A 55980-nucleotide genomic window follows, 5' to 3' on the forward strand; every position below is an offset into this window, starting at 1 on the left:
TGCGTTCAACTGCGGAGCAGTTGTGCTGTTGAAAAAGCGGAGGTCCTTCGAACCTCAACGCAGCCTTCGGCAGCTGCTACAGGGTTTTACTTATTTACCCGATTTGATCTTGGTCCAGCTGCGCGTCAGGATCCGCTGGGTCGCGGCCGGCAAGTCGGCGATCGCGTACAGCTTGGCCAGCACGTCCGCTGGCGGGTAGATGCCTGGGTCAGCGGTGATTTCTTTTTCGACCAACGGGGTGGCGGCCGCGTTACCGTTCGGGAAGCGTACGGCGTTGGTGATTTCAGCCATGATTTCCGGCTTCTGCAGGAAGGTCATGAACTTGTAGGCGCCTTCGACGTTTTCGGCATCTTTAGGGATGGCGACCATGTCGTAGAAGCTGCCTGCACCTTCTTTCGGAATGTTGTAGCTGACTTTCACCTTGTCACCGGCTTCAGCCGCGCGGGACTTGGCCTGGTAGATATCACCCGAGTAACCCACGGCGACGCAGATGTTGCCGTTAGCCAGGTCGGAGATGTACTTGGACGAGTGGAAGTAACCCACCGAAGGACGAATCTTCAGGAACAGTGCTTCGGCTTCGGCCAGTTGTTTTTTGTCCTGGCTGTCGGTTGGATAGCCCAGGTAGTGCAACGCCACCGGAATCATCTCGGTTGGCGAATCGAGGAAACTGATACCGCACGACTTCAACTTCGCGGCGTTTTCAGGTTTGAACAGCAGGTCCCAGGAATTGGTTGGTGCATCGGCACCCAGTGCAGCCTTGACCTTCTCGGCATTGAAGCCAATACCAATCGAACCCCACATGTACGGGAACGCGTGTTCGTTGCCCGGGTCGCTCACCGACACCGCTTTAAGCAGGTCAGGGTTCAGGTTCTTCCAGTTAGGCAGCTTGGATTTGTCCAGCTTCTGGTAAACGCCAGCCTTGATCTGCTTGGCCAGGAAGTTGTTCGACGGTACGACGATGTCGTAGCCGGACTTGCCTGCCAGCAACTTGGCTTCCAGGGTTTCGTTACTGTCGAATACGTCGTAGACAACTTTGATGCCCGACTCGGTTTCGAACTTCTTGATGGTGTCCGGTGCGATGTAGTCGGACCAGTTATAGACGTGCAACACCTTGTCGTCCGCCTGTACCGCACCCGCCATCATGCCCATCAGGGACATGGCGAGGAGAGTCTTGCCAGCAAGCTTTTTTCCTAATGCCTTCATTCGTAATGCTCCAAATTTTTCTTTTTAGAACCACTTTGTTCAGTGGCCGAACCCGGACAACTGGAACCGCGGCTAGTCTGGCAAGATCCGGGGCGGTCTTTCAAGGAAAGGCCACCCTTTAGAACTGCTCTGAGCGAAAGTTTCATGAGCCCCGCCCAGAGCCTAGCACTTAGCCCTGCAACGCACTCAGGGTCAGGTCCAGACACTTGCGTGCCTTCGTCACCAGTTCATCGATTTCAGCCTTGGTGATCACCAGTGGCGGAGCAATGATCATGGTGTCCCCCACGGCGCGCATGATCAGGCCGTTGTCGAAGCAGAACGTGCGGCAGATCATGCCGACACCCTTACCTTCGTAACGCTTGCGAGTCGCCTTGTCCTGAACCAGTTCAATGGCCCCCAACAGACCCACCCCGCGCACTTCCCCCACCAACGGGTGATCGTTCAGTTCCCGCAGACGCTTCTGCAAATAGGGTGCCGTTTCCGCATGAACGCGCTCGATAATCTTTTCTTCGCGCAGGATACGGATGTTTTCCAGTGCCACCGCAGCGGCCACCGGGTGCCCGGAATAGGTGAAGCCGTGGTTGAAATCGCCACCTTCGTTGAGCACTGCGACCACTTCGTCACGCACGATCAGGCCACCCATCGGGATGTAGCCGGAGGTCAGGCCTTTGGCGATGGTCATCATGTCGGGTTTGAGGTCGTAGAAATCGGTACCGAACCACTCACCGGTGCGGCCGAAACCACAGATCACTTCGTCCGCCACGAACAGGATGTCGTACTTGGCGAGGATTTCCTTGATGCGCGGCCAGTAGGTGTCTGGCGGAATAATCACGCCGCCGGCGCCCTGGATCGGCTCGGCAATAAAGGCACCAACGTTGTCCACGCCGATTTCCAGAATCTTCTCTTCCAGCTGATTGGCCGCCCACACACCGAACTCTTCCGGTGTCATGTCGCCGCCTTCAGCGAACCAGTACGGCTGGGCGATGTGGACGATGCCCGGGATCGGCAAGTCGCCTTGTTCGTGCATGTAGGTCATGCCACCCAGGCTCGCACCCGCCACGGTGGAACCGTGATAGCCATTCTTGCGGCTGATGATGACTTTCTTCTTCGGCTGGCCCTTGATCGCCCAATAGTGGCGGACCATCCGCAGCATGGTGTCGTTGCCTTCGGAACCGGAACCGGTGAAGAACACGTGGTTCATGCCTTCTGGCGCGATGTCGGCGATGGCCTTGGCCAGTTCCAGCACCGGCGGGTGAGCGGTCTGGAAGAACAGGTTGTAGTAAGGCAGTTCGCGCATCTGTTTGCTGGCAGCATCGGCCAGTTCATCGCGACCGTAGCCGATCGCTACGCACCACAGGCCGGCCATGCCGTCGAGGATCTTGTTGCCTTCGCTGTCCCAGAGGTAAACGCCCTTGGCGTTGGTGATGATCCGCGGGCCCTTCTCTTTCAGCTGCTTGAAGTCGCTGAACGGGGCCAAGTGGTGATCGTTGCTCAGGGTTTGCCATTCACGAGTTTGCGGGTTGTTGCTGGTCATGCGAATTCTCCTAAGATTTCAGTGAAGGGCGCCGCCAAGTGCAGCGACGCCCGGCGCATCAGACGGCAAAGAGCAGGAATTCCCGCTCCCACGAACTGATCACGCGCTTGAAGTTTTCATGCTCGGCCCGCTTGACCGCGACGTAGCCAGTGATGAATTTCTTGCCCAGGTATTTCTCGACGGTCGCGCTGTTTTCCATACGCTCCAGCGCGTCTTCGATGGTCAGCGGCAGGCGCAGGTTGCGGCGTTCATAGCCTCGACCCACTACTGGCGCACTCGGGTTCAAGCCTTCGACCATGCCGATGTAACCGCAGAGCAAGCTCGCGGCGATCGCCAGGTACGGGTTGGCGTCAGCACCCGGCAGGCGGTTTTCCACCCGACGGTTTTGCGGCCCGGCATCCGGAACCCGCAGGCCCACGGTGCGGTTCTCTTCGCCCCACTCCACGTTCACCGGCGCCGAGGTGTCCGGCAGGAAGCGGCGGAACGAGTTGACGTTCGGTGCGAACAGCGGCAACAACTCGGGAATCAGCTTCTGCAAGCCACCGATGTGGTGCAGGAACAGTTGGCTCATGGTCCCGTCTTCGTTGGAGAAGACGTTCTTGCCGGTCTCGATATCAATGATGCTCTGGTGCAAGTGCATCGCGCTGCCCGGCTCGCCGGTCATGGGCTTGGCCATGAAGGTGGCCGCCACGTCGTGCTTGAGCGCGGCTTCACGCATGGTGCGTTTAAAGATCAGGATCTGGTCGGCCAGGGACAGGGCATCGCCGTGACGGAAGTTGATTTCCATCTGCGCCGTGCCGTCCTCGTGAATCAGCGTATCGAGGTCCAGCTCCTGCAATTCGCACCAGTCGTAGACGTCCTCGAACAGCGGGTCGAATTCGTTCGCCGCTTCAATGGAGAACGACTGACGGCCGATTTCCGGGCGCCCGGAACGGCCGATCGGCGGTTGCAACGGGTAGTCCGGGTCGTCACTGCGCTTGGTCAGGTAGAACTCCATTTCCGGCGCCACGATCGGCTGCCAGCCCTTGTCGGCATAGAGTTTCAGGACCTTTTTGAGCACGTTGCGTGGCGACAGCTCGATCGGGTTGCCTTGCTTGTCGTAGGTGTCGTGGATCACCTGAGCGGTCGGCTCGATGGACCATGGCACCAGGTAAACCGCGTTCTGGTCGGGACGGCAGATCATGTCGATGTCGGCCGGGTCGAGCAGTTCGTAATAGATGTCGTCTTCGACATAGTCGCCGGTCACGGTCTGCAACAGAACGCTCTCGGGCAGGCGCATGCCTTTTTCGGCAATGAACTTGTTGGTCGGCGAAATCTTGCCCCGGGTGATCCCGGTCAAGTCGGCGATCATGCATTCGACTTCTGTGATCTTGTGGTCTTTCAACCAATCGGTGAGCTGGTCGAGGTTGTTACTCATAAATGCCTCTTAGGCTGTGTTTCCTGACTCTTATAAGTCAGGCGTTGTTTGACGCATCGGCGTCGTGTGATACAGATTGCCACTGCAATGGCCGCGCGCAAGTACCCGCACGGGTAATGGCGTGGGTCAGCGAGAGCGTAGTGGGACGTGCAGAATCACGAGCAGAAACCGACGCGCTGGTCGGGCTGCCAGGGTGAAACAGTTCTATATTGGAAGGAGAGCCAGTAAAGATAATGTCGTGCAGACCGTCCAGAATATCGGACGGGGCCAGCAGGTTCGCCGGGGAAGGAAGAGTCGACGTCACGCCATTGGCAACGCTTGCCTTGGCATGAACGCAACGATCGCCACTGATGTGATAAGCATGCAGACCGATCTGCCTTGAGCAGATGGCGACGCCGATTAACGGCAGGCGAGACATGAAGCACCCCGGTATTATTGCTGTTATGGGTTTGAATCGAGCTTAGCCTTGTTCATTTTTTTACACAACACCCCCGTAAAAAATACAACACGGCCCGCTCAAGCTCGCGGGCGCTAAAGCGCTCAAAGGCATAAAAACGCCCCAAACTGCCTCAAAAAAGCCCTACGAGCGCTTTTTTAGGGCGAAAAAGGCCTCGCTTGACTTCGGCAGGCCGTTCGGGTTGACTGAAACCCGAAGAGATCAATGATTGATATTTTTAACAACAAAGGTGTTGCATCATGTCGGTACCCCCGCGTGCCGTTCAGCTTAACGAAGCGAACGCGTTCCTTAAGGAACATCCTGAGGTTCTGTACGTTGACCTTCTGATTGCGGATATGAATGGTGTGGTGCGCGGCAAGCGCATTGAACGCACCAGCCTCCACAAGGTTTACGAGAAAGGCATCAACCTGCCGGCCTCTCTATTTGCTCTGGATATCAATGGCTCGACGGTGGAAAGCACCGGCCTGGGCCTGGACATCGGCGATGCTGACCGAATCTGCTATCCAATCCCTGACACCCTGTGCAATGAACCCTGGCAGAAGCGCCCTACCGCGCAGCTGTTAATGACCATGCACGAACTGGAAGGCCAGCCGTTCTTTGCCGACCCGCGAGAAGTGCTGGCTAATGTGGTGCGCAAGTTCGACGACATGGGCCTGACCATCTGCGCCGCGTTCGAACTGGAGTTCTACCTGATCGACCAGGAGAACGTGAACGGTCGTCCGCAACCGCCACGCTCGCCGGTCTCCGGCAAACGCCCGCACTCGACACAGGTCTACCTGATCGACGACCTCGACGAATACGTCGACTGCCTCCAGGACATTCTGGAAGGTGCGAAAGAGCAAGGTATCCCTGCCGACGCGATCGTCAAGGAAAGTGCCCCGGCGCAGTTCGAAGTGAACCTGCACCACGTGGCCGACCCGATCAAGGCCTGCGACTACGCGGTCCTGCTCAAGCGTCTGATCAAGAACATCGCCTACGACCATGAGATGGACACCACCTTCATGGCCAAGCCTTACCCGGGCCAGGCGGGCAACGGTCTGCACGTACACATTTCGATTCTTGATAAAGAAGGCAAAAATATTTTTGCCAGCGAGGATCCCGAGCAGAACGCCGCACTGCGTCACGCGATCGGCGGTGTGCTCGAGACCCTACCGGCGCAGATGGCTTTCCTCTGCCCGAACGTCAACTCCTACCGTCGTTTCGGCGCACAGTTCTACGTGCCGAACTCGCCGTGCTGGGGCCTGGACAACCGCACCGTGGCGATCCGCGTACCGACCGGTTCCTCCGATGCCGTACGCATCGAACACCGTGTGGCCGGTGCCGACGCCAACCCGTATCTGTTGATGGCTTCGGTTCTGGCAGGCGTGCACCATGGCCTGACCAACAAGATCGAACCGGGCGCTCCCGTGGAAGGCAACTCCTACGAGCAGAACGAGCAAAGCCTGCCGAACAACCTGCGCGATGCATTGCGTGAGCTGGACGACAGCGAAGTCATGGCCAAGTACATCGATCCGAAATACATCGATATCTTCGTGGCTTGTAAGGAAAGTGAGCTGGAGGAGTTTGAACACTCCATCTCTGACCTTGAGTACAACTGGTACCTGCATACCGTTTAAGCGGTTGCAGTAAAAACAAACGCCGCCGGCCTCACAGCCAGCGGCGTTTTTTTATGGTCGCCAGTAAACCCTGTGGCGAGGGAGCTTGCTCCCGCTGGAGGCCGAAGGACTCCCTTCAATGCGCGAAACAGTTCTGTCTGGCATACCGCATTGACTGGTTTTGGGGCCGCTTCGCGACCCAGCGGGAGCAAGCTCCCTCGCCACAGGGACTGTAGGCACCACAGGGGATATGGAACATCTGCCCGCTCTGCGTACAATGCCCCCTGCCCCGCAGGAGGACTCCAATGACCCGCACCGCCACCGTTCGCAAACCCCGCGCCCGCAGCCAGGCCCGGATCGATTCGATACTCGATGCCGCCCGCACGCTGCTGGCTGCCGAAGGTGTGGCCAGCCTGTCAATCTACAGCGTCGCCGAGCGCGCAGAGATCCCGCCCTCCTCCGTCTACCACTTCTTCGCCAGCGTCCCGGCCCTGCTCGAAGCTCTGACGGCGGACGTCCACGCCGCGTTCCGCGCCTGCCTGCAAGCGCCCATCGATCACAACGCCCTCAGCGGCTGGCGCGACCTGTCGCGAATCGTGGAGCAGCGCATGCTCGACATCTACGGCGAAGATGCAGCCGCCCGCCAGTTGATCCTCGCCCAGCATGGCCTGACCGAAGTCACCCAGGCCGACCGCCAGCACGACATCGAACTCGGTGACCTGATGCACAAGCTGTTCGACCATCACTTCGAGCTGCCGAAATTGCCGAGCGATGTCGATGTGTTTGCGCTGGCGATGGAGCTGGGGGATCGGGTGTATGCGCGTTCGGTGCAGCAGCATGGGCAGATTACGCCGCGCATGGCCGAGGAAGGGATGCGGGTGTTTGATGCGTATCTGGGGCTGTATCTGCCGCCGTATTTGCCGAAGCGCGCCGGCATCTGATCGTTACCACGCTCCGCGTGGTAATGCAGCCCGTGACGCTCCGCGTCACTGGACGCGGAGCGTCCCTAGAGGCATTCCCACGCAGAGCGTGGGAACGATCAGGGCTCACACCCTCCGGGGTTGTTCGCAATGCACGCCCTTACAACTTGGCGATCGACACCTCGGTGGATTTCACAAACGCGATCACTTCGCTGCCGACCACCAGTTCCAGCTCTTTCACCGAGCGGGTGGTAATCACCGAAGTCACGATGCCGGAGGCGGTCTGCACGTCGATTTCCGACAACACGTCGCCCAATACGATTTCCTTGATCGAGCCTTTGAACTGGTTACGAACGTTGATGGCTTTGATAGTCATGATGTTGATTCCTGTCATTGGATAAGGCGGTTTATTGAGCCCAGCGCAATTGCGTAGGCAAGGGTGAAACAGGTTCCGGTTCCGGCGGTTGGCCGGGCAGTGCGAGTACGCGATTGAGGACTTCTGTTTCCAGCGCCGCCAGCCGATGGGAGCCGCGGGCCCGAGGGCGCGGCAGCTCAACGTGCAGGTCGAGGCCGACTTCGCCCTCTTCGATCAGGATCACCCGATCGGCAATCGCCACCGCTTCACTGACGTCATGGGTGACCAGCAACACAGTGAAGCCGTGCTTCTGCCAGAGCCGCTCGATCAGTTGCTGCATTTCAATTCGGGTCAGAGCGTCCAGCGCACCCAGGGGCTCGTCCAGCAGTAGCAAGCGCGGTTGGTGGATCAGCGCGCGGGCCAGGGCCACTCGTTGCTTCTGGCCACCGGACAGCGCCGCTGGCCATTCATTGGCGCGATCTGCCAGGCCGACCGACTCCAACGCTTCCAGCGCTTGCGGCCGCCAGTTGCCCTTGAGTCCGAGACCGACGTTGTCGATGACTTTTTTCCACGGCAGCAAACGGGCTTCCTGGAACATCAATCGAGTGTCTTCCCGGGCATCGCTCAGCGGCGCAGAGCCGGCGAGCAATTCACCCCCCGTGGGTTTGTCGAGACCGGCGAGCAACCGCAGCAAGGTACTTTTGCCGCAACCACTGCGACCGACCACGGCGACAAACTGTCCGGCCGGAATGTGCAGGTCGATCTCGCGCAACACTTGCCGGGAACCGAAAGTCTTTTGCAGCTTGCGCACCACCAGCGGAATCCCGCGCAGCAGGCGTGGAGGTTGTTGAGCGGTCATGCGGCACCTCCTTTGGCAACCTGATACGCCGGATGCCAGCGCAGCCACACACGTTCAAGTCCACGGGCAGCGAGGTCGGCGAGTTTGCCCAGCACCGCGTACAAAAGAATCGCCAGCACCACCACGTCAGTCTGCAAAAACTCCCGGGCATTCATCGCCAGATAGCCAATGCCGGAGCTCGCGGAAATGGTTTCCGCCACGATCAGCGTCAGCCACATGAAACCCAACGCGAAGCGCACGCCGACCAGAATCGAAGGCAGCGCACCCGGCAGAATCACCTGACGAAACAGGCTGAAACCGGACAAGCCATAACTGCGCGACATTTCCACCAACGCCGGGTCGACGTTGCGGATGCCGTGATAGGTGTTCAGGTAGATCGGGAACAACGTGCCCAGCGCTACCAGGAAAATCTTCGCCGACTCATCGATGCCGAACCACAGAATCACCAGTGGAATCAGCGCCAGATGCGGCACGTTACGGATCATCTGCACCGAACTGTCGAGCAGGCGTTCGCCCCATTTCGACAGGCCGGTGATGAAGCCCAGAACCAGGCCGATGCTACCGCCGATGGTGAAGCCCAGCGCGGCACGCCAGCCGCTGATTGCCAGGTGCGTCCAGATTTCGCCGCTGCGCACCAGGCTCACGCCGGCCTCGATGACGGCAATCGGCGCGGGCAGAATCCGGGTCGACAACCAGCCCGCCGACACCGACAACTGCCACACCGCCAGCAACAACACCGGCAACGCCCAGGGCGCGAGGTTGTGGGTAATTCTTTTCATGGCGACGCCTCAGCTCTGGGACGCAGCTTTGGGAAGAATGTCGTTGGCGACCATCTCACCAAACGGGCTGACGTAGTTCGCGCCTTGAGGTTGCTCCGGACGCTGCACGTCAATGTGCGGGAACAGCAACTCGGCGACGCGATACGCCTCTTCCAGGTGTGGATAACCGGAGAAGATGAAGGTGTCGATGCCCAGGTCCGCGTATTCCTTCACGCGGGCAGCCACCGTTGGACCATCGCCCACCAGCGCCGTACCGGCACCGCCACGCACCAGGCCGACACCGGCCCACAGGTTGGGGCTGACTTCCAGGTTGTCACGGCTTCCGCCATGCAGCGCGGCCATGCGTTGCTGGCCCACCGAATCGAAACGCGCCAGAGAAGCCTGGGCCCGCGCGATGGTTTCGTCGTCCACATGAGAGATCAGCCGATCCGCCGCTTGCCAGGCTTCGGCGTTGGTTTCGCGGACGATCACATGCAAGCGAATGCCGAAGCGCACGGTGCGACCCAGCTTCGCGGCTTTGGCGCGCACTTGTTCAATCTTCTCGGCAACGGCTGCCGGTGGTTCGCCCCAGGTCAGGACCATTTCCACTTGCTCGGCCGCAAGGTCTTGCGCCGCTTCCGACGAGCCACCGAAATACAGCGGCGGACGCGGTTGCTGGATCGGCGGATAGAGCAACTTGGCGCCTTTCACGCTGATGTGCTGACCGTCGTAATCAACGGTTTCACCTTCCAGCACCCGGCGCCAGATGCGGGTGAACTCCACCGAGGCTTGGTAGCGTTCTTCGTGAGTCAGGAACAAACCGTCGCCAGCCAATTCTTCAGGATCACCGCCGGTCACCAGGTTGAACAGCGCACGGCCGCCGGACAGGCGATCCAGTGTCGCGGCCTGACGCGCGGCCACTGTCGGGGAAATGATCCCGGGGCGTAGCGCGACAAGGAATTTCAACCGCTGAGTCACCGGGATCAGCGACGCCGCAACCAGCCACGAGTCTTCGCACGAACGGCCGGTGGGGATCAAAACCCCGCCGAAGCCCAGACGATCCGCCGCTTGGGCGATTTGCTGCAGGTAACCGTGGTCGACGGCGCGAGCGCCTTCGGCGGTGCCAAGGTAATGGCCGTCGCCGTGGGTAGGCAGGAACCAGAAAATATTGAGGCTCATGGAGTGGTCTCCTTGGGGAATCGAATTACTGCGCTTTGGCAACGGCCGCCGGTGGCGTCCAGATCACGTCTTTGATGCTCAACTGTTTCGGGATCAGCTTGAGCTGGTAGAAGCTGTCGGCGATTTTCTGTTGCGCGGCGACCACTTCAGGCGTGAGGAACAGCGCGCCGTAGCCCTGGCGTTTCACTGAGGTGAGGGTGATGTCCGCTGGCAGGCCGAGCAGTGGCGAAACCTGTTTGGTCACGTCTTCCGGGTTGGCCTTGGACCATTCACCGACGGCGCGCACTTCTTCCACGAGGGTCTTGATCACCTCAGGATTTTTCTGCGCATAAGGCTTGGTGGCGAGGTAGAACTGGTGGTTGTCGACGATGCCCTGGCCATCGCGCAGGGTGCGCGCTTGCAGTTGCTGTTCGGCGGCAGCCTGGTACGGGTCCCAGATCACCCAGGCATCGACGCTGCCACGTTCGAACGCGGCGCGGGCATCGGCCGGCGGCAGGAAAACGGTCTGGATGTCGGTGTATTTGAGGCCGGCGTCTTCCAGCGCGCGGACCAGCAAGTAGTGGACGTTGGAGCCTTTGTTGAGCACGACTTTCTTGCCCTTGAGGTCCGCGACCGATTTGATGGTCGAGTCCTTTGGCACCAGGATCGCTTCGCTGTGTGGCGCTGGCGGTTCGTAGGCGACGTAGAGCAGATCAGCGCCGGCTGCTTGAGCGAATACCGGCGGGGTTTCGCCGGTGACGCCGAAGTCGATGGAGCCGACGTTCAGGCCTTCGAGCAGTTGCGGGCCGCCGGGGAATTCAGTCCATTGCACGTCCACGCCTTGGGCGGCGAGGCGTTTTTCAAGGGTGCCTTTGGCTTTTAGCAGCACCAGGGTGCCGTATTTCTGATAGCCGATTCGCAAGGTTTCAGCTTGAGCTTGAGTAATGGCGCCGAAGGTTACAGCCGCTGCAAACAGAGCGACCAGACCACGACGCAAAATGACAGTGCGCATGGCGCTCTCCTTTTTGCAGTTGGGTTTTGGCTGCACCTGCTTGCCCGTTAGCGGGCGAGTAAGGCCAGTACATCAATTTCAGGTGTGGCTTGAGTGCTGGCTTAAATGCTCCAGCGAGCACTCAAAAGACGTTCATTCAACAGGTTCGGATCGAGCGGCTTGGGCCGTCGCGCCATGGCGCTGAAAAACAATTCCAGCGATTCATTCAGTCGTTGTTCCAGCTCCGGCGCCAACTGCGCCTGGGCGCTGCCTTCGCCGTAAGCGATCTGGCTGTCTACCGCGAAAATTCCATGCAACATCTCTTGGGCTTTCAACGCGGACAGCACGGGCTTGAGCGCGTAATCCACCGCCAGCATGTGGGCGATGCTGCCGCCGGTGGCCATGGGCAAAACCACCTTGTGGTCCAACGCGCGCTCGGGCAGCAGGTCCAGCACGGTTTTCAGCGCACCGGAGAACGATGCCTTGTAAACCGGGGTGGCGATCAGCAGGCCGTCGGCGTTTTCAATCTGTTGCAGCAGGTCGATCACCTTCGGGCTGTCGAAGCGTGCATGCAGCAAGTCTTCGGCCGGGAAGTCCCGTACCTGGTAACTCACCACTTCCACACCTTGCTCCTGCAACCAGCGTTGAGAGCGCTCCAGCAGCACCCCGGAACGGGAGCGTTGGCTGGGGCTGCCACCGAGTGAGACGACCAGCATTCAGGCGATTCCTTGAACGGTGTTGGCGATTCGCGGTTTGCGATCTCGCTTTGATGGAAGTGACCTTAACAGGTGATTGTTATATCCATAAATCATATTTATTCATTTGGTTATGCGTTGTGGATCTATGCGAAACAGCTTTGTCCAGGCAAAAAAATGGGCCGTAGAAACGGCCCGAAATCCCCTGCTGATCGTTCCCACGCTCTGCGTGGGAATGCATCCATGGACGCTCCGCGTCCAAAGTGACGCAGAGCGTCACGGGCGGCGTTCCCACGCGGAGCATGGGAACGATCGATATTCAACGGTTGGGTTGCGGGGTCAGGCGCAGGTACGGCTTCACCGCGCGATAACCCTTGGGAAAGCGCTTCTTGATTTCGTCTTCGTCCTTGAGCGACGGCACGATCACCACTTCATCACCGTCCTGCCAGTTGGCCGGGGTGGCCACCTTGTAGTTGTCGGTGAGTTGCAGCGAGTCGATCACCCGCAGGATCTCGTGAAAATTGCGACCGGTACTCGCCGGGTAAGTGATGGTCAGCCGAACCTTTTTGTTCGGGTCGATCACGAAGAGCGAGCGCACGGTCAGGGTGTCATTGGCGTTCGGGTGGATCAGGTCGTAGAGGTCCGAGACCTTGCGATCGGCATCCGCCAGGATCGGGAAATTGACGACTGCGTTCTGGGTTTCATTGATGTCCTCGATCCACTTGTGGTGCGAGTCCACCGGGTCCACAGACAGGGCGATCGCTTTCACGCCGCGATTGGCGAATTCATCCTTGAGCCGGGCGGTGAAGCCCAGTTCGGTGGTGCACACCGGGGTGAAGTCCGCCGGATGGGAAAACAGCACGCCCCAGCTATCGCCCAGCCATTCGTGGAAACGGATGGTGCCGGCGCTGGAATCCTGTTCGAAGTCGGGGGCGATATCGCCCAGTCTGAGGCTCATGGTGCTGCTCCTGGTGAGTGCTTGTTGAGCTCAACTGTGCCTGCGTTCCTTATGGATTAAAAAGAATAAATATCGATTTGTTTAGATCATAAGTGAATATTAAAGATCTGTTCACTGGACCTGCGGGCGCATCCCGACCAACATCGCCCACAAGGTTCGAGAAGGCCTTGAGTTGCTGCAAAGAGGGAAACTTTCAAGGCGGGATTACGGGGGTGACCTCGCCTTGAAAACGCAAAAGCCCCGCCCGGCGAGATGCCGGGCGGGGCTTTTTTTCTTCGGTTACGCGAGCGCTATTACAACAGCGGGATCGAGTAGCTGACGATCAAGCGGTTTTCGTCCTGGTCGCGCTGACCTGGAACGTCGTTGCGCCACATGGCGTTTTTCCACATGAAGCCGAGGTTTTTCAGCGGGCCTTCCTGAACTACGTAAGCCAGGGTCAGGTCACGTTCCCACTCGGAACGGCCGGAGCCGGCCACTGCGGTGCTGGTGCTGCTGATGGTGTCGATGTTGTCACCACGCAGGTAAACGATGCCGGCAGTAGCGCCTGGCAGGCCAACCTTAGCGAAGTCATACGAGTAGCGAGCTTGCCAGGTACGTTCACCGGCGCGGGCGAACTTGGCGATCTGCATGTCGGTAGTGATGTAAGCCGACGAGCCGTCACCCTGGTTCAGCCAAGGGAAGTCGCTGCTGCCGTTGCTGACCTGGTAACCACCACCAAAGGTGTGACCGGCAACGGTGTACAGGAACAGGCCGCTGTACAGGTTGTTGTCGACCTTGCCTTTACCAGCGCGGAAGCCCTGGTAGTTGCCGCTGCTGAAGTAAGACGAGTCGTGACCGTTGGCACCGTCATCGGAGCTGTTGAAGTAACGGAAATCAGACTTCAATACGCCCGGGCCGATTGCCCAGTTGTGTACCAGACCCAGGAAGTGCTGCTTGTAGAAGTCTTCCAGGTTGCCGTAGTAGTACTGGGCAGTCAGGTCTTTGGTGATTTTGTAGTCACCGCCACCGTAGATGAACTTGTTGCTGTCACGGCCAGCAGCCGTGTGAGCGTTCGAACCAGCAATCGACAACTCTTCGTTGTTGCTGGAGTTACGACCCTTGGCGTGCTCGATCTGACCACCGACCAGTGTCAGGTCCTTGATCTCGTTCGAGGTGATCTGGCCACCCTGGAAGGTTTGCGGCAGCAGACGGCCATCGTTGGTCACGATAACCGGCAGTTTTGGCTGCAGGGTGCCCAACTTCAGTTCGGTCTGGGAGATCTTGGCTTTGGCAGTCAGGCCCAGGCTGGAGAAGTTATCAACCGCTTCGCCGTTGGACTTGCTTGGGAAAACAGTGCCGCCGTAAGAAGTCGACGTGGCGCCGTTGGTGCCGCCGCCCGAATCCAGACGCACGCCCAGCAGGCCGATAGCATCGATACCGAAGCCAACAGTGCCTTGAGTGTAGCCGGAGGTGAAGCGCAGATCGAAGCCTTGGCCCCATTCTTCGTTCTTGTTTTGAGCGCCGGCAGCTTTGGTGCCCGAATCACGGTTATCGTTGTTGATGTAGAAGTTGCGCAGCCCCAGAGTTGCCTTGCTGTCTTCGATAAAACCGGCGGCGCTTGCCTGCTGCGCCAAAACCCCTACGGCCACAGCCAGGGCCAAGGTGGACTTGTTCATTTGTTTCGCTCCTATCGTTTCTAATTTTTTCGGTCCTGAGTCGAATGCTCTGGATCCTGAAATGTGCGGATACCGCCAACCGCAATCCGCGCGTCACTCAACTGATGCCTCTAAGTCAAGGGTCTGAGCGCGGCGAATGGGCGGCATGGTAAACGTAAATAAATTTATTTCATTCTTTTTCATGCCGTACAGGAATAAAAACCGGCATTTTAATCGCTGCGGGATACTAGGTATCGGCCCCGGCGGAATGCACTTTAGAGGTTTATTTTAAAAACCAAAAAGAATAATAAATTCCTAAGTAATGCCTAATTAGCATATTAAAAAAATGCAAAAAAAAACCTCGCCAAACGGCGAGGCTCTTTTGCGAAGCTTGTTACAGGAAGCTGTAGGTGTAGTTGAAGATCAGACGGGTCTGATCCTGATCAAGGGTGCTGGTGTTGCCGCGATACATACCGTGACGCAGCGTCGTGCCAAACCCTTTAAGCGGACCCGTTTGAATCACGTAATCCACACGCAGGTCGGTTTCCCGCTCGTTCAGGTCCTTACCCACACCGTTGGTGGCCTTGATGTCCTGGCCATACAAGTAAGCAGCCGAAGCTTTCAAGCCTGGCACACCCAACGAAGCGAAGTCATAGGAATACTGGCCATACGAGGTATTTTCACCGGCACGGATAAAGCTGCCGACCGTGGCGTCGGTGAACGAGTAGAAGCTGGCGCCGCCAGCACCTTCGTTTCGCCCTCTACCGTCAACCACGTTGCCCTGGTTCAGGAAAACGAAGCCGCCGTCATCGCTGACACGCTGATGCCCGAGCAGAAACGCGCTGCCACCCAGGGTATAGGTGAATGTGGCGCTCCAGGTCTTGTTATCGACCACGCCCCTTTCCTTGGCGTAGCCGCTGTTGTTGTTGAACTGGTAGCCGGCGTCGCCGTTCTTGCCGTCGGAGCTGCTGTCGAAGTAACGAAGATCGGTCTTGAACGACTGGTTGGGAGCGATCGGGTAGACGTGCACCAGGCCGAGGAAGTTCTGCTTGTAGTAGTTTTCCAGGTTCGCGTAGTAGTACTGCAGCGTCAGCTCTTTGGTGACCGCCCAGTCTGCACCGGCGTAGCGGAACTGGTTACTGTCCTCTGTGCCACCCGCCACGGCCAGGCCAGTGCTGTTGGAGGATGCCCGACCTGTCGCGTGCTCCAACTGACCTACGTTAAAGGTGAAGTTGTCGATTTCCTTCGAGGTGATGGTGCCACCTTCAAAGGTCTGTGGCAGCACGCGGCTGTCGTTCGCAATCAGGATCGGCATGTTTGGTTGCAGAGCGCCACCGTAGTGGGCCTCTGTCTTCGAGAAGCGTGCCTTGACGTTGCCCGCCACACGGCTCCATGAACTCTCTGCCGAACCATCGGAATCGCTAGGGTTGAAGGAGTTATTGTCCGGGTGATGGCCCTTGCCACCGTCCAGATGGATACCGACCATTGCCTGGGCGTCGAAACCGAAACCTACGACACCTTGAGTGAAGCCCGACCGGTAATCGAACTTCAGACCCTCAGCAGTCTCTCGCTGCCGGTTAGCAGGAGTCTTGGCACCTTCACGGTTGTCGGCGTCGAAATAATAGGTGCGCGAACTTACGGTCGCCTTGCTGTCTTCGATGAAACCGGCGGCGCCTGCCTGCTGCGCCAAAACCCCAACAGCCACGGCCAGGGCCAAGGTGGACTTGTTCATTGTTTCACTCCTCTCGTTTCTAATTCTTGTGTTCCTGGTCCGGGGTCATTTGCCTCGGATCCTAAGATGCGCGATTAGCGCCAGACCGTGACTCACAAGTCAATCGTAACTATGTGTGTCTACGACCATGGTCTAATCCCCGGTTTTTTGGTCCTTGCGGGTCATGAGTTCGTCATAAACCCAAAAAGAATTGGTCAGTTCTTTTTTCATACCTTTCAGGGATTCGCTCATCGTCCCGCGCCAGAGCGGTCGTCTCATAAGCTAATTCCGAAAAGGTATTTATTAGCCTTTTTTTAGATCGATTAGCGTTGACGCAAATCGGAAACAAATCCCTACCGAAAGGCGACGCCATGACGACCAAACGCGCACTATCCAGACCATTTGTTACAGTTTGTGTATCGGTATTATTTTCTTTCAGCGCTCACTCGGCGAACCTTACGGTCGGTTATCAAACCGGTATCGACCCCAGCAAAGTCCCCCAGGCCGATGGACTGTACGAGAAAACCATTGGCCAGAAAATTGACTGGCGTCGTTTCAACAGCGGCCCGGAAGTGGTGACTGCCATTGCGTCCGGCGACGTGCAGATCGGCAATCTCGGCTCAAGCCCGCTGGCAGCGGCCGCTTCGCGCAATCTGCCGATTGTTGCGTTCATTGTTTCCGCACAGATCAACGCCGCCGAGGCACTGGTGGTGCGCAACGGCAGCGGCATCAATAAACCGGAAGATCTGATCGGCAAGACCATCGCCACACCGTTCGTTTCGACCTCCCATTACAGTCTGCTCGGCGCGTTAAAGCACTGGGGCCTGGACGCCTCGAAAGTCAAAGTGGTGAACCTGCAACCGGCGGAAATCGCTGCCGCCTGGAAGCGTGGCGACATCGATGGTGCGTTTGTCTGGTCGCCGGCGCTTGGGGAAATTCGCAAGACTGGCAAGACCTTGACCGACGCGGCACAGGTGGGTCAGTGGGGCGCGCCGACGTTCGAGGTATGGGTGGCGCGTAAGGATTACGCCGAGAAGCACCCGGACGTTGTGGCCAAATTCGCCAAGGTCACCCTGGACTCGTTCGCCGACTATGCCGCGCATAGAGACAGCTGGACCGCAGACTCGGTACCGGTGCAGAAAATCGCCAAACTGACCGGTGCCAATGCGGCTGATGTGCCGGAGTTGCTGGCCGGTTCAGCGTTCCCGGATGCCAAAGCCCAACAGACCACCGCGCTGCTGGACGGCGGCACGGCGAAGGCGATTGGCGAGACGGCGAAGTTCTTGAAGGAGCAAGGGAAGGTGGAGACGGTGCTGCCGGATTATTCGGCGTATGTCAGCGCGAAATTCGTGCAGGAGTAACACCCAAAACCTGTGGCGAGGGAGCTTGCTCCCGCTGGGCTGCGGAGCAGCCCCGAACCTTGTAAACGCGTTATGTTTGGTAGACCGAGCTGCCGGGTTTGGGAGGCCTTCGGCCTCCAGCGGGAGCAAGCTCCCTCGCCACAAAAGCCTGCGGTTACAGGGTTTTTTCGAAGATCTTCGAATTACGCTGATAGTTGTACAGCGACGCCCGCGCCGACGGCAGCCGTTCAACGCTGCTCGGCACAAACCCACGCTCACGGAACCAGTGAGCGGTCCGGGTCGTCAGCACGAACAGGGTTTTCAAGCCCTGGGCTCGGGCGCGGGTTTCGATGCGCTCCAGCAGCTCATCACCGCGACCGCCATGGCGGTACTCGGGGTTCACCGCCAGGCAGGCCAGCTCCCCGGCGTCCGAATCGGCGATCTGATACAACGCCGCACAGGCGATGATCATGCCCTCGCGCTCAACCACGCTGAACTGCTCGATCTCGCGTTCCAGCACCTCCCGGGAACGACGCACCAGAATCCCCTGCTCTTCCAGCGGGCTGATCAGGTCCAGCAGACCACCGACATCTTCAATGGCCGCTTCGCGCACAATCTCGAATTGCTCCTGGGCCACCAGCGTACCGCCACCGTCGCGGGTGAACAGTTCGGTCAGCAACGCGCCGTCTTCGGCATAGCTGACGATATGACTGCGAGCAACACCGCCCCGGCAGGCTTCGGCCGCCGCATCCAGCAGCTCCGCCTGATAGTTGCTGCCCAAGCGTTGCAAATGCGCCGGTACTTGCTGCGGACGCAACTCACGCACCAGCCGACCGTTTTCATCGATCAAGCCAAGGTCGGCGCCAAACAGAAGAAGCTTATCCGCACCCAGGTCGATGGCCGCGCGAGTGGCGACGTCTTCGCAAGCGAGGTTGAAGATCTCACCGGTCGGCGAGTAGCCCAACGGCGACAGCAGCACGATGGATCGCTCGTCCAGCAGACGATTGATGCCTTTGCGGTCGACCCGACGTACTTCACCGGTGTGGTGATAGTCGACGCCTTCCAGCACGCCGATCGGCCGTGCCGTCACCAGGTTGCCGCCGGCCACCCGCAGACGCGAGCCCTGCATGGGTGACGAGGCCATGTCCATGGACAGTCGCGCTTCGATGGCGATGCGCAACTGGCCGACCGCATCGATCACACACTCGAGGGTCGCGGCATCGGTAATGCGCATCCCGTGGTGGTAATGCGGTGTCAGGCCGCGCGCGGCAAGACGGGTTTCGATTTGTGGACGGGAGCCGTGAACCAGCACCAGTCGCACGCCGAGGCTGTGCAACAGCACCAAGTCGTGGACGATATTGCCGAAGTTCGGATGCTCCACGCCGTCGCCGGGCAGCATGACGACAAAGGTGCAATCGCGGTGGGCATTGATGTACGGCGAAGCGTGACGAAGCCAATTAACGTATTCGGGCATGAACCTGGGCCTGTAATAAATAGCAGCCAAAAAATGGGCGAAACTGAAAACGCACAGCGGGCTGATGGTTATCGTCGGAACAGGCTTGGCGACACGCGCGCTCTCCTCATGAATACGGGTTGGGACACTGGCAATTTATACGGTTTACTCAGCTAAGCCACTAAACCTGTGGGAGCGAGCTTGCTCGCGATAGCGGTCTTACATTCAACATCAATGTTGGCTGGACTGGCCTCATCGCGAGCAAGCTCGCTCCCACAGGAATTGTGTTCAACCGCCTGGCATGGTCGTTTTGGCCGGTGTCAGGCAGTAATGTTCAATCAGTTGTCGTAATAGATGCACGGTAGGCTGCAAACGTGACATTTCAAGGTATTCCCCCGGTTGGTGCGCACAGGCTATATCGCCCGGTCCAAGCACCAGTGTTTCGCAGCCAAGTTGCTGAAGATAAGGCGCTTCGGTGCCGAACGCCACTGCTTCGGCGCGATGGCCGGTCAGCTTTTCGGCGACCCGGACCAATTCGGCGTCCTCGGCCTGCTCGAACGGCGGCACTGCAGGGAACAGCGGCGCGTAATCGATCTTCACCTGATGGCGTTCGGCAACCGGCTTGAGCCTCTGCAGAATCTCCGCGCGCAGGGCCTTGGGATCCATGCCCGGCAAAGGCCGCAAGTCGAATTCCAGCGAGCACTGGCCGCAGATACGGTTGGGGTTGTCGCCGCCATGGATGCAGCCGAAGTTCATTGTCGGCGTCGGCACGCCAAACTGCGGATTACGGAATTCACGCTGCCACAACAGGCGCAGGCCACGCAGTTCGCCGATGGCATCGTGCATGGCTTCGAGGGCGCTGTGGCCCAGCCTTGGGTCCGAGGAATGGCCACTCTGCCCGAGGATGTCGATGCGCTCCATCATGATGCCTTTGTGCATGCGGATCGGCTTCAGACCGGTCGGCTCGCCAATCACCGCCGCACGCCCCAACGGACGGCCGGCTTCGGCCAGGGCGCGAGCACCGGACATCGAGCTTTCTTCATCGCAGGTGGCGAGGATCAGCAGCGGCTGTTTGAACGGCTGATCGAGCAGAGGGATCACCGCTTCGATGGCCAGGGCGAAAAAGCCCTTCATGTCGCAACTGCCCAGGCCCACCCAACGGCCATCGACTTCGGTCAGTTTCAACGGATCGGTCTGCCACAACGCGCCATCGAACGGCACCGTATCGCTATGACCGGCCAGCACCAGGCCACCGGGGCCGGAACCGAAACTGGCGAGCAGGTTGAACTTGCCGGGGCTGACCTGCTGGATGTCGCAGGCAAAACCCAGGTCACCGAGCCACGTCGCCAACAAGTCGATGACTGGACGATTGGATTGATCAAGGCTGGGCTGGGTACAGCTGACCGACGGCGCGGCAATCAGCGCAGCGAACTGATCTTTCATGGACGGCAAAGGCATCGCTGACTCCAACTCCCGAATTGAAGACCATCATAGAACCATCCGGTGACAGGAATAAACCGCCGCGGCACGTAGGACTTGCGAGTCCTGTACACTGCACGACCTTGGCAGCCACACATTCCCCCCGGCTGCGCTCCCGATCCTGGATTTTCCGGCCATGCAGAAAGAAACCGAAATCAAACTCCGCGTCAGCCGCGAAACCCTCGCGGCCCTGCGCGAGCACCCGCTCCTGAAAAAACGCAACAAAAGTGGCTGGGAACGCCGTGAGTTGATGAACCAGTACTTCGACACGCCTGAGCGCGACCTGGCCCGCGCCAAAGTTGCCCTGCGCCTGCGCAAGGATGGCGAAGAAGTGATTCAAACGCTCAAGACCCGTGGCCAGAGCGTCGCCGGTCTGTCCGAGCGTAACGAATACGACTGGAACCTGCCCAAAGCCAAGCTCGACGTGAAAAAACTCGACGGCGAATGCTGGCCAGAAGAGTTGGCCGAGCTGGACAAGAAAACCCTGAAACCGATTTTCACCACCGATTTCGTTCGCGAACGCGCCGAAATCGCCTGGGGCCGCGGCAAGACCAAAGTGGTCATCGAAGCTGCACTGGACCTGGGCCACGTGGTGGTCGGCAAGCAGAAAGAAGAAATCTGCGAGCTGGAACTGGAACTGCGCGAAGGCGAACCGGCTGCCCTGCTCGAACTGGCCGCCGAACTGGCCGCGACCCTGGCCCTGATGCCGTGTGACATCAGCAAGGCCGAGCGCGGTTATCGTTTGTACGACGCCAACAGCTATTCGCTGAGCCTGCCGGCGCCGCAAATCACCGCCGAAACGCCGCTGGACGATGCGTTCGCCGCCCTGAGCTGGCATTTGCTGAGCAGCAGCCAACGCTTGGCCGAGCAGTATCGTTTCAACGGCCACTGGCGGTTGTTGCTGGACTGGGTCGAGAACCTCGCTGAATTGCGTGCGTTGCTCAGCAGCCTGGGCCAAGCCGCACCACGTCAGTCGACGCACGACCTGCGCATAGCACTGGATGCCTTGCTCGAAGACTGGCGTCCGCTGGTGCAAGCCGGTATCGACGACGAAGACGTGCGCAAAGCCGCGCCGGAGCAGTTCCTCGAAGAACTGGAAGACCCGCGTTGGGGTTTGTTCTCGCTGAACACTTCGCGTTGGTTGCTGGCCCGCACCTGGGCGGCTGATCGCAACGTCCGCGGCAATCGCCAGGGCGCTGCGCAATTGGGTAGCTGGTTGCCGCGTTTGCTGGGTGAAGAAGCGACGTCCCTGCAATTGCAGCGTTATCAGCAACAGCCGGAAGACCTGGCCGAGCAACTGCCGCGCATCGAACGCATCCAGGCCTGGCTGCACCATGCACGTGGCGTGCTGGACATCCCGGAAATGGATCGCTTGTACGGTGAGCTGAAACTGTTGGCGCAACTGGCTAACGAGCCGATCACCGATGAATCGCTGGATGCGCGCAAGCAGCAGGCGATTGCGGTTTATCAGAACCGTGCCTGGAAAATGCTGCTGCGTATGTAAAACCGCCATCGCGGGCAAGCCCGCTCCCACAGGATCTGTGTTAGAGCACTAATCGTGTTTCAATAAAAAACACTGTGGGAGCGGGCTTGCCCGCGATGAGGCCTGCACATTCAACACAAGGTTTTAACCTCGCAACACCGGCAAACTCGTCGTCGATTTGATCTCCGACAACGCCACAATCGAGTTCACTTCCTGAATCCCCGGCACCATCGACAGCTTCTCAAAGAAAAACCGCTCATACGCCTCGATGTCCGCCGTGACAATCCGCAGCAAGAAATCCACCGATCCCATCAACACATAACACTCCAGCACTTCGGGAAAACCACGAATCGCCTCGGTGAACTCTGTGAAGTTCGAGCGCCCGTGCGCGTTGAGTTTGATCTCGGCGAAGATCTGCGTGTTAAGCCCGATCTTCTTCCGGTCAAGCAACGTCACCTGACCGCGAATGATCCCCTCCTCCTTCATCCGCTGAATCCGCCGCCAGCACGGTGACTGTGAAAGTCCCACCTGTTCGGCGATCTGCGCGCTGGAGAGCGAAGCGTCCTCTTGCAGCAACGCGAGAATCTTGCGGTCGTAGCCATCCAGCTCGTTTTGCATAAATAAACCCGTGATTGATAGCCAGCCGAATCAAACAATTCGAAAAACCGGTAATACGCCCAATCATAGATAAGAAATGCCCCGCACCGAATGTAAAAATTCCTCCATTGATCTGGAGACCGACCATGCCGCACCTGGAAGCTGTGAACACCTCGCCCACCCGCGCCGATGTCTGGAACGCCGGCAACGCTCACTGCCGCGTTCATTACCAACTGCTGGCCGAAGCCGAGCCAGACCTGCTTTGCCGGGCGCTCAACTTTTTCGCGTTGCAGTTTCTGACGCCGCAGCAGGTCAATGCGCAGCGGATGGACGATTTGATGTCGATCGACATCGTCATGGACGGGCTGAGCTGGCATCGAGCCGAAGTGATAGCGGAAAAATTACGTAACCTGATCAGCGTGTGTTCAGTGGAGCTGCAAGCAGCTGATTCCATGCGGGAAGCGCCGGCTCAGGCGGCAGGCTGACAAACCTCGACACGGCTTCGTCGGGTAGTGGCCCAACGGTTGGCGGGTCCGCGACTATCCTTTGCGAACTGTTGTTCATGAGGAGCCCGCATGTCCGTTCAACTTGCCATTCAGGACCGCTGGCTGGATCTCAATGATTTGCTGCGTGAACTGGTCGCCCAGGGCTTTATCAGCCAGGACTCGGCCGAACACGCGCTCAATGCCCGTCGCCGCCACGCCGCCAATGGCCAGATGCATCCACTGGAATTCATCGCCAGCCAACACCTGGACGACCTCAGCCGTCCGGGCAAACACCTCGACCTGGAAAGCCTGACCCTGTGGCTGTCACAACAGGCCGGTCAGCCTTACTTACGCATCGACCCACTGAAAATCAACGTCGCGGCCATTACCCCGCTGATGTCCTACGCCTTCGCCCAGCGCCACAAGATTCTGGCGGTGTCCATCGATCGCGACGCAGTGACCGTGGCCAGCGCCCAGCCTTACGTCAACGGCTGGGAAGCTGACCTGACCCACGTGTTGAAGCTGCCGATCAAACGTGTTGTGGCCAACCCGGTGGACATCCAGCGCTTCAGCGTCGAGTTTTTCCGCCTGGCCAAATCGGTCAGCGGTGCGACCAACGCCGATCAGCAAATCAACACCCTGGGCAACTTCGAACAACTGCTCAATCTCGGCGCCAGCGATCAGGAACCGGACGCCAACGACGCGCACATCGTCAACATCGTCGACTGGCTGTTCCAGTACGCCTTCCAGCAGCGCGCCAGTGATATCCACATCGAACCCCGGCGCGAGCAAGGCACGGTGCGCTTTCGCATCGACGGCGTGCTGCACAACGTCTATCAATTCCCGCCGCAAGTGACCATGGCCATCGTCAGCCGCCTGAAAAGCCTCGGGCGGATGAACGTCGCGGAAAAGCGCAAACCCCAGGATGGCCGGGTGAAAACCAAGACCCCGGACGGCGGCGAAGTCGAGCTGCGGCTGTCGACATTGCCAACGGCGTTCGGCGAAAAAATGGTCATGCGGATCTTCGACCCGGAAGTGTTGCTCAAGGATTTCGATCAGCTGGGATTCTCCGCCGAAGACCTGCGCCGCTGGCAGGACATGACGAGCCAGCCCAACGGCATCATTCTGGTCACCGGGCCAACGGGGTCGGGGAAAACCACCACCCTCTACACCACGCTCAAGAAACTGGCGACACCGGAGGTCAACCTCTGCACCATCGAAGACCCGATTGAGATGGTCGAACCGGCATTCAACCAGATGCAGGTCCAGCACAACATCGACCTGACCTTCGCGGCCGGTGTCCGTGCGCTGATGCGACAGGACCCGGACATCATCATGATCGGCGAGATCCGCGACCTCGAAACCGCAGAAATGGCCATTCAAGCCGCACTCACCGGTCACTTGGTCCTGTCGACGTTGCACACCAACGATGCGCCGAGCGCCATCAGCCGCCTGCTGGAACTCGGCGTGCCGCATTACCTGATCAAAGCCACGGTGCTGGGCGTCATGGCTCAACGACTGGTGCGCACCTTGTGCCCGCACTGCAAGGCACCGCTGACGTTGGGTGAAGAAGACTGGCAAACCCTGACCAAACCCTGGCAAGCGCCTCTGCCAACCAACGCCCAGCGCGCCATCGGCTGCCTGGAGTGCCGCGACACCGGCTATCGCGGCCGCGCCGGGGTCTACGAAATCATGCAGCTGACGGATGGCGTAAAGGCGTTGATCAGTCCGGACACCGATTTGCTCGCGGTACGGCGTCAGGCGTTCAAGGAAGGCATGCGCAGTTTGCGGTTATCGGGAGCACAGAAAGTGGCCGCCGGGTTGACGACGATCGAGGAAGTGTTGCGAGTGACGCCACAGAGCGAGCAGAAGTAGGCGCGGCAGTTACGGAACTGGATTGGGGAAATGGCGATCCAACCCCGTAGTTAATCAGTGGAGTCACCCATCATGCGTCTCAAACTTGCTGTCGCTACCATCGCCTTGTTGTCCCTTCCAGTCGGTTCGGCGATGGCCGATAGCTTTTGGCGTAACGTCATCTCGTCCGGTGCCACCACCGGTTCGACCTACCTGACCTTCAAGGATCACAAGCTGATCGTTGCCGCGCAGGACGATGCCGGCAGCTTCGTCGCCAGTGACGGCGGCATCCGCGGTCCATATCTGGAGGCCGCGATGCAGAAAGTCCGCGCCGACAACCCGGGCCTGCAAGCGACGGACATGGAACTGGCGAACGCGATCCTGGCGAAGAATGCTGTTGCATCGGAATAAGCTTTTCAGCCAAACAAAAATGCCGCTCACATGAGCGGCTTTTTTTTGCCCAACACAAAACCCCCTGTGGGAGCGGGCTTGCCCGCGATGAGGCCATCAGCGTCAACATTGATGTCGACTGACAGTACGCCATCGCGGGCAAGTCGAATCGTCGCACCGCCGCTCCCACAGGATATGTGGTGTCTTGCAGTATTTATCGGTAATCGTCGACAGGGACGCAAGCACAAAACAGATTCCGGTCGCCGTACACATTGTCCACCCGATTCACCACCGGCCAATACTTGTGCGCCTTGGTGTGCGCATCCGGCGTCACCGCTTGCTCGATGCTGTAAGGGTGCTCCCATATCCCAGTGATATCGGCCAGGGTATGCGGCGCTCGCTTCAGCGGATTGTCCTCGGCCGGCCAGTTACCGTTCTGCACCTCGGTGATTTCCGCGCGAATGCTCAGCATCGCCCCGATAAACCGGTCCAGCTCGGCCTTTGACTCACTTTCGGTCGGCTCGACCATCAGCGTCCCCGGCACCGGAAACGACATGGTCGGCGCATGGAAACCGTAATCCATCAGGCGCTTGGCCACGTCCTCTTCGCTGATCCCGGTCAGCGCCTTCAATGGCCGCAAATCCAGGATGCATTCGTGGGCCACACGCTCGTTGCGCCCGGTGTAGAGCACCGCAAACGCCCCGGACAAATGCTGCGCCAGGTAATTCGCGGCGAGGATTGCCACCTCGCTGGCATCCGCCAATTGCGGCCCCATCATCGCGATGTACATCCAGCTGATCGGCAAAATACTCGCACTGCCCCAAGGCGCCGCGCTGACTGCGCCGTTCTGTGGCAGCGGTCCTTCGATCGGCACCACCGGGTGATTGGCAACGAATGGCGCCAAGTGCGCGCGCACGCCAATCGGCCCCATGCCCGGCCCGCCGCCGCCATGGGGAATGCAGAAGGTCTTGTGCAGGTTCATGTGGGACACGTCGGCGCCAATGTCCGCCGGCCGCGCCAAACCGACTTGCGCGTTAAGGTTGGCGCCATCCATGTACACCTGGCCGCCGTGGCTGTGGATAACTTCACAGATTTCGCTGATGCCTTCCTCGTACACGCCGTGGGTCGAGGGATATGTCGCCATCAGGCAGGCGAGCTTGTCGCCCGCCTCCGCGGCCTTGCCTTTGAGGTCATCCAGATCGACGTTACCCGCCTCGTCGCACTCGACGATCACCACGCGCATCCCGGCCATCTGCGCCGACGCCGGGTTGGTGCCGTGGGCCGAGGACGGAATCAGGCAGATGTCTCGCGACCCTTGTTGACGGCTCTCGTGGTATTTGCGGATCGCCAGCAGCCCGGCGTACTCGCCTTGCGCGCCGGAGTTGGGTTGCATGCAGATCGCGTCGAAACCGGTGATTGCGCAGAGCCAGCGCTCCAGTTCTTCGATCATCAGCGAGTAACCGACCGCCTGCTCTTTCGGCACAAACGGGTGCAGGTTGGCGAACTGCGGCCAGGTGATGGGGATCATTTCGCTGGTGGCATTGAGTTTCATGGTGCAGGAACCCAGCGGGATCATCGACTGATTGAGCGCCAGGTCCTTGTTCTCCAGTTGCTTGAGGTAGCGCAGCATCTCGGTTTCGCTGTGATGGGCGCTGAACACCGGATGACGCAGATAAGGCGAGGTGCGCAGCAGACCTGCGGGAATACCGGAAGCAAGGACTTCAGCATCCATTTCATCGACGATCAGCCCATGATCGGCACCAAGGAACACATCAAACAGTTTCGCCACCGTGGTCTCGTCAGAGGTTTCGTCGAGGCTAAGCCCCAACTGCCCACGCCCGAGAATGCGCAGATTGATCTGTGCGGCCTGGGCACTTTCGATGATTGCCGTCTGCGTGCCACCGACCTCCAGTGTCAGCGTGTCGAAAAAGTGGGTGTTGAGGCGAGTGATGCCGTGACGCTCCAGGCCGGCAGCAAGGATGCAGGTCAGCCGATGGACGCGCTGGGCAATCTGCTTCAACCCTTCCGGGCCGTGGTAAACCGCGTAGAAACTGGCGATGTTGGCCAGCAGCACCTGGGCGGTGCAGATGTTCGAGTTGGCCTTCTCCCGGCGAATATGTTGCTCGCGGGTTTGCAGGGCCATGCGCAACGCGGTGTTGCCGCGAGCATCTTTCGAGACGCCGATGATCCGCCCGGGAATCGCCCGTTTGTACTCATCGCGGCTGGCAAAAAACGCCGCGTGCGGCCCGCCGTAACCCATGGGCACGCCGAAACGCTGGGATGAGCCGAACACCACGTCGGCGCCCAATTCCCCCGGCGGGGTCAGCAACAACAGGCTCAGCAGATCCGTCGCGACACAGGCCAGCGCCTGCTGGGCATGCAGGTGATCGATCAATGGGCGCAGATCGCGGATCTCGCCATGGGTGTCGGGGTATTGCAGCAACGCGCCGAACACCTGGTGCTGTTTCAAGTTATCCACAGCGTCGATGATCAACTCGAAGCCGAACCCTTCGGCTCGGGTCTGCACCACGGAAATGGTTTGCGGATGGCAGTTTTCATCGACAAAAAACAGATTGCTTCTGGACTTGGCGACCCGCTTGGCCAGCGCCATGGCTTCCGCCGCTGCCGTGGCTTCATCGAGCAATGAAGCGTTGGCCAATTCGAGCCCCGTCAGGTCGATGGTCAATTGCTGGAAATTCAGCAGCGCTTCGAGCCGGCCTTGGGCGATCTCCGGTTGATAGGGTGTGTAGGCGGTGTACCAACCGGGATTTTCCAGCACGTTGCGCAGAATAACGGTGGGTGTGAGGGTGCCGTGGTAACCCATGCCGATCAGGCTGGTCCAGACCTGGTTCTGCTCGGCGTAGCAGCGCAGCTTGGCCAGCGCGGCTTTTTCGTCGAGGGCGGGCGGCAAATCGAGCGCCCGGTTCAGGCGGATTCCCGGCGGCACCGTCTGCTCGATCAACTCGACCCGGCTGCCGAGGCCGAGGCTGTCGAGCATCGCCTGTTGCTCGGCGGCATCGGGCCCGAGGTGGCGGCGTAGAAAGGCATTGGGGTCGCGTAACTGGCTCAAGGACGGCAACTGGGACATGACGGGCTCTCTCTTGACTGGCGCTCAACGTCGATGCAACACGGTCAAACCAGCATAGCAGCCGCTGCCGGTAGCGAACCTTCGGGCAGATCGGCGCTTACCCTGTGGGAGCGAGCCTGCTCGCGATAGCGGTCTGTCAGTCACCTCTTTATTGGATGCGCAGCCGCCATCGCGAGCAGGCTCGCTTCTAACAGGGGAAATCCGGCAGGCAATAAAAAGCCCCGACAAGTCGGGGCTTTGGGGATGACGCTGAAGGCTTACTCGCCGATGGCGGCCTTGTAGCCGGCTGCATCGAGCAGCTTGTCCAGCTCACCCTTGTCACTAGGCTTCAGTTTGAAGATCCACGCGCCATACGGGTCGGTGTTGAGCGACTCAGGCGTAGCGCCCAAGTCTTCGTTGATCGCGATCACTTCACCGGATACCGGGGAATAAATGTCGGATGCAGCTTTAACCGACTCAACCACACCGGATTGATCACCGGCAGCGAAGACTTTTCCGACTTCGGTCAGCTCAACGAACACCACATCGCCCAAGGCTTCCTGAGCGTGATCGCTGATGCCCACGGTGACGGTGCCATCGGCTTCCAGTCGGGCCCATTCGTGACTTTCGGCAAAACGCAGGTCGGCAGGGATATCGCTCATGTTCTGTGTCCTCAAGAAATTGTCAGCGGTCGTTGCCCGCCAAAAAAGGTTAGATCAAGGTTTTGCCATGGCGTACGAAGGTCGGTTTGACCACTCGGACCGGGTACCACTTGCCACGGATTTCCACTTCTGCGCGGTCGGCAGTTGCCATCGGCACGCGCGCCAGTGCTATCGACTTGCTAAGCGTAGGAGAGAAACTACCACTGGTGATCTCTCCTTCGCCAACATTGGCGATGCGGACCACTTGATGAGCGCGCAAAACCCCACGTTCCTCAAGGACCAGACCGACCAGTTTGTGCTGCACACCACCCGCCCTTTCGGCTTCCAGGGCACTGCGGCCGATGAACTGGCGAGTGGCCGGTTCCCAGGCAATGCTCCAGGCCATGTTCGAGGCCAGCGGTGAAACGTCTTGATGAATGTCCTGGCCGTACAGGTTCATGCCGGCTTCGACCCGCAAGGTATCCCGGGCACCCAGACCGATAGGGGAAATGCCCGCGCCCACCAGGTCGTTGAAAAAACCTGGAGCCTGATTGGCCGGCAGGACGATTTCCAGGCCATCTTCACCGGTATAACCGGTGCGCGCGATGAACCAGTCGCCATCAGGCTGGCCTTCAAAAGGCTTGAGCATCTGGATCAGGTTGCCGCGGGACTGGGTCACCAGTTCGGAAATCTTGTGCCGGGCCTGAGGCCCTTGAATGGCCAGCATTGCCAGTTCGGAGCGCTCATTGAGCTGCACGTCGAAGTTGCCGAGGTTCGCCTGCATCCAGGCAAGGTCCTGATTCCGGGTGGAAGCGTTGACCACCAGACGATAACCGTCGTCGAGGCGATAGACGATCATGTCGTCGACGATGCCGCCGCGCTCGTTAAGCATGGTGCTGTACAAGGCACGGCCGGGGCTGTGCAGGCGTTCGACGTCGTTGGCCAGCAAATGCTGGAGCCAGGCCTTGGCCTGGGGGCCGTCGACATCGATCACGGTCATGTGGGATACATCGAAAACCCCGCAATCGCGGCGCACCTGATGGTGTTCCTCGACCTGCGAGCCGTAATGCAGAGGCATATCCCAACCGCCAAAATCGACCATCTTCGCGCCGAGGGCGAGATGAAGGTCATACAGAGGCGTACGCTGTCCCATGGGTTTCTCCTTCCGGGCGTGGCGAAGGTGCGGGCAGGTGCTTCACGGGCGAAAGCCTTGAAATAGAAGGCTTTCAGCCGATTTCAGCTACCAGGTCCGTAGGACGGACCGCACCGAATGCCGCGCATTGTAGCCTCAAGGTGTAGGACTGACACCTAGGCGTTTCGATGCGCCGAACGTCGAATCAATCCGATGACCGGTAACAAGCCGACCAAAACCAGGGTCAGGGCCGGCAGAGAAGCCCTCGCCCACTCGCCTTCGCTGGTCATTTCAAAGACCCGTACAGCCAGCGTGTCCCAGCCAAACGGGCGCATTAGCAGGGTCGCGGGCATTTCCTTGAGCACATCGACGAACACCAGCAACGCAGCGCTCAACGTGCCGGGTAGCAACAACGGCAGATACACTTTGAAAAACAGTCGTGGCCCACTGACGCCAAGGCTACGTGCCGCTTCGGGCAAAGATGGCCGTATTCGCGCCAGGCTGCTTTCCAGCGGCCCATAAGCCACCGCGATGAAACGCACCAGATAGGCCAGCAATAACGCCGACAGACTGCCCAGCAGCAATGGCTTGCCCGCGCCGCCGAGCCAACCCGAAACCGGGATCACCAGCTCGCGATCCAGATAACTGAACGCCAGCATGATCGACACCGCCAGCACCGACCCCGGCAGGGCGTAGCCGAGATTGGCCAGGCTGACACCGGAGCGGATCGCCCGGGTCGGCGCCAGTCGCCGGGCAAAGGCCAGCACCAGGGCAACGCTGACGGTGATCAACGCCGCCATGCCGCCCAGGTACAAGGTGTGGACGATCAGCCCGGCGTAACGTTCATCCAGATCGAAGCGCCCACGCTGCCAGAACCACACCACCAGTTGCAGCATCGGAATGACGAAGGCACAGGCGAACACCAGGCCACACCAACTCGTGGCCGCCAACGCCTTGAAGCCACGCAGGTGGTACAGCGCCTTGACCCGGGGTCGCTCGTTGCTCGTGCGGTTGGCCCCGCGAGCACGACGTTCGCCGTACAACACGATCATCACCACCAGCAACAACAGGCTGGCCAGTTGCGCGGCGGTGGAGAGGCTGAAGAATCCGTACCAGGTTTTGTAGATGGCCGTCGTGAACGTGTCGAAGTTGAACACCGACACCGCACCAAAGTCCGCCAGGGTTTCCATCAGCGCCAACGCCACGCCGGCACCAATGGCCGGCCGCGCCATGGGCAAGGCAACTCGCCAGAACGCCTGCCACGGGGATTGCCCCAGCACGCGCGCTGCTTCCATCAAGCCTTTGCCCTGGGCCAGGAATGCGGTGCGCGCCAGCAGGTAAACGTAGGGATAGAAAACCAGTACCAGCACCAGAATGACGCCGCCGGTGGAACGCACTCGCGGCAACCGGAGGCCGGTGCCGAACCATTCGCGCAGCAGGGTTTGCACGGGACCGGCGAAATCAAGCAGACCGACGAAGACGAAGGCCAGCACATAAGCCGGAATCGCAAAAGGCAGCATCAACGCCCAGTCCAGCCAGCGTCGACCGGGGAATTCGCAGAGGCTGGTCAGCCAGGCAAGGCTGACGCCCAAAAGCGTGACGCCGATACCGACGCCGAGCACCAGCGTCAGCGTGTTGCCCAACAGGCGCGGCATCTGGGTATCCCAGAGGTGGGACCAGATTTGGTGATCGATGGTTTGCCAGGAGAAAAACAGAACGCTGAGGGGCAGCAGGACCAGCGCGGCGATGGCGAAGACCAGGGGATACCAGCGGCGTTGGGCGGGGTGGGCCAAGGGGATTCTCTAGAAAATAGGGGAGCCGACGCAGGTCAGCAGTCAACTCCAATTTGTGGCGAGGGAGCTTGCTCCCGCTCGGGTGCGAAGCAGCCACAGGAGGTTATCAGATCATCTTGAACGAGCGGTGTTAGAGGTTTTGAGGGTTGCTTCGCAACCCAGCGGGAGCAAGCTCCCTCGCCACAGATAGCCGCTCGCCGAAACAACAATGGTGTCAGTTCCAGCCAGCGCGATCCATCATCCGAATCGCTTCAGCCTGGCGCTTGCCAGCAATTTCCACCGGCAGTGTATCCGCCACAAACTTGCCCCAACTCGCCACTTCAGCAGACGGTTGAACGGCGGGGTTGGCCGGGAATTCCTGGTTCACGTCGGCGAAGATCTTCTGCGCCTCAGGGGTGGTCATCCATTCAACCAATGCCTTGGCCGCTTCCGGGTGCGGTGCATGTTTGGTCAGGCCGATGCCCGACAGGTTGACGTGGACGCCACGGTCACCCTGGTTCGGCCAGAACAGCTTCACTGCCAGGTCCGGCTTCTGCTTGTGCAGGCGGCCGTAGTAGTAAGTGTTGACGATGCCGACGTCGCATTGCCCGGCATTGATCGCTTCCAGCACCGCGATGTCATCGGAGAACACATCGGTGGACAGGTTGCTGACCCAGCCCTTGAGGATCTTCTCGGTTTTGTCGGCGCCGTGCACTTCGATCATGGTGGCAGTCAGGGACTGGTTGTAGACCTTCTTCGCCGTGCGCAGGCACAGGCGACCTTCCCAGTTTTTATCGGCCAGCCCTTCATAAGTGGTCAACTCGCCCGGCTTCACCCGAGCGGTGGAGTAGGCGATGGTCCGCGCCCGTAGGCTCAGACCAGTCCAGGCATGAGCGGAGGAGCGGTATTGCAGCGGGATGTTGGCGTCGATCACCTTGGAGGTGAACGGTTGCAGAATGCCCATCTGCTCGGCCTGCCAGAGGTTGCCGGCATCGACGGTCAGCAGCAGGTCGGCGGTGGCGTTCTCGCCCTCGGCCTTGATCCGCTGCATCAGCGGCGCTTCCTTGTCGGTGATGAACTTCACCTGCACACCGGTTTTCGCGGTGTAGGCATCGAAGACCGGCTTGATCAGCTCGTCGATACGCGAGGAGTAAACCACCACCTCGTCGGCGGCCTGGGCAACGGTGCTGCCGATCAGGGTCAGGGCGAGGGCGGTCAGTAGACGCTTCGGTGCCAACATGGGAGCGGTCTCTCGATTGGAAAAAGTGAGGACAAATGATAAGGACTCACATTTACCATCTCAATCGATCAGTTGGCGGAGGAGTTACCAGATGTTGCACCACTTGAGAAATGTGGTGGATGTTCCGGCCCCTTCGCGGGCAAGCCCGCTCCCACAAGGATCTCCAGTGTTCACACTTATGCATGTACACCACAATACCTGTGGGAGCGGGCTTGCCCGCGATGAGGCCATCAGCCACAACGAAAATCTCAGGCCTTGGCAAGCGCCGGCAAATCCCCGATCAACCCCAACGCTTCTCGCACGAACAACGCCTTGGCTTCCGGCATCTGGTCGACCATCTTCAGCCCGGCATTGCGCAACCAGCGAACCGGCAACGGATCAGCCTGGAACAAACGTTCAAAGCCTTCCATTGCCGCCATCAACGCCAGGTTGTGCGGCATGCGCCGACGCTCGTAACGACTTAGCACCTTCACGTCCGCCAACCGCTCACCGCGCTCCGCCGCTTGCAACAACACTTCGGCCAACACGGCAGCATCGAGGAAACCCAGGTTCACGCCCTGCCCGGCCAATGGGTGAATGGTGTGCGCCGCGTCGCCGATCAGCGCCAGGCCTTCAGCCACATAACGCTTGGCATGGCGCTGGCGCAGCGGCACGCACAGACGCGGGTCGGCGCTGAGCACCGTGCCGAGTCGGCCTTCAAAGGCGCGTTCCAATTCGAGACAGAATTCTGCGTCGCCCAGCGCCATCAGCCGTTCCGCTTCGCTCGGCGTGGTCGACCAGACGATCGAACACCAATCCTGCTGACCGTCTCGCGTAAGCGGCAGAAACGCCAGCGGACCGTTGTCGGTGAAGCGCTGCCAGGCAGTCATTTGATGAGGTTTGGAGCTGCGCACGCTGGTGACGATCGCGTGATGCAGATAATCCCACTCGCGCGTGGCCACACCGGTCAGGCGCCGAACCGCCGAATTGGCGCCATCCGCCGCAATCACCAAGGGCGCACGCAAGGTGCGGCCATCTGCCAGGGTCAGCAGCCAGTCATCGCCGGAGCGGCGCATCTGTTCCAGGCGCGCATTGGCCAGCATCCCGAGGTCGCAGTCGTGCAGACGATCGAGCAAGGCATCCTGAACCACGCGATTCTCGACGATATGCCCGAGCACTTCGGCGTGCACACTGGTCGCCGAAAAATGAATTTGCCCGGTGCCGCTACCATCCCAGACGTGCATGTCGGTATACGGGCTGCTGCGCCGGCTGGCGATACCGTCCCAGACACCGAGGCGTTCAAGAATCCGATGGCTGGCCGTCGACAAGGCGCTCACTCGCGGTTCGAACGGCGATTGTTCGTCGAAGGGCTTGACGCTCATCGGGCTGCCGTCCAGAAGCAGGACTTCCAGCCCGCTGTCCTGCAACGCCAGCGCCAGGGCGCTACCGACCATTCCAGCCCCGACAATCAGCAGATCTGCGCGCATTTCCATGCTTTAAGCCTGTCTCGCTTGCGGCTTGAGCCGCACGTAAAGGGTTTTACCGACCCGCGCCACCAGGTGGCCGGCGCCGTCATGAATATCGACCTGCAATTGCGGCAGGTACTTTTCGCCATCCGCCGTCTGCCGACGGATCTCATCGAGCAAGGTCTCGTCGATGCTGAAACGGGCGAACACCGGGCCTTTGCCCGGTGCGATGAAATCGATGTCAGCGGCTTTGTCCCAGACAATGTACCGGTGACCGAGGTTTTCCAGCAGCATCAGCATGAAAAACGGATCGACCATCGAATACAGACTGCCGCCAAACTGCGTGCCGACGTAATTGCGGTTGTACCAGCTCAGCCCCATGGACACTTGAATGTCCCGGAAGTCATCGCTGATGTGCCGCACTCGAACCCCGGCGCCCAGGTACGGCGGGTAAAAGCTCATGAAACAACGCATCAACCGCGCTTTGCCGAACTTGCCAACCAGCCACTTAAGCATCGGGACGCGTACCCAGTCCCATGGCTTGCCGGGCGAACCAGCGCTTGGCCGGCGGCAGCAGATCGAGGCCGAGCAGGCCGATGTTACGGCCCAGCGAAACCAGGGGCTGAGTGCTGCCGAACAAACGGGTGACCTGATCGGAGAAGCCCACGGTCAGGTTCTGATCCATGCGCTGACGCTCGCGATAGGCCTGCAAGGTCGCGAAGTCGCCGGGTGATGTTTCGCTCGCCAGCAGCGCATCGGCCAGAGCCTGAGCATCACGCAGCGAGAGGTTGAAACCCTGGCCGGCAATCGGGTGCAGGCTGTGCGCAGCATTGCCGAGAATCGCCAGATGCGGACGCACTTGTTCTTCGGCTTCGATCAGCGTCAGCGGGTAAAGGTGCCGCGCACCCACCTGTTTCAAGGTGCCAAGCCGATAACCGAACACGCCCTGCAACTCACTGAGGAAGCTGCGCTCATCCAGCGCCGCCAGCCGTTGCGCGTCCATGCCCAATCGGGTCCAGACCAGGGCGCAGCGGTTTTCCGGCAGCGGCAACAACGCCATCGGGCCGTCATCGGTGAAGCGCTCGAAGGCCATGCCGTTGTGCGCTTCGCTCGGGGTGATGTTGGCGATCAGCGCGCTCTGGTTGTACGGACGCTTTTTGATGCCGACCCCCAGTTGCTCGCGCAGACCCGAACGGCCGCCATCAGCAAGCACCGCAAGGTCGCATTCGAGAATGGTTTCATCGTTGAGGGTCAGGCGATAGCCATCGGTCAGCGGCTCCATGCGCGTGACTTCCGCCGGGCAACGCCAGGTGACCACGTCCTTGTCCAGCCCCTGCCAGAGGCATTGGCCGAGCCAGGCGTTTTCCACCACGTAACCCAGCGCCGGCACGCCCTCTTCCATCGCTGACAACCGCGCGGTGGAGAAACGTCCACGGTCGGACACATGAATCTGCTTGATCGGCTCGGCACGGCGGGAGATTTCCTGCCACACGCCCAACCGTTGATAAATCTGTTTGGCACCGTAGGACAAAGCCGAAGAACGGGCGTCGTAGCTCGGTTGATAGGTGTGGCCGGGGGCAAAGGGTTCGATCAACACGATCTTCCAGCCACGGGCCTTGGCCCCGGCCTGCAACGCCAATGCGAGGCTGGCGCCAACCAGACCGCCACCGATGATTGCCAGATTGACTCGACTCATGCGGCTTGCGCCCGCGCGGCGGCCATCAAGGCCTCGATCTCGGCGACCGTTTTCGGTACGCCTTGGGTCAGGATTTCACAGCCGTTTTTGGTGACCACTACGTCGTCCTCGATGCGCACGCCAATGCCGCGCCATTTCTTCGCTACGTTCTGGTTGTCCGGGGCAATGTAGATGCCCGGTTCCACAGTCAGCGCCATGCCGACTTCCAGCACGCGCCACTCGCCGCCAACCTTGTATTCGCCGACGTCATGCACATCCATGCCCAGCCAATGGCCAGCGCGGTGCATGTAAAACGCCTTATAGGCTTCGCTGGCGATCAACTCGTCGACGTCGCCCTGCAACAGGCCCAACTTCACCAGACCGGTGGTAATCACCCGGACCGTGGCTTCGTGCGCCTGATTCCAGTGTTTGTTCGGGGCGATTTCGGCAAACGCGGCTTCTTGCGACGCCAGCACCAACTCGTAAATCGCTTTCTGCTCCGCTGAATACTTGCCGTTGACCGGCCAGGTGCGGGTGATGTCGCTGGCGTAGCAGTCGATCTCGCAACCGGCATCGATCAACACCAGGTCGCCATCCTTGAGCACCGCGTCATTCTGCTGGTAATGCAGGATGCAGCTGTTGCGCCCCGCCGCGACGATCGAGCCGTAGGCCGGCATCTTCGCCCCGCCCTTGCGAAACTCGTAATCGAGCTCGGCTTCGAGGCTGAACTCATGCAGCCCGGCCCGGCTGGCCTGCATCGCACGGATATGCGCCTGGGCGGAAATCCGTGCGGCTTCGCGCATCACCTTCACTTCTGCCGCCGATTTATACAGGCGCATGTCGTGCAGCAGATGATCCAGCGCAACGTATTCGTTCGGCGGCTGGGCGCCGAGGTGCGCCTTGGAGCGGATCACGTTGATCCACTCCATCAGGTGCCGGTCGAATTCGGGGTTGCTGCCCATGGCCGAATACACCCGGTCGCGCCCTTCGATCAGGCCCGGCAAGATGTCGTCGATGTCGGTGATGGGGAAGGCATCGTCGGCGCCAAAGTCGCGAATCGCGCCTTCCTGCCCGGCGCGCAAGCCGTCCCACAACTCTCGCTCGGCGTTGCGTTCACGGCAGAACAGAATGTATTCGCCATGTTCGCGACCGGGCATCAGCACAATGACGGCCTGAGGCTCGGGGAAACCGCTGAGGTACTGGAAGTCGCTGTCCTGCCGGTAAACGTGCTCGACGTCACGGTTGCGAATGGCCACCGCGGCGGCGGGCAGGATAGCGATGCTGTTGGGTTCCATCTGCGCCATCAGGGCCTTGCGGCGACGGCTGTATTCCGATTTCGGGATATGAATCATGGGCAGATGGCTTTCCCTGGCAAACGATTAATGCAGCGACGGCTTGGCCGCAACCGGCGCATCTGCTTTTTTGGTTTCGGAGAACAGCAGCAGCGGCGCAACCCGCAGGTATTCCATGACTTCCATGTAGTCGCTTTCGCCGTCTTCGGACTCTTCCAGGGCGTCTTGCACCTGAGAAATGGCCGCCAGATCCTGCAACACTTCGGTGGCTTCGGTGCTCAGCATGCTGCTGTCACGGCAGTTCAGGCCGAAACCGCTGAGGAAGCCCTGGCACCACTCGCCCAGTGCAGCGGCACGGTCAGCCAGCGGCTCGTCATCGGTCGGCAGCAGCAGAACGACAGTTACGTCGTCGCCAGTGAGCTCGCCCTTGACCATTTCCTGCAAGCCGATCAAGGCGTTGCGGACATTGTCCTGTGGCTCGCTTTCGAGCAGCTCGGCGGCATCGATCAACCATTCTTCTGCATTGAAGCCGGCACCGGCGCAACTGCGGCCGAGCAGCAGGCCATGCAGTTCGGCAGGCGAGACGTTATGACCGCTGGAAGTCAGCAGTGTGGCGAAGGCTTGGTACGGGGAATTCTGAATGGGCATGGGCAGCTAGGCGCCAGACGGCGCTATGTCTAGAATGAAGGCCTTGTATCCTACATCGACAGACTCGCCAAGACTATTAAAGGCTGTCCGCCAGTTACCCCGTCAGACACAGTGGACAATATGGAAGACACCGACCTGCAAGCGCTGATGGCCAGACTCGAACTGCTAATTAATCGGGTCGAGCAACTTAAGAGTCAAAACGGACTCCTATTAGCTCAGGAAAAAACCTGGCGCGAGGAACGCGCTCACCTCATTGAAAAGAACGAAATCGCCCGGCGTAAGGTCGAATCAATGATTTCGCGCCTCAAGGCCCTGGAGCAAGACTCATGAGTTCAAGCAATAGCGTTACCGTGCAGATTCTCGATAAAGAGTATTCGATCATTTGCCCCCAGGAAGAGCGCAGCAACCTGGTGAGCGCCGCCCGTTACCTGGATGGCAAAATGCGCGAAATCCGCAGCAGCGGCAAAGTCATCGGTGCCGATCGCATCGCCGTGATGGCCGCGCTGAACATTACGCACGATCTTCTGCACAAGGAAGAACGCCCGGATGTGCAGGCCAGCGGCTCGACTCGCGAGCAGGTTCGTGACCTGCTGGATCGCGTCGATCTGGTGCTCGCCACCGATCCGGACGTCACCAAGGGCTGAAACACGAAACCGCTTGGGGTATACTCGCAACACTCCCTGGGGTGCTTGCCAGTTGACCACGTCCCTGAGCCGATTCGCACTACCCTGGAGGCTGCACGTTGGGCTGGTGTGCATGTCCGCTAGACGGAAAGCCTTAAAGCCTACTGCATCTTCCACCTTGAACTTTCGGGTTCAAGGGCTAAGTCAGCAGCGGTTCATCCGGGGAGCCTGATTCCAGTCCGATGCCGGTTCAAATACCGGCATCGGCTTTTTTACGGGTACGCTTTACGTATCCGTCCTGTCGAAGCCTGAATCCATGACCGAACCTGCGCTGCTGCCCCGCCCGCAACTTCGACGCATGCTGCGCAAGGCCCGCCGCGCACTGACAGCCAGTCAGCAGCGCCAGGCTGCTCGCGGGCTGTACAAGCAATTGGCCCAGCACCCGCTGTTTCTCCGCGCAAAACACATTTCCCTGTACCTGCCCACCGACGGTGAAATCGACCCGCGCCTGCTGCTGCGCGCTGCGCAACGTCGGGGCAAGGCGACTTATCTACCGGTGCTCAGCGCTTGGCCGCGAACCAAAATGGTGTTCCAGCGGATTCGTCCCGGTGAAAAACTGAAACCCAACCGCTTTCGTATTCTCGAACCCCGGCACAACCTCGCTCGCCAACGTAAAGTCTGGGCGCTGGACCTGGTGCTGATGCCATTGGTGGGATTTGACGACGTCGGCGGACGCCTGGGCATGGGCGGAGGCTTCTACGATCGAAGTCTCGCTTACCTGGCGCGGCGAAAAAACTGGCGCAAGCCGACGCTGCTGGGGCTGGCCCATGAATGTCAGAAGGTAGAACGATTGGCTCAGGCGAGCTGGGATGTGCCGTTGCAAGGAACGGTTACAGACAAGGCGTGGTATTTCGCAGGCTAGACGCCACTGGAATCAGCGGCGCCTGAGAAGACAGGTTCAGCGCTTGAAGGCCGACGGCTGTTGTTGCTGCGCGATTTCAATCGGCGCGTCGGTCTTGTTGTTCCACAAGCTTTGGGCGTAGCCAGTGGTCACGACGCCGAGGCCGAACAAAATAACCAAAATCCATAGTAAATCCGGTTTGCGTTTCATCGATTGCCCCCCAAAGGCACATCAACACGATGACAGCAGCGGTTTCCGTTGTAGGTGTAGGCCGTGCAGCAGCGTCAAGCTTAGAAGGCCGGCATTTTGCGACAACGTGAACTGACACGCAAACGCTGGCGTCAACCGACTGTCGGTTTGTCATAAAATCGCCCGACAACTTGCCCAATCACCTCGCAAGGAGCAAAAACCATGGCCTATTGGCTGATGAAATCCGAGCCCGATGAACTCTCGATCAAAGGGTTGGAGAAGCTTGGCAAAGCGCGCTGGGACGGGGTTCGCAACTATCAGGCACGAAACTTTTTGCGGGCGATGGCGGTGGGTGACGAGTTTTTCTTCTATCACTCCAGCTGCCCGGAGCCCGGAATTGCCGGGATCGGAAAGATTGTTGAAGCGGCATATCCGGACCCGACGGCGCTAGAGCCGGAAAGTCATTACTACGATCCAAAGGCCACGGCAGAGAAAAACGCCTGGAGCGCGATTGATGTTGCGCATGTCGAGACGTTTGCGAAGGTGCTGAAGCTGGATTACTTGAAGCAGCAGACGGCGCTGGCAGAGATGCCGCTGGTGCAGAAAGGCTCGCGACTGTCTGTGATGCCGGTTACCGCTGAGCAGTGGGCTGCGGTGATCGCGCTCAAGCCGTAAAAACTCCTGCGCTTCTCAGAATGCCATCGCGGGCAAGCCCGCTCCCACAGGAATCTTCGGTGGACGCAATTTTTGCATCCAACCCAGCCCCCTGTGGGAGCGGGCTTGCCCGCGATGAGGCCAGCCCGGGCAGCAGAACTGTTACTGAATGATGAGGTTGTTGAACAACAAATCCTCAACCACCGGCTTGCCGGTCTCATCGTTCATCACTTGCTGGGTCTGTTTCAGGGCTTCCTGACGCAGCTTTTCCTTGGCTTCAACGTTGCTCATCGCTTCGGTTGTCTGCTGCGCAAACAACGCCACCAGCTGATTACGGATCAACGGCTCGTTGGCCTTTACCGCTTTGGTCGCCTCGTCGCCGGTCACGCGCAATGCCACGTCGGCCTTGTAGACCTTGAGCTTCGGCGTACCGTCCAGCCCATAGTTGCCCACGAACGGCGGGCTCAGGGTGATGTAATTGACCTTCGGAGCTTCACCTTCTTTGGCTTCTTCGGCCATCGCTGCCACGGGCAGAGACAGGGCCAGCAACAACATGATCCACGCTTTCACAATTCGCTCCTTATCCGGTTTGCGGCCTAGCATAACGACCCGCCGCTCAAGCACAAGCTTATGGCTGACTATCAGGGTCGGGCATGCTCGTTGACCCATCGACTCACACACCTACACTTATCGGCCATCACTCCCAAAGGAATAGCCCTGATGAAAGCCGTGCTGTGCAAAGCCTTCGGCCCTGCCGAATCGCTGGTGCTGGAAGACGTCGCCAGTCCTGTCGCGAAGAAGAATGAAATCCTGCTGGACGTGCATGCCGCCGGGGTGAATTTCCCGGACACGCTGATCATCGAGGGCAAATACCAGTTCAAACCGCCCTTCCCGTTTTCCCCGGGCGGTGAAGCGGCAGGCGTGGTCAGTGCAGTGGGCGAAAAGGTCAGCCACCTCAAGGTCGGTGACCGGGTCATGGCCCTGACTGGTTGGGGCAGCTTCGCCGAACAGGTCGCGGTGCCGGGCTACAACGTGCTGCCGATCCCGCCATCGATGGACTTCAACACCGCCGCCGCATTCAGCATGACCTACGGCACCTCGATGCACGCCCTCAAGCAACGGGGCAACCTGCAACCGGGTGAAACACTGCTGGTGCTTGGCGCTTCCGGCGGTGTCGGCCTGGCCGCCGTGGAAATCGGTAAAGCCATGGGCGCCCGCGTGATCGCCGCCGCCAGCAGCGCCGAAAAACTTGCGGTGGCCAAGGCTGCCGGTGCCGATGAGCTGATCAACTACAGCGAAACCAGCCTCAAGGACGAAATCAAACGCCTGACCGATGGCCAGGGCGCCGACGTAATCTACGACCCGGTCGGCGGGGACCTGTTCGACCAGGCCATCCGCGCCATCGCCTGGAACGGCCGGCTGCTGGTCGTCGGCTTCGCCAGCGGACGCATTCCTGAACTGCCGGTAAACCTAGCGCTGCTCAAGGGTGCGGCAGTGGTCGGTGTCTTCTGGGGTTCGTTTGCCCAACGGCAGCCGCAGGACAACGCGGCAAACTTCCAGCAATTGTTCGGCTGGTTTGCCGAAGGCAAGTTGAAGCCACTGGTGTCGCAGGTGTATCCGCTGAGTAATGCGGCGCAGGCGATCAATGATCTTGGCCAGCGCAAGGCGGTCGGGAAGGTGGTGGTTCAGGTTCGCTGAGCTTGAAAAAAGCGGTCTGGATTATCCCGGCCGCTTTTTTATTATCGGAGGCTAGAGCAACTTCCGAATATCCTCCGGTAGCAAGCTCATGTATTTGCGAACCGGACTCGCCCGGCAATCCCTGACAATTTTCGGTACGCGCTTATTCAGCTTGGCAATCAATGCCAGGCGTTCCTCATTCTGTAACTGCGTCGTATAAATCACGTTCGACAAATAGGCACGCGTGTAATCAAACACGGCTGAATCAACCCACGCGTACTCCGGAAAATCGTTCAAAGCTTCATTGATGTCACGACATCTCAACTGCTTGAGCCACTGGTTGGTGTGAATGGGCGTGTCCAGATCCAGTCGAAAAACCATTGGGGCAGTCACTTCCTGCTCAGAAGGCATGTCACCTTCGACCGTCCACGGTTTGAAACGCCACTGCGCAATCGCCTGGCGGGCCGCTTCTGCCAGATCGGGATGGTTGCTCTGCAAAATGCTTAATTTGTTGACCGAGCCATCGGCATACACCGTGAATCTGACCCTGACTTCACCCGTGACCCCGGCTCTGAACAGCTCTCTCGGATAAATCGGCTTCGGATTATTTTCAGGGATCAAAAAAACCTCCCCAGCCCAAACACCTACCGACCCAACCAACAACAGCACAAACCCCAACCACCGCATAACCCCTCTCCTTCACCACTGAAATGCCAATCCCGGCACCAGCACAAAGGTTAAGACCCAGCAGCCCGAAATAGAACGCCGCGACTTCCTGTTCGGTCGCAGGACATTTCCCAAAGCCCCGTCCTACCCAATACTGAAATGCGTCATCAACCGCTACGCGGGACGTTTCCCACAACGCCCTTCACTTATACCTGTGCGACATGTTCATAAAGGAACACGCGATCTCCCACATTTCCGCTGTTTTGCTGATGCGAACCGGTGCTATTTTCGGTAACGAAACTGTAACATTCGCATCCGCAGTCAAAACAAGAAATCTGGAGCTCTTGAATGTTTGCTTTCTTTCGTCCTGCCGCACATCAGGCTCCATTGCCTGAAGAAAAAATAGACAGCGCCTACCGACGGCATCGCTGGCAGATCTTCGCCGGCATATTCATCGGCTACGCGGGTTACTACCTGCTGCGCAAAAACTTCTCCCTGGCCATGCCCTATCTGATCGAAGAGGGCTATACCCGCGGTGAGCTGGGCCTGGCGTTGTCGGCGATTGCTATCGCCTACGGCTTGTCCAAGTTCCTGATGGGCATTGTTTCCGACCGTTCCAACCCGCGCTTCTTCCTGCCGTTCGGCTTGTTGGTTTCGGCTGGCGTGATGTTCATTTTCGGTTTTGCGCCTTGGGCGACGTCCAGCGTAACCATCATGTTCATCCTGCTGTTTATCAACGGCTGGGCGCAGGGCATGGGTTGGCCGCCGAGTGGCCGGACCATGGTCCACTGGTGGTCGCAGAAGGAACGCGGGGGCGTTGTGTCCCTGTGGAACGTGGCGCACAACGTGGGCGGTGGCCTGATCGGTCCGCTGTTCCTGCTCGGAATGGGTCTGTTCAATGACTGGCACGCGGCGTTTTATGTGCCGGCCGCAGTGGCTATGGGCGTCGCAGTGTTTGCCTTCGCTACCATGCGCGACACACCGCAATCGGTTGGCCTGCCGCCGATCGAGAAATACAAGAACGACTACCCGGAAGGCTACGACGCCAGTCACGAAGAAGAATTCAGCGCCAAGGAAATCTTCGTCAAATACGTGCTGCGCAACAAAATGCTCTGGTACATCGCAATGGCCAACGTCTTTGTCTACCTGCTGCGCTACGGCGTGCTGGACTGGGCACCGACCTACCTCAAGGAAGCCAAAGGCTTCAGCGTGGACAAAACGTCGTGGGCGTATTTCCTTTACGAGTGGGCAGGTATCCCCGGGACGCTGCTGTGCGGCTGGATGTCGGACAAGATCTTCCGTGGCAACCGTGGCCTGACCGGCATGGTGTTCATGGCGTTGGTGACCGTGGCGACACTGGTTTATTGGCTCAACCCTGCCGGCAACCCGACGGTCGACATGATCGCGTTGATCTCGATTGGTTTCCTGATCTACGGTCCGGTCATGCTGATTGGCCTGCAAGCGCTGGAACTGGCACCGAAAAAAGCCGCCGGTACGGCAGCGGGTTTCACGGGTCTGTTCGGGTATCTGGGTGGTTCGGTCGCGGCCAGTGCAGCGATGGGCTACACCGTGGACCTCTTTGGCTGGGACGGCGGTTTTGTACTACTGATCGGCGCTTGCCTGCTGGCGATGGCCTTCCTTGCACCGACGCTGTGGCACAAGCAAATCGCCAGTCAGAGCCGCGAAGCAATCGCCTGATCGGCTTTTGATTTGCAGCGCTTGAGTCGCGCCTCCAGATTCCGGTCTGGCATGGCGTGACTGCGCAGGGCGTTGGCGGTCTGCTCGACATAATCGCGAGTGGTGCCGTAACGCCCGCAAGCGTTTTCAAACACGTGGCTCAGCACGTGATCCGGTAAGTTGCCGGCATAGCTCGGCAGGTGTCGCTCCAAAACAAATCCCAACGCCTGAACCTGGCTTCCGTCTTCGAGACGGCAGTTGAGCCAGTGCGGGCGATAGGACGGGAACGGCATTTCGCGCTGCCAAAGCGCATACAGCGATGCGTCCAGTTGTTCTTCAGGTAAACGATAAGCGAAGCCGCTGCACGAGCCGCCGCGATCCAGGCCAAAGACCAGGCCGGGGACTTCCGGCGTGCCGCGATGTTCGTGGGACCACAGGTACAAGCCGCGATGGTAGCCATGCACTCGACCGCGCACCCGCTCCACCGCCGCGCATTCAGGGCGCCAGATCAGCGAACCGTAAGCGAACAACCAGACCGGCCCGCCCTTGTGACGCGCCATGGTCGACTGCATCGAGCTGAGCAATTGTTCATGCGTAAGCTGCGGCCCCAGATCGAGCCGCGGAGGGTAAGCCAGATTCAGAAACGAAGATTCTATGGCGCTCATGGCGAATAGCGTTCAGCTCCCCGCGGATAATGAATTACTTAATAGAACGCACCGCTGTAACAATAAGGCACATATGTTTTAAGGCAATTTAAGTGCCATGGCACAGTTCTTAAATAAATGCCTATACGAGATATAACCTACCGGTATTTATATAAGTTTATAAATACCGATCGGCTATATGGGAAGTTATAACGCTCTAGAGCGAGGATCAAGATCGCGGCTCAAGAGCGCGGCGCGTACGCAAACACATCCGCACGCATCTGATGCGCATCCATCCCCGCTTCAACCAAAGCATCCAGCGTGCCGTAGACCATGGCCGGTGAGCCGCTGGCGTACACATGCAAGGCTTTCAGGTCAGGGAAATCCTCACACACCGCCTCATGCAGCATCCCGCAGCGCCCCTGCCAGCCGCATTGATCGCTGACGACTTTATGCAGGAACAGATTCGGCAGTTTCAGCCATTCATCCCAATGTTCGATTTCATAAAAGTCTTCTGGCCGACGCACGCCCCAATACAGATGCACCGGGTGTTTGAAGCCCGCGGCCCGGCAATGTTCGATCAGGCTGTGGATCTGGCCCATGCCGGTGCCAGCGGCGATCAGCACCAGCGGACCGTCTGGCAATTCCGCCAGATGGGTATCGCCGAACGGCATCTCGACCCGCACCAGCGGGTTGCGTTGCAGTTGTTCGATCAAGTTCTGCGCACTGCTTTCGCGCGCCAGCACATGGATTTCCAGGTCTCGCCCGGCATGGGGTGCCGAGGCCAGGGAGAAGGCGGATTTCTCGCCGTTTTCACGCTCGATCATCAAATACTGGCCGGCGTGATAACGCGGCGGTTTGCCGGCCGGCGCTCGCAGGTGCACGCGAAAGGTATCGCCGCCGACGTCCCTGCACTCAATGACCTGACACGACAAGCTGCGCACCGGCAATTCTCCCAGCGCGAGCACGCCATCCCACAGCACGATGCAGTCTTCCAGCGGCTCTGCTATGCAAGTGTAGAACTCGCCATGGTCACGCACATGCCCGGCCTGCTCGACGCGACCTTCCACCAGCAACGCTGCGCACACGTGGCAATTACCATTGCGGCAGCTTTGCGGGCATTCATAGCCCAGGCGCCGCGCGCCATCGAGAATCCGCTCGCCGGGCAGAATCTCTAGCACTGCTCCGGAGGGCTGCAAGGTTACACGCATCAATCTATTCCTAACTGATTCCAGATGGCATCGATCCGCTGGGTCACGGCGTCGTCCTTGACGATCACCCGGCCCCACTCACGAGTGGTTTCGCCCGGCCATTTATGCGTGGCATCGAGCCCCATCTTCGAGCCCAGGCCTGAGACCGGCGAGGCGAAGTCGAGGTAGTCGATCGGCGTGTTGTCGATCATCACCGTGTCGCGCTTGGGGTCCATGCGCGTGGTGATGGCCCAGATCACGTCATTCCAGTCCCGTGCATTTATGTCGTCGTCAGTGACGATAACGAACTTGGTGTACATGAACTGTCGCAAAAACGACCAGACACCGAGCATTACCCGCTTGGCGTGCCCCGGATACGACTTCTTCATGGTCACGATGGCCATGCGGTACGAGCAACCTTCCGGCGGCAGGTAGAAGTCGGTGATTTCCGGGAATTGCTTCTGCAGGATCGGCACGAACACTTCGTTCAGCGCCACGCCGAGAATGGCCGGTTCATCCGGTGGACGGCCGGTGTAGGTGCTGTGGTAGATCGGTTTGATCCGGTGGGTGATGCGCTCTACGGTGAACACCGGGAAGCTGTCGACTTCGTTGTAGTAACCGGTGTGGTCGCCGTACGGGCCTTCATCGGCCATCTCGCCCGGATGAATCACGCCTTCAAGGATGATTTCCGCGGTGGCCGGAACTTGCAGATCGTTGCCGCGGCATTTCACCAGTTCGGTACGGTTGCCACGCAGCAGTCCGGCGAAGGCGTATTCGGAGAGGCTGTCCGGTACCGGTGTCACGGCGCCGAGGATGGTCGCCGGGTCAGCGCCCAAGGCCACGGAAACCGGGAACGGCTGGCCGGGATGCTTCTCGCACCACTCACGGTAATCCAACGCGCCGCCACGGTGGCTCAGCCAGCGCATGATGACTTTGTTGCGGCCAATGACTTGCTGGCGGTAGATGCCGAGGTTCTGGCGGTCCTTGTTCGGACCTTTGGTGACCGTCAGGCCCCAGGTGATCAGCGGGCCAACGTCGCCCGGCCAGCAGGTCTGCACCGGCAGCATCGCCAGGTCGACGTCGTCGCCTTCGATGACCACTTCCTGGCACACCGCGTCCTTGACGACTTTCGGCGCCATCGCAATGATCTTGCGGAAGATCGGCAGCTTGGACCAGGCGTCCTTCAAGCCCTTCGGTGGCTCAGGCTCTTTGAGGAAGGCCAGCAGCTTGCCTATCTCGCGCAGTTCGCTGACCGCCTCGGCGCCCATGCCCATGGCGACCCGCTCGGGGGTGCCGAACAGGTTGCCGAGCACCGGAATGTCGTAGCCGGTCGGGTTTTCGAACAACAGCGCCGGGCCTTTTGCCCGCAGCGTGCGATCACAGACTTCGGTCATCTCCAGCACTGGAGAGATAGGGATCTGGATGCGTTTCAACTCTCCGCGCTGCTCAAGCTGCTGCACGAAATCCCGAAGATCCTTGAATTTCATTGACGATGGCACCCCTAAAATAGGCGTACATCCTACCTGCTCTGCCGTCCGCTGGCAGCTTATCGCTGCTTACTTGGCCGCATTTGCGTTGCCATTGCCCAGTGGTGTCCGGGCTTGCGAGCGGTTGAACAGCGGCTCAAGCACCGGCGCGATGAAGCGCGCACCGACCTCAGACAGGTGATTGTCGTCGGTATACAGCGAGTGGCCGTCGAGCTCGGCGCGGCACAGACCCGTTTGATCACACAGCAACGGCGCCGGATCGACTACGGTCACGCCCGGATTTGCCGCCGCTATTTGCGCGAACAGTTGGCTGATGAACGCTTGACGCTTGAAGTGCTCAGCCACTGCCAACCCAACGTCATCGACCGGACGATGCAACATGGCCAAGCGACTGAGGCGGTAAGGCGGGCTGAACGGCTGCAGCGGCGCTTCTTTGATCAACCAGACGCGATGCCCGCCATTACGCAATTGCCGGACTGTCGCCTGCAAGCCTTCGGCCAGTTGCTGCTCGGCATTGGCCCGGTCGTATCGCCCATGGGAATCTTTCAGTGCATGCCCGAGATCGCCTTTCGCGTCGCCATAGAGATACAGGCTCCAGCGCGCGACCAACACCACGTCGTCCACTGATTGCGGTTTCAAGGCCTGCTCGACCCGGCGATTGAAACGGGCACACCGTTGATCGTGCTCAAGCCCTTCAACCGGGATGCAGCCTGTGGAACTGGTGAGAATTACGCTGATACCGTGCTTTTGCGCCCCGTCTTCGAACACCGGAATCAGCGCGGTGGCGTGACTGTCGCCCCAGACCAGCACCCGCGAGGACAGCGCTGACGTCCCGTAGTGACAGAAGAGCTTGTCCTCAGGGGTTTTGTCGTCGGCCAGGCACCGCATCAGTTCCGGTCGCCATTCCTTCGCTTTGGCGTACTGCAACGCTTGATTGGACAGACGCGAGGGCAAGCCATCGGTCCAGCGCAACGCTTGACCGGCAATACCCAACACCAGCACGCCGACGCCCGCCGCCAGCAGAATCTGCCGACGCCCCGCCAACAGCCGTCGCTCACGGAACGGCGTCTCGACGAAACGCCACGACAAGTAACCCAGCACCAGGCTAAGCAAAATCAATCCGGCAACATCAAACGGACCGGGCTCGTCGACACTGGCGTAGCTGGAAAACACAAACGCCGGCCAATGCCACAGGTACCAGGAATAGGAAATCAGCCCGAGACCGACCAGCACCCGACTGGCCAGCAGCCCACCCACCAGGGTCTGCCGATGACCGTTGGCCCAGATCAACGCAACCACGCCAAGGGTCGGCAACAACGCCGCTATACCAGGGAATGGCGTGGTTCTGTCGTAGCACACCACCGCCAGCAGAATCAGGCCGAACCCAGCCAGGCTGACCACTTGAGCCCCGACGGTTGTCAGGCGCCATTGGCTCCTGGGTGCAACGGCCAGCATGGCGCCGGCCAATAACTCCCAGGCACGCATCGGTAATAGGAAAAACGCTTTTTCAGGATGATGCGCAACGGCCCAGACACTGAGCCCGAAGGACACCAGCAACACGGCGAACAGCGCCAGGCGCCAATACTTGAGGCGACTCGACAACAGCGTCAGCAACAGCGGGAAGACAATATAAAACTGCTCTTCAACCGCCAGTGACCACGTATGCAGCAACGGTTTGAGATCGGAAGCAACGTCGAAGTAGCCGTCCTGGCGCATGAACAGGATGTTGGAAACGAACATCACCTGGTAGCGCACCGAGCGCCCCAACTCTTCATAGTCCTTGGGCGCCAGCAGAAACCAGCCCACCGCCAGCACGGCAATGATCATCGCAAACAGCGCAGGCAGAATCCGTCGGGCACGGCGGGCCCAGAAATCGACAAAGCTGAAGCGCCCGGCCTGACGCTGGTTCCAGATGATTGAGGTGATCAGGTAGCCGGAAATCACAAAGAAGACGTCCACGCCGACGAATCCGCCGGTAAACCCCGGGACACCAAAATGGAACAGCACCACGGCAATCACGGCGATTGCGCGTAAGCCGTCGATGTCCCTTCGATAAGCAAGCGTGCTCATAAACAGTAAGGCCAGTCAGTTATGGTTTTTTGGGTCGTATGCCCATTTCGCTTTGGTAATGACCAACCGTACTCGGAAACCTCCCCTTTTTTTTTGCAAAAAAAATGGCGCCCCGAAGGACGCCATCTTTAGCGGTTAAAAACCGTCTTACTTACGCTTCATCGACAAGAAGAACTCGTCGTTGGTCTTGGTCGTTTTCAGCTTGTCGACCAGGAACTCGATGGCAGCGATTTCGTCCATCGGGTGCAGCAGCTTGCGCAGGATCCACATGCGCTGCAACTCGTCGTCGGCGGTCAGCAACTCTTCGCGGCGGGTACCGGAACGGTTGATGTTGATAGCCGGGAAGACGCGTTTTTCAGCGATACGACGGTCCAGAGGCAGTTCCATGTTGCCGGTGCCTTTGAACTCTTCGTAGATCACTTCGTCCATCTTCGAGCCGGTTTCAACCAGCGCGGTGGCGATGATGGTCAGCGAACCGCCTTCTTCGATGTTCCGCGCGGCGCCGAAGAAACGTTTCGGTTTCTCCAGGGCGTGGGCATCGACACCACCGGTGAGCACTTTGCCGGAGCTCGGGATCACGGTGTTGTAGGCGCGAGCCAGACGGGTGATGGAGTCGAGCAGGATCACCACGTCTTTCTTGTGTTCGACCAGGCGCTTGGCCTTCTCGATCACCATTTCGGCAACCTGCACGTGGCGGGTTGGCGGCTCGTCGAACGTCGAGGCAACCACTTCGCCACGCACGGTGCGCTGCATTTCGGTTACTTCTTCCGGACGTTCGTCGATCAGCAATACGATCAGATGAACTTCAGGGTTGTTACGAGCGATGTTCGCCGCGATGTTCTGCAGCATGATCGTTTTACCGGCTTTCGGCGGTGCAACGATCAGACCGCGCTGGCCTTTGCCGATCGGGGCGCACAGGTCGATGACACGACCGGTCAAGTCTTCGGTGGAACCGTTGCCGGCTTCCATCTTCATGCGCACGGTCGGGAACAGCGGGGTCAGGTTCTCGAAGAGAATCTTGTTTTTCGCGTTCTCGGGACGATCGTAGTTGATCGTGTCGACCTTGAGCAGCGCGAAATAACGCTCGCCTTCCTTCGGAGGGCGGATCTTGCCAACGATGGTGTCACCGGTGCGCAAGTTGAAACGACGGATCTGGCTCGGCGAGACGTAGATGTCGTCCGGGCCGGCGAGATAGGAAGCGTCAGCGGAGCGCAGGAAGCCGAAGCCGTCCTGGAGAATCTCCAGCACGCCATCACCGGAGATTTCCTCGCCGCTTTTCGCGTGCTTTTTGAGCAGGGAGAAAATCACGTCCTGCTTGCGCGAACGGGCCATATTTTCTATGCCCATCTGTTCGGCCAATTCGAGCAGTTCGGTAATCGGCTTTTGCTTGAGTTCAGTCAGATTCATATAGGAATGACGTAATCATTTATGGAGGGGGGGAAATTAAGCTTTTGGCTTAATGAGGCCGCGCCGCAGAGAAGGCGACAGGATCGCGTACTTATTCGAAAAGGAGTGCGTCGGCGACGGCTAGCAGGGGGCAATGGAGAAACCAGTGCGGGGCCGAATGTACCACCTGAGTTTCGGAGCGTCTAGCCCTCAATAACGAAAAGGCCCCGCAATATGCGGGGCCTTTTCATGACGCTTTATAACAACGCTTAGATGTTGGCGTCGAGGAAGGCAGCCAGTTGCGACTTCGACAGTGCGCCGACCTTGGTCGCTTCAACGCTGCCGTTCTTGAACAGCATCAGAGTCGGGATACCACGCACGCCATGCTTGGCCGGGGTTTCCTGGTTCTCGTCGATGTTCAGCTTGGCAATGGTCAGCTTGCCTTTGTAGGTTTCAGCAATTTCGTCCAGAACAGGAGCGATCATTTTGCAAGGGCCACACCATTCAGCCCAGTAGTCGACCAGTACAGCGCCTTCGGCCTTGAGGACGTCGACGTCGAAGCTAGCGTCGGTGACGTGTTTGATAAGATCGCTGCTCATGGAAGTCTCCAGGTTGTAAGCAAAAAAACGTGGCCCATCATAGCCGCCCTTCCCCCGTTCAGGAAGGTGCAGTTGATTGAGTCTCGCTATGGTGCCGCATAAGTTTGGGTATAGCTCAAGTCATGAGGTGGCGGGAGCGACGAAGGCAATTCCAGTGCGCAGGGCTGCATTGCGCACATGTTCCTGCATGGCCTTCTGCGCCGCGCCGGACGAGCGCCTGGCCAGCGCGCGGAGGATTTTACGGTGCTCCTGCCAGGTTTCCATGGCCCGTTCGGCCCGGATGAACGGTAGCTTCTGGCTCTCCAGAAAAATGTCGGCGCTGGCCGTGAGGATGCTCAGCATCGCCTGATTGCCGCTCGCCAGCAGAATGCGTCGGTGAAAATCGAAATCAAGTCGCGCCGCCGCTTCGAAGTCGCCGGCCTTCAATTCGTCGCGCATGGCGGCAACGTTGTCCTCCAGCGTATCGAGCTCCTGAGTGCTCAGGGTCACCGCGGCCAAACCCGCGGCAAAACCTTCCAGGGCATAGCGCAACTGGAAAATATCCAACGGCGATGCCTGGGCCGCGAAGGGCCAACTCGGTTCCGTATCGCCTCGCGGCAAATCGACCGGCGACTGCACGAACACGCCTTTGCCCGGCCGGATGCTGATCACGCCCAGCGCACTCAACGACGACAGCGCCTCACGCAGCGACGCTCGGCTGACCCCCAATTGCACCGCCAGATCCCGCTGCGAAGGCAAGGCATCGCCTGGTGCGAAACCCTGGTCGGTGATCAGTTTACGGATGGCTTGCAGCGCCACTTCAGGTACGGCTCGGGAAATCGAATTCATGGTTTTTCAGACGAACCAGGACAATGAGCGGCTAGTTGTAAAGCTATTCGCAGCGCCCGGCAAGTCGTGCCCCATGGGGGTTCGGCACGTTTCACGGATGCGCTATGAGGGTGCGAAAAAACCCATCACTGTTCAGACCAGTAAGACCGAACGAATCCAGCAAAACCGCGGCCTGCGGCACCCAAAACCGCTTCTTGGCATGGCCCGTGCTCTGTCGATCCGCAGAAATCACTTCTCGCCGATCCGGAGATTTGCCATGACCCTGCGTTACAGCGCCCTGCTCACCGCCCTGTTTGCCAGCCTGATGCTGAGCCAGGCACCCGCTCACGCCGACGGTCTGGAGGATGTGGTCAAACGCGGCGTCCTCAAGGTGGCGGTGCCTCAGGACTTTCCGCCGTTCGGTTCGGTTGGCCCCGACATGAAACCTCGCGGCCTCGATATCGACACAGCCAAGCTGCTGGCCGACCAACTCAAGGTCAAACTTGAACTGACCCCGGTCAACAGCACCAACCGCATCCCGTTCCTGACCACCGGCAAAGTCGATCTGGTGATTTCAAGCCTGGGCAAGAACCCCGAGCGCGAGAAAGTCATCGATTTCTCCAGCGCCTATGCGCCGTTCTACCTAGCCGTATTCGGCCCACCAGACGCCGACATCAAAGGCCTGGACGACCTCAAGGGTAAAACCATCAGCGTCACCCGGGGCGCCATCGAAGACATCGAGCTGACCAAAGTCGCGCCCGAAGGCGTGACCATCAAACGCTTTGAAGACAACAACTCGACCATCGCCGCTTACCTCGCCGGGCAAGTCGACCTGATCGCCAGCGGCAACGTGGTGATGGTGGCGATCAGCGAGAAGAACCCGAAACGCGTGCCGGCGCTGAAAGTGAAGCTCAAGGACTCACCGGTGTATGTCGGCGTAAACAAGAGCGAGCCGGCGCTGCTGGGCAAGGTCAATCAGATCCTCGCCACCGCCAAGACCGACGGCGCGCTGGAGAAGAACTCCCGGACCTGGCTGAAAGAGCCGTTGCCGGCCGATCTCTGATCGTCGCCGGGGAGACATGATATGGCCTATCAGTTCGACTTTCTGCCGGTGGTGCAAAACACCGACCTGCTGCTGCGCGGTGCGCTGTTCACCCTTGAACTGACGGCCATTGGCGCAGTGCTTGGGGTGGGGCTGGGCATTGTCGGGGCGTTGGTGCGGGCGTGGAACATCCGCCCGTTCTCGACGATCTTCGGGGTCTACGTCGAGTTGATCCGCAATACGCCGTTTCTGGTGCAGCTGTTTTTCATCTTCTTCGGTTTGCCGTCGCTGGGCGTGCAGATTTCCGAATGGCAGGCAGCCGTGCTGGCGATGGTGATCAACCTCGGGGCCTACTCGACCGAGATCATCCGCGCCGGCATCCAGGCGATCCCCCGAGGACAGCTGGAAGCCGCTGCGGCCTTGGCGATGAGCCGATTCGAAGCCTTCCGCCACGTGATCCTGCTGCCAGCGTTGGGCAAAGTCTGGCCGGCCCTGAGCAGCCAGATCATCATCGTCATGCTCGGCTCGGCGGTCTGTTCGCAGATCGCCACCGAGGAGTTGAGCTTCGCCGCCAACTTCATTCAGTCGCGCAACTTCCGCGCCTTTGAAACCTATGCCCTGACCACGTTGCTCTACCTGTGCATGGCGCTGTTGATACGTCAGCTGCTGAACTGGATCGGTCGTCGATTCATTGCAAGGAGCAGCCAATGAGCGATTTCACGTTCTGGGACGTCGTGCGAAACCTGCTCACCGGCCTGCAATGGACGCTGGCGCTGTCGCTGGTGGCATTTATCGGCGGTGGGCTGATCGGCTTGCTGATCATGGTCATGCGCATCTCGAAAAAGCCCCTGCCGCGCAACGTTGCACGCACCTACATCGAACTGTTCCAGGGTACGCCGCTGTTGATGCAGCTGTTTCTGGTGTTCTTCGGCGTGGCGCTGGCCGGCGTGGAGATTTCGCCGTGGATGGCGGCGGCGCTGGCCTTGACGTTGTTCACCAGCGCCTACATTGCGGAGATCTGGCGCGGTTGCGTCGAGTCGATCCCCAACGGCCAATGGGAAGCCTCGTCGAGCCTGGCGCTCAATCCACTGGAACAGTTGCGCTACGTGATTCTGCCGCAAGCGCTGCGGATCGCCGTGGCGCCGACCGTGGGCTTCTCGGTGCAAGTAGTCAAAGGCACCGCCGTCACCTCGATCATTGGCTTCACCGAACTGACCAAGACCGGCGGCATGCTCGCCAACGCGACCTTCGAGCCCTTCATGGTCTACGGCCTCGTGGCACTCGGTTACTTCCTGCTTTGCTACCCCCTGTCCCTCAGTGCGCGCTACCTGGAAAGGAGACTGCATGCCTCTGCTTAGAATTTCCGCCCTGCATAAATACTACGGCGACCACCATGTGCTCAAAGGCATCGACCTCAGTGTCGAGGAAGGCCAGGTGGTGGCGATCATCGGCCGCAGCGGCTCGGGCAAATCGACCTTGCTGCGCACCCTCAATGGCCTGGAATCGATCAACGATGGCGTGATCGAAGTCGACGGCGAATACCTCGACGCCGCCCGCGCCGATTTGCGCAGCTTGCGGCAGAAAGTCGGGATGGTGTTTCAGCAGTTCAACCTGTTCCCGCACCTGACCGTGGGCGAAAACGTGATGCTCGCGCCGCAAGTGGTGCAGAAAGTGCCGAAGGCCAAGGCTGTCGAGCTGGCGCGGGAGATGCTGGAACGGGTCGGGTTGGGCGAGAAGTTTGATGCTTTCCCGGATCGGCTGTCGGGCGGGCAGCAACAGCGCGTGGCGATTGCCCGTGCTTTGGCGATGTCGCCGAAAGTGTTGCTGTGTGACGAGATCACCTCGGCGCTGGACCCGGAATTGGTCAACGAAGTGCTGAGCGTGGTCCGGCAACTGGCCAGGGAAGGCATGACATTGATCATGGTCACCCATGAAATGCGTTTTGCCCGGGAGGTTGGGGATAAGTTGGTGTTCATGCATCAGGGGTTGGTGCATGAGGTGGGGGACCCGAAAGTGTTGTTTGCGAACCCGCAGACGGCGGAGTTGGCGAATTTCATTGGGACGGTTGAAGCGACCGCCTGAAAGAACCTCAGTGTCCTTAATGCCTTCATCGCTAGCAGGCTAGCTCCC

53 protein-coding genes and 1 other RNA gene are annotated in these 55980 nt (G+C 59.5%); 18 read left to right on the top strand and 36 right to left on the bottom strand.

All coding sequences use genetic code 11. From position 1 onward, the window contains the following. Positions 1 to 90: 90 nt before the first annotated feature. From ACYZT8_RS28385 to ACYZT8_RS28400, 4 genes are all read right to left on the bottom strand, one after another. The gene (locus ACYZT8_RS28385) at positions 91 to 1203 is read right to left on the bottom strand and encodes a polyamine ABC transporter substrate-binding protein (RefSeq protein WP_131061048.1); all 1113 of its coding nucleotides are present in this window, start codon (positions 1201 to 1203) and stop codon (positions 91 to 93) included. A gap of 169 nt (positions 1204 to 1372) precedes the next feature. After that, entirely contained in the window at positions 1373 to 2737 is a 1365-nt protein-coding gene (locus ACYZT8_RS28390) for an aspartate aminotransferase family protein (RefSeq protein ID WP_461977654.1), read from the bottom strand. 58 nt (positions 2738 to 2795) lie between these two features. After that, a complete protein-coding gene (locus tag ACYZT8_RS28395) occupies positions 2796 to 4154 on the bottom strand; it encodes a glutamine synthetase family protein (RefSeq protein WP_461977656.1) in 1359 nt (452 codons plus the stop codon). A 37-nt stretch (positions 4155 to 4191) separates the two neighbouring features. Further along, positions 4192 to 4572, bottom strand: a complete 381-nt coding sequence (locus ACYZT8_RS28400; RefSeq protein ID WP_461977658.1) for a gamma-glutamyl-gamma-aminobutyrate hydrolase family protein — start codon at positions 4570 to 4572, stop codon at positions 4192 to 4194. A 278-nt stretch (positions 4573 to 4850) separates the two neighbouring features. Between ACYZT8_RS28400 and ACYZT8_RS28405 the strand changes: the two genes are divergently transcribed. Further along, positions 4851 to 6227, top strand: coding sequence for a glutamine synthetase family protein (locus ACYZT8_RS28405; protein ID WP_131061044.1), 1377 nt, complete (start codon positions 4851 to 4853; stop codon positions 6225 to 6227). Between the two features lie 284 nt (positions 6228 to 6511). Beyond that, entirely contained in the window at positions 6512 to 7147 is a 636-nt protein-coding gene (locus ACYZT8_RS28410) for a TetR/AcrR family transcriptional regulator (RefSeq protein ID WP_461977660.1), read from the top strand. A gap of 139 nt (positions 7148 to 7286) precedes the next feature. Here ACYZT8_RS28410 and ACYZT8_RS28415 read toward each other — a convergent pair whose 3' ends face one another. The 9 genes from ACYZT8_RS28415 to ACYZT8_RS28455 form a co-directional block, all read right to left on the bottom strand. Next, a complete protein-coding gene (locus ACYZT8_RS28415; RefSeq protein ID WP_003229256.1) occupies positions 7287 to 7502 on the bottom strand; it encodes a TOBE domain-containing protein in 216 nt (71 codons plus the stop codon). Between the two features lie 31 nt (positions 7503 to 7533). Next, positions 7534 to 8340, bottom strand: coding sequence for an aliphatic sulfonates ABC transporter ATP-binding protein (gene ssuB, locus ACYZT8_RS28420; RefSeq protein ID WP_461977662.1), 807 nt, complete (start codon positions 8338 to 8340; stop codon positions 7534 to 7536). Beyond that, complete coding sequence (gene ssuC / locus ACYZT8_RS28425) at positions 8337 to 9119, bottom strand: aliphatic sulfonate ABC transporter permease SsuC (protein ID WP_461977664.1); 783 nt, start codon at positions 9117 to 9119, stop codon at positions 8337 to 8339. The genes ssuB and ssuC overlap by 4 nt, the downstream gene beginning before the upstream one ends. A 9-nt stretch (positions 9120 to 9128) precedes the next feature. Continuing rightward, the gene (ssuD, locus tag ACYZT8_RS28430) at positions 9129 to 10277 is read right to left on the bottom strand and encodes an FMNH2-dependent alkanesulfonate monooxygenase (RefSeq protein WP_461977666.1); all 1149 of its coding nucleotides are present in this window, start codon (positions 10275 to 10277) and stop codon (positions 9129 to 9131) included. A 25-nt stretch (positions 10278 to 10302) separates the two neighbouring features. Next, entirely contained in the window at positions 10303 to 11268 is a 966-nt protein-coding gene (locus ACYZT8_RS28435; RefSeq protein ID WP_461956206.1) for a sulfonate ABC transporter substrate-binding protein, read from the bottom strand. Positions 11269 to 11369: 101 nt separating this feature from the next. Continuing rightward, positions 11370 to 11963, bottom strand: a complete 594-nt coding sequence (gene ssuE, locus ACYZT8_RS28440; protein ID WP_403107610.1) for an NADPH-dependent FMN reductase — start codon at positions 11961 to 11963, stop codon at positions 11370 to 11372. Positions 11964 to 12261: 298 nt separating this feature from the next. Beyond that, positions 12262 to 12900 (bottom strand): peroxiredoxin, encoded by a 639-nt coding sequence (locus tag ACYZT8_RS28445; RefSeq protein WP_461956207.1) that lies wholly within the window; start codon positions 12898 to 12900, stop codon positions 12262 to 12264. 293 nt (positions 12901 to 13193) lie between these two features. Then, on the bottom strand, positions 13194 to 14555 hold the full coding sequence (locus tag ACYZT8_RS28450; RefSeq protein WP_461977668.1) for an OprD family porin: 1362 nt from the start codon (positions 14553 to 14555) through the stop codon (positions 13194 to 13196). A 373-nt stretch (positions 14556 to 14928) separates the two neighbouring features. Further along, on the bottom strand, positions 14929 to 16266 hold the full coding sequence (locus ACYZT8_RS28455) for an OprD family outer membrane porin (protein WP_461977670.1): 1338 nt from the start codon (positions 16264 to 16266) through the stop codon (positions 14929 to 14931). Positions 16267 to 16616: 350 nt separating this feature from the next. On the opposite strand from ACYZT8_RS28455, the gene tauA reads away from it, so the two are divergent. Next, on the top strand, positions 16617 to 17606 hold the full coding sequence (tauA, locus tag ACYZT8_RS28460) for a taurine ABC transporter substrate-binding protein (protein ID WP_461977672.1): 990 nt from the start codon (positions 16617 to 16619) through the stop codon (positions 17604 to 17606). A gap of 154 nt (positions 17607 to 17760) precedes the next feature. Here the strand turns inward: tauA and argA are convergent, their stop codons facing one another. Together argA and argE are read right to left on the bottom strand one after the other, a co-directional pair. Continuing rightward, positions 17761 to 19059 carry an amino-acid N-acetyltransferase gene (argA, locus tag ACYZT8_RS28465; RefSeq protein WP_403107619.1) on the bottom strand — a complete coding sequence of 433 codons (1299 nt, stop codon included), beginning with the start codon at positions 19057 to 19059 and terminating at the stop codon, positions 17761 to 17763. 267 nt (positions 19060 to 19326) lie between these two features. Continuing rightward, positions 19327 to 20496, bottom strand: coding sequence for an acetylornithine deacetylase (gene argE / locus ACYZT8_RS28470; RefSeq protein ID WP_461977674.1), 1170 nt, complete (start codon positions 20494 to 20496; stop codon positions 19327 to 19329). 157 nt (positions 20497 to 20653) lie between these two features. Between argE and ACYZT8_RS28475 the strand changes: the two genes are divergently transcribed. After that, positions 20654 to 22021, top strand: coding sequence for a CYTH domain-containing protein (locus tag ACYZT8_RS28475; protein ID WP_461977676.1), 1368 nt, complete (start codon positions 20654 to 20656; stop codon positions 22019 to 22021). A 123-nt stretch (positions 22022 to 22144) separates the two neighbouring features. Here ACYZT8_RS28475 and ACYZT8_RS28480 read toward each other — a convergent pair whose 3' ends face one another. Next, a complete protein-coding gene (locus ACYZT8_RS28480; RefSeq protein WP_461977678.1) occupies positions 22145 to 22618 on the bottom strand; it encodes an Lrp/AsnC family transcriptional regulator in 474 nt (157 codons plus the stop codon). A 125-nt stretch (positions 22619 to 22743) separates the two neighbouring features. Here ACYZT8_RS28480 and ACYZT8_RS28485 point away from each other — a divergent pair, with 125 nt between their 5' ends. The 3 genes from ACYZT8_RS28485 to ACYZT8_RS28495 all read left to right on the top strand — a co-directional run bounded on the left by ACYZT8_RS28485 (position 22744) and on the right by ACYZT8_RS28495 (position 25347). After that, the gene (locus ACYZT8_RS28485) at positions 22744 to 23082 is read left to right on the top strand and encodes a hypothetical protein (RefSeq protein ID WP_461977680.1); all 339 of its coding nucleotides are present in this window, start codon (positions 22744 to 22746) and stop codon (positions 23080 to 23082) included. Positions 23083 to 23172: 90 nt separating this feature from the next. Beyond that, positions 23173 to 24957: a GspE/PulE family protein gene (locus ACYZT8_RS28490; protein WP_461977682.1), complete on the top strand. Its 1785-nt coding sequence runs from the start codon at positions 23173 to 23175 to the stop codon at positions 24955 to 24957. Positions 24958 to 25026: 69 nt separating this feature from the next. Then, positions 25027 to 25347, top strand: a complete 321-nt coding sequence (locus tag ACYZT8_RS28495; RefSeq protein WP_169857239.1) for a DUF2388 domain-containing protein — start codon at positions 25027 to 25029, stop codon at positions 25345 to 25347. 193 nt (positions 25348 to 25540) lie between these two features. Here the strand turns inward: ACYZT8_RS28495 and gcvP are convergent, their stop codons facing one another. From gcvP to ACYZT8_RS28545, 10 genes are all read right to left on the bottom strand, one after another. Continuing rightward, on the bottom strand, positions 25541 to 28414 hold the full coding sequence (gcvP, locus tag ACYZT8_RS28500) for an aminomethyl-transferring glycine dehydrogenase (protein ID WP_461977684.1): 2874 nt from the start codon (positions 28412 to 28414) through the stop codon (positions 25541 to 25543). A gap of 257 nt (positions 28415 to 28671) precedes the next feature. Beyond that, entirely contained in the window at positions 28672 to 29055 is a 384-nt protein-coding gene (gene gcvH / locus ACYZT8_RS28505; RefSeq protein WP_461977686.1) for a glycine cleavage system protein GcvH, read from the bottom strand. A 49-nt stretch (positions 29056 to 29104) separates the two neighbouring features. Beyond that, on the bottom strand, positions 29105 to 30187 hold the full coding sequence (gene gcvT / locus ACYZT8_RS28510; RefSeq protein ID WP_461977688.1) for a glycine cleavage system aminomethyltransferase GcvT: 1083 nt from the start codon (positions 30185 to 30187) through the stop codon (positions 29105 to 29107). 155 nt (positions 30188 to 30342) lie between these two features. After that, positions 30343 to 31959 (bottom strand): ABC transporter permease, encoded by a 1617-nt coding sequence (locus ACYZT8_RS28515; protein ID WP_461977690.1) that lies wholly within the window; start codon positions 31957 to 31959, stop codon positions 30343 to 30345. A 214-nt stretch (positions 31960 to 32173) separates the two neighbouring features. Further along, complete coding sequence (locus ACYZT8_RS28520) at positions 32174 to 33178, bottom strand: extracellular solute-binding protein (RefSeq protein ID WP_461977692.1); 1005 nt, start codon at positions 33176 to 33178, stop codon at positions 32174 to 32176. Between the two features lie 248 nt (positions 33179 to 33426). Then, positions 33427 to 34644, bottom strand: a complete 1218-nt coding sequence (locus ACYZT8_RS28525; RefSeq protein WP_461982641.1) for a 2-octaprenyl-3-methyl-6-methoxy-1,4-benzoquinol hydroxylase — start codon at positions 34642 to 34644, stop codon at positions 33427 to 33429. A 9-nt stretch (positions 34645 to 34653) separates the two neighbouring features. After that, entirely contained in the window at positions 34654 to 35139 is a 486-nt protein-coding gene (locus tag ACYZT8_RS28530) for a DUF4442 domain-containing protein (protein WP_461977694.1), read from the bottom strand. Continuing rightward, positions 35132 to 36319, bottom strand: coding sequence for a 2-octaprenyl-6-methoxyphenyl hydroxylase (gene ubiH, locus ACYZT8_RS28535; protein ID WP_461977696.1), 1188 nt, complete (start codon positions 36317 to 36319; stop codon positions 35132 to 35134). The genes ACYZT8_RS28530 and ubiH overlap by 8 nt, the downstream gene beginning before the upstream one ends. Then, positions 36316 to 37650, bottom strand: a complete 1335-nt coding sequence (gene pepP / locus ACYZT8_RS28540) for a Xaa-Pro aminopeptidase (RefSeq protein ID WP_461977698.1) — start codon at positions 37648 to 37650, stop codon at positions 36316 to 36318. Before pepP ends, ubiH begins: the two co-directional genes overlap by 4 nt. A 27-nt stretch (positions 37651 to 37677) precedes the next feature. Next, complete coding sequence (locus ACYZT8_RS28545) at positions 37678 to 38238, bottom strand: YecA/YgfB family protein (protein ID WP_461977700.1); 561 nt, start codon at positions 38236 to 38238, stop codon at positions 37678 to 37680. A gap of 120 nt (positions 38239 to 38358) precedes the next feature. Between ACYZT8_RS28545 and ACYZT8_RS28550 the strand changes: the two genes are divergently transcribed. The 4 genes from ACYZT8_RS28550 to ACYZT8_RS28565 all read left to right on the top strand — a co-directional run bounded on the left by ACYZT8_RS28550 (position 38359) and on the right by ACYZT8_RS28565 (position 39783). Continuing rightward, entirely contained in the window at positions 38359 to 38568 is a 210-nt protein-coding gene (locus ACYZT8_RS28550; RefSeq protein ID WP_003213954.1) for a TIGR02449 family protein, read from the top strand. Next, positions 38565 to 38882: a cell division protein ZapA gene (locus tag ACYZT8_RS28555; RefSeq protein ID WP_007942435.1), complete on the top strand. Its 318-nt coding sequence runs from the start codon at positions 38565 to 38567 to the stop codon at positions 38880 to 38882. The genes ACYZT8_RS28550 and ACYZT8_RS28555 overlap by 4 nt, the downstream gene beginning before the upstream one ends. 30 nt (positions 38883 to 38912) lie before the next feature. Beyond that, positions 38913 to 39091, top strand: a non-coding RNA gene (gene ssrS, locus ACYZT8_RS28560) — 6S RNA. An 86-nt stretch (positions 39092 to 39177) separates the two neighbouring features. Then, positions 39178 to 39783: a 5-formyltetrahydrofolate cyclo-ligase gene (locus ACYZT8_RS28565; protein WP_461977702.1), complete on the top strand. Its 606-nt coding sequence runs from the start codon at positions 39178 to 39180 to the stop codon at positions 39781 to 39783. Between the two features lie 36 nt (positions 39784 to 39819). Here the strand turns inward: ACYZT8_RS28565 and ACYZT8_RS28570 are convergent, their stop codons facing one another. Then, positions 39820 to 39972 carry a hypothetical protein gene (locus ACYZT8_RS28570; protein WP_007942433.1) on the bottom strand — a complete coding sequence of 51 codons (153 nt, stop codon included), beginning with the start codon at positions 39970 to 39972 and terminating at the stop codon, positions 39820 to 39822. Between the two features lie 201 nt (positions 39973 to 40173). Here ACYZT8_RS28570 and ACYZT8_RS28575 point away from each other — a divergent pair, with 201 nt between their 5' ends. Continuing rightward, on the top strand, positions 40174 to 40626 hold the full coding sequence (locus ACYZT8_RS28575; protein WP_461977704.1) for an EVE domain-containing protein: 453 nt from the start codon (positions 40174 to 40176) through the stop codon (positions 40624 to 40626). Positions 40627 to 40767: 141 nt separating this feature from the next. Here the strand turns inward: ACYZT8_RS28575 and ACYZT8_RS28580 are convergent, their stop codons facing one another. Next, positions 40768 to 41175 (bottom strand): flagellar basal body-associated protein FliL, encoded by a 408-nt coding sequence (locus ACYZT8_RS28580; RefSeq protein WP_109635761.1) that lies wholly within the window; start codon positions 41173 to 41175, stop codon positions 40768 to 40770. Between the two features lie 150 nt (positions 41176 to 41325). Between ACYZT8_RS28580 and ACYZT8_RS28585 the strand changes: the two genes are divergently transcribed. Next, on the top strand, positions 41326 to 42303 hold the full coding sequence (locus ACYZT8_RS28585; RefSeq protein ID WP_007899393.1) for an NADPH:quinone oxidoreductase family protein: 978 nt from the start codon (positions 41326 to 41328) through the stop codon (positions 42301 to 42303). 51 nt (positions 42304 to 42354) lie between these two features. On the opposite strand, the gene ACYZT8_RS28590 is transcribed toward ACYZT8_RS28585, so the two are convergent. Next, on the bottom strand, positions 42355 to 42969 hold the full coding sequence (locus ACYZT8_RS28590; protein WP_461977707.1) for an energy transducer TonB: 615 nt from the start codon (positions 42967 to 42969) through the stop codon (positions 42355 to 42357). 327 nt (positions 42970 to 43296) lie between these two features. Between ACYZT8_RS28590 and glpT the strand changes: the two genes are divergently transcribed. After that, on the top strand, positions 43297 to 44646 hold the full coding sequence (glpT, locus tag ACYZT8_RS28595) for a glycerol-3-phosphate transporter (protein ID WP_461977709.1): 1350 nt from the start codon (positions 43297 to 43299) through the stop codon (positions 44644 to 44646). Here glpT and ACYZT8_RS28600 read toward each other — a convergent pair. From ACYZT8_RS28600 to ACYZT8_RS28630, 7 genes are all read right to left on the bottom strand, one after another. Continuing rightward, on the bottom strand, positions 44622 to 45290 hold the full coding sequence (locus tag ACYZT8_RS28600) for a gamma-glutamylcyclotransferase (RefSeq protein ID WP_461977711.1): 669 nt from the start codon (positions 45288 to 45290) through the stop codon (positions 44622 to 44624). The genes glpT and ACYZT8_RS28600 overlap by 25 nt on opposite strands. A 221-nt stretch (positions 45291 to 45511) precedes the next feature. After that, positions 45512 to 46480 carry a CDP-6-deoxy-delta-3,4-glucoseen reductase gene (locus tag ACYZT8_RS28605; protein WP_461977713.1) on the bottom strand — a complete coding sequence of 323 codons (969 nt, stop codon included), beginning with the start codon at positions 46478 to 46480 and terminating at the stop codon, positions 45512 to 45514. Further along, entirely contained in the window at positions 46480 to 47946 is a 1467-nt protein-coding gene (gene ubiD, locus ACYZT8_RS28610; RefSeq protein ID WP_461977715.1) for a 4-hydroxy-3-polyprenylbenzoate decarboxylase, read from the bottom strand. The genes ACYZT8_RS28605 and ubiD overlap by 1 nt, the downstream gene beginning before the upstream one ends. A 69-nt stretch (positions 47947 to 48015) precedes the next feature. After that, entirely contained in the window at positions 48016 to 50016 is a 2001-nt protein-coding gene (locus tag ACYZT8_RS28615) for an acyltransferase family protein (RefSeq protein WP_461977717.1), read from the bottom strand. Between the two features lie 147 nt (positions 50017 to 50163). Further along, positions 50164 to 51423, bottom strand: coding sequence for a transcription termination factor Rho (gene rho, locus ACYZT8_RS28620; protein WP_007942421.1), 1260 nt, complete (start codon positions 51421 to 51423; stop codon positions 50164 to 50166). 248 nt (positions 51424 to 51671) lie between these two features. Beyond that, on the bottom strand, positions 51672 to 52001 hold the full coding sequence (gene trxA / locus ACYZT8_RS28625) for a thioredoxin TrxA (protein ID WP_461977719.1): 330 nt from the start codon (positions 51999 to 52001) through the stop codon (positions 51672 to 51674). A gap of 120 nt (positions 52002 to 52121) precedes the next feature. Next, entirely contained in the window at positions 52122 to 52829 is a 708-nt protein-coding gene (locus tag ACYZT8_RS28630; protein WP_461977721.1) for a FadR/GntR family transcriptional regulator, read from the bottom strand. Positions 52830 to 53085: 256 nt separating this feature from the next. Between ACYZT8_RS28630 and ACYZT8_RS28635 the strand changes: the two genes are divergently transcribed. Genes ACYZT8_RS28635 through ACYZT8_RS28650 form a run of 4 tightly spaced genes read left to right on the top strand, consistent with a single transcriptional unit; the run spans position 53086 to position 55932 of the window. Then, positions 53086 to 53871 (top strand): transporter substrate-binding domain-containing protein, encoded by a 786-nt coding sequence (locus tag ACYZT8_RS28635; RefSeq protein WP_461977723.1) that lies wholly within the window; start codon positions 53086 to 53088, stop codon positions 53869 to 53871. Between the two features lie 21 nt (positions 53872 to 53892). Then, positions 53893 to 54561, top strand: a complete 669-nt coding sequence (locus tag ACYZT8_RS28640) for an amino acid ABC transporter permease (RefSeq protein ID WP_461977725.1) — start codon at positions 53893 to 53895, stop codon at positions 54559 to 54561. After that, positions 54558 to 55208, top strand: a complete 651-nt coding sequence (locus ACYZT8_RS28645) for an amino acid ABC transporter permease (protein ID WP_461977727.1) — start codon at positions 54558 to 54560, stop codon at positions 55206 to 55208. The genes ACYZT8_RS28640 and ACYZT8_RS28645 overlap by 4 nt, the downstream gene beginning before the upstream one ends. After that, positions 55195 to 55932 (top strand): amino acid ABC transporter ATP-binding protein, encoded by a 738-nt coding sequence (locus ACYZT8_RS28650; protein ID WP_461977729.1) that lies wholly within the window; start codon positions 55195 to 55197, stop codon positions 55930 to 55932. The genes ACYZT8_RS28645 and ACYZT8_RS28650 overlap by 14 nt, the downstream gene beginning before the upstream one ends. The last annotated feature ends 48 nt before the right edge of the window (positions 55933 to 55980 follow it).

The sequence above is a fragment of the Pseudomonas sp. LB3P93 genome, from assembly GCF_054898025.1.

What these genes read in the sequence shown, in the direction of transcription:
- ACYZT8_RS28650 (WP_461977729.1), top strand. Translation starts at nt 55,195, where the DNA reads ATGCCTCTGCTTAGAATTTCCGCCCTGCATAAATACTACGGCGACCAC.
- ACYZT8_RS28415 (WP_003229256.1), bottom strand. Translation starts at nt 7,502, where the DNA reads ATGACTATCAAAGCCATCAACGTTCGTAACCAGTTCAAAGGCTCGATC.
- ssuC (WP_461977664.1), bottom strand. Translation starts at nt 9,119, where the DNA reads ATGAAAAGAATTACCCACAACCTCGCGCCCTGGGCGTTGCCGGTGTTG.
- ACYZT8_RS28405 (WP_131061044.1), top strand. Translation starts at nt 4,851, where the DNA reads ATGTCGGTACCCCCGCGTGCCGTTCAGCTTAACGAAGCGAACGCGTTC.
- ACYZT8_RS28575 (WP_461977704.1), top strand. Translation starts at nt 40,174, where the DNA reads ATGGCCTATTGGCTGATGAAATCCGAGCCCGATGAACTCTCGATCAAA.
- ACYZT8_RS28550 (WP_003213954.1), top strand. Translation starts at nt 38,359, where the DNA reads ATGGAAGACACCGACCTGCAAGCGCTGATGGCCAGACTCGAACTGCTA.
- ssuB (WP_461977662.1), bottom strand. Translation starts at nt 8,340, where the DNA reads ATGACCGCTCAACAACCTCCACGCCTGCTGCGCGGGATTCCGCTGGTG.
- glpT (WP_461977709.1), top strand. Translation starts at nt 43,297, where the DNA reads ATGTTTGCTTTCTTTCGTCCTGCCGCACATCAGGCTCCATTGCCTGAA.
- ssuD (WP_461977666.1), bottom strand. Translation starts at nt 10,277, where the DNA reads ATGAGCCTCAATATTTTCTGGTTCCTGCCTACCCACGGCGACGGCCAT.
- tauA (WP_461977672.1), top strand. Translation starts at nt 16,617, where the DNA reads ATGACGACCAAACGCGCACTATCCAGACCATTTGTTACAGTTTGTGTA.
- ACYZT8_RS28480 (WP_461977678.1), bottom strand. Translation starts at nt 22,618, where the DNA reads ATGCAAAACGAGCTGGATGGCTACGACCGCAAGATTCTCGCGTTGCTG.
- ACYZT8_RS28385 (WP_131061048.1), bottom strand. Translation starts at nt 1,203, where the DNA reads ATGAAGGCATTAGGAAAAAAGCTTGCTGGCAAGACTCTCCTCGCCATG.
- ACYZT8_RS28520 (WP_461977692.1), bottom strand. Translation starts at nt 33,178, where the DNA reads ATGTTGGCACCGAAGCGTCTACTGACCGCCCTCGCCCTGACCCTGATC.
- ACYZT8_RS28445 (WP_461956207.1), bottom strand. Translation starts at nt 12,900, where the DNA reads ATGAGCCTCAGACTGGGCGATATCGCCCCCGACTTCGAACAGGATTCC.
- ACYZT8_RS28590 (WP_461977707.1), bottom strand. Translation starts at nt 42,969, where the DNA reads ATGCGGTGGTTGGGGTTTGTGCTGTTGTTGGTTGGGTCGGTAGGTGTT.
- ACYZT8_RS28640 (WP_461977725.1), top strand. Translation starts at nt 53,893, where the DNA reads ATGGCCTATCAGTTCGACTTTCTGCCGGTGGTGCAAAACACCGACCTG.
- ACYZT8_RS28400 (WP_461977658.1), bottom strand. Translation starts at nt 4,572, where the DNA reads ATGTCTCGCCTGCCGTTAATCGGCGTCGCCATCTGCTCAAGGCAGATC.
- ubiH (WP_461977696.1), bottom strand. Translation starts at nt 36,319, where the DNA reads ATGAGTCGAGTCAATCTGGCAATCATCGGTGGCGGTCTGGTTGGCGCC.
- ACYZT8_RS28390 (WP_461977654.1), bottom strand. Translation starts at nt 2,737, where the DNA reads ATGACCAGCAACAACCCGCAAACTCGTGAATGGCAAACCCTGAGCAAC.
- ACYZT8_RS28570 (WP_007942433.1), bottom strand. Translation starts at nt 39,972, where the DNA reads ATGAAACGCAAACCGGATTTACTATGGATTTTGGTTATTTTGTTCGGC.
- ACYZT8_RS28635 (WP_461977723.1), top strand. Translation starts at nt 53,086, where the DNA reads ATGACCCTGCGTTACAGCGCCCTGCTCACCGCCCTGTTTGCCAGCCTG.
- ACYZT8_RS28600 (WP_461977711.1), bottom strand. Translation starts at nt 45,290, where the DNA reads ATGAGCGCCATAGAATCTTCGTTTCTGAATCTGGCTTACCCTCCGCGG.
- ACYZT8_RS28555 (WP_007942435.1), top strand. Translation starts at nt 38,565, where the DNA reads ATGAGTTCAAGCAATAGCGTTACCGTGCAGATTCTCGATAAAGAGTAT.
- ssuE (WP_403107610.1), bottom strand. Translation starts at nt 11,963, where the DNA reads ATGCTGGTCGTCTCACTCGGTGGCAGCCCCAGCCAACGCTCCCGTTCC.
- ACYZT8_RS28490 (WP_461977682.1), top strand. Translation starts at nt 23,173, where the DNA reads ATGTCCGTTCAACTTGCCATTCAGGACCGCTGGCTGGATCTCAATGAT.
- ACYZT8_RS28525 (WP_461982641.1), bottom strand. Translation starts at nt 34,644, where the DNA reads ATGCGCGCAGATCTGCTGATTGTCGGGGCTGGAATGGTCGGTAGCGCC.
- gcvP (WP_461977684.1), bottom strand. Translation starts at nt 28,414, where the DNA reads ATGTCCCAGTTGCCGTCCTTGAGCCAGTTACGCGACCCCAATGCCTTT.
- ACYZT8_RS28585 (WP_007899393.1), top strand. Translation starts at nt 41,326, where the DNA reads ATGAAAGCCGTGCTGTGCAAAGCCTTCGGCCCTGCCGAATCGCTGGTG.
- pepP (WP_461977698.1), bottom strand. Translation starts at nt 37,650, where the DNA reads ATGATTCATATCCCGAAATCGGAATACAGCCGTCGCCGCAAGGCCCTG.
- rho (WP_007942421.1), bottom strand. Translation starts at nt 51,423, where the DNA reads ATGAATCTGACTGAACTCAAGCAAAAGCCGATTACCGAACTGCTCGAA.
- ACYZT8_RS28435 (WP_461956206.1), bottom strand. Translation starts at nt 11,268, where the DNA reads ATGCGCACTGTCATTTTGCGTCGTGGTCTGGTCGCTCTGTTTGCAGCG.
- argE (WP_461977674.1), bottom strand. Translation starts at nt 20,496, where the DNA reads ATGCCTTTGCCGTCCATGAAAGATCAGTTCGCTGCGCTGATTGCCGCG.
- ACYZT8_RS28485 (WP_461977680.1), top strand. Translation starts at nt 22,744, where the DNA reads ATGCCGCACCTGGAAGCTGTGAACACCTCGCCCACCCGCGCCGATGTC.
- argA (WP_403107619.1), bottom strand. Translation starts at nt 19,059, where the DNA reads ATGCCCGAATACGTTAATTGGCTTCGTCACGCTTCGCCGTACATCAAT.
- ACYZT8_RS28615 (WP_461977717.1), bottom strand. Translation starts at nt 50,016, where the DNA reads ATGAGCACGCTTGCTTATCGAAGGGACATCGACGGCTTACGCGCAATC.
- ACYZT8_RS28545 (WP_461977700.1), bottom strand. Translation starts at nt 38,238, where the DNA reads ATGCCCATTCAGAATTCCCCGTACCAAGCCTTCGCCACACTGCTGACT.
- gcvT (WP_461977688.1), bottom strand. Translation starts at nt 30,187, where the DNA reads ATGGGACAGCGTACGCCTCTGTATGACCTTCATCTCGCCCTCGGCGCG.
- gcvH (WP_461977686.1), bottom strand. Translation starts at nt 29,055, where the DNA reads ATGAGCGATATCCCTGCCGACCTGCGTTTTGCCGAAAGTCACGAATGG.
- trxA (WP_461977719.1), bottom strand. Translation starts at nt 52,001, where the DNA reads ATGAGCAGCGATCTTATCAAACACGTCACCGACGCTAGCTTCGACGTC.
- ubiD (WP_461977715.1), bottom strand. Translation starts at nt 47,946, where the DNA reads ATGAAATTCAAGGATCTTCGGGATTTCGTGCAGCAGCTTGAGCAGCGC.
- ACYZT8_RS28410 (WP_461977660.1), top strand. Translation starts at nt 6,512, where the DNA reads ATGACCCGCACCGCCACCGTTCGCAAACCCCGCGCCCGCAGCCAGGCC.
- ACYZT8_RS28395 (WP_461977656.1), bottom strand. Translation starts at nt 4,154, where the DNA reads ATGAGTAACAACCTCGACCAGCTCACCGATTGGTTGAAAGACCACAAG.
- ACYZT8_RS28605 (WP_461977713.1), bottom strand. Translation starts at nt 46,480, where the DNA reads ATGCGTGTAACCTTGCAGCCCTCCGGAGCAGTGCTAGAGATTCTGCCC.
- ACYZT8_RS28455 (WP_461977670.1), bottom strand. Translation starts at nt 16,266, where the DNA reads ATGAACAAGTCCACCTTGGCCCTGGCCGTGGCTGTTGGGGTTTTGGCG.
- ACYZT8_RS28475 (WP_461977676.1), top strand. Translation starts at nt 20,654, where the DNA reads ATGCAGAAAGAAACCGAAATCAAACTCCGCGTCAGCCGCGAAACCCTC.
- ACYZT8_RS28645 (WP_461977727.1), top strand. Translation starts at nt 54,558, where the DNA reads ATGAGCGATTTCACGTTCTGGGACGTCGTGCGAAACCTGCTCACCGGC.
- ACYZT8_RS28450 (WP_461977668.1), bottom strand. Translation starts at nt 14,555, where the DNA reads ATGAACAAGTCCACCTTGGCCCTGGCTGTGGCCGTAGGGGTTTTGGCG.
- ACYZT8_RS28630 (WP_461977721.1), bottom strand. Translation starts at nt 52,829, where the DNA reads ATGAATTCGATTTCCCGAGCCGTACCTGAAGTGGCGCTGCAAGCCATC.
- ACYZT8_RS28530 (WP_461977694.1), bottom strand. Translation starts at nt 35,139, where the DNA reads ATGCTTAAGTGGCTGGTTGGCAAGTTCGGCAAAGCGCGGTTGATGCGT.
- ACYZT8_RS28565 (WP_461977702.1), top strand. Translation starts at nt 39,178, where the DNA reads ATGACCGAACCTGCGCTGCTGCCCCGCCCGCAACTTCGACGCATGCTG.